Raw genomic sequence first — 57,434 nt, forward strand, 5'->3', positions numbered from 1 at the left:
TCGAGGGCGACATCTACGAACGCGCCTACGAGTACGCCGTGGAGCGGGCCGACGAGTCGGGACGGACGTTCGTCCACCCGTTCGACGACGAGGCGATCATCGCCGGCCAGGGGACGATCGGCTTCGAACTGCTCGAGCAGTACCCCGAAATCGATACCGTCCTCGTCGCGATCGGCGGCGGCGGACTGATTTCGGGGATCGGCACGGTACTGAAGGCGCACGATCCGGACGTCCGCGTTCTCGGCGTGCAACCGGAGGGAGCCGCACACGCGAAGCCGTCGCTCGAGGCCAACGAGATACGCGAACTCTCGGCCGTCGACACCGTCGCGGAGGGGATCGCCGACACGCGCATGCTGGCGACCACCTTCGCGGTCGCCCGCGAGGTCGTCGACGACGTCGTCTCGGTCTCCGATCGCGACCTCGCGACCGCGGTGACGTTGCTGGCCGAACGGGCCAAGACCGTCGCCGAGAGCGCCGGCGCCGCCCCGTTGGCGGCGCTCCTCTCGGCGAACCTCGACGTCGCGGACGAGCACGTGGCCGTCCTCGTCTCGGGAGGGAACGTGAACCTCACCGAACACGCCGAACTGACCAGAACCGGACTCGCCGAACTCGAGCGGTACGCCGACGCCCGCCTGGCGATCGAGGGCTGGCCGTCGCCGCTCGGCGACGTGATCGAGACCGTGGAGGGGAGCGGCGCCGAACTGGATCGACTCGAGCGTACCGACCGGACGGCGACCGACGATCCGAACCGAACGCCCGTGACGATCGGCCTCGAAGGGAGCGGACCGGAGCACTTGCGAGAGGTGTTCGCGGCGCTCTCGGAGCTACCGGGCGTGACGATCGACCGGTGCGAACTGGACTGACCCGACCGGGACCGCGATCGGTACCGACGGGCGGTCGCACGATCACTCAGAAACGGGTTCGATCCCGGCGTTGGGTTCTCCATCTCCGGAAACCACGTACCGGGCGACTTCTCGGTGCGTGTGCGCTCGCACGAGGTGGTCTTCGAGGGTGCGATCGAGCGCCAGCGTCTCGCGGCACACTGGGCACTCGACCGGGGGGTTGAACGCCATTTGCACGGAATTCGTCGGGTTCGAGAAAGACGGTTCAGCTTGCACGTGCCGCGGCGACGCGTCGCGTTCGAAGACCGTCGCGCGGGTACCGCGATCGCCGGCTGAATCGTCCCTTCGCGGCGGGCCTGGCGGAACGCGATCGTCGACGATTACGCCGCCTTCGCCCTCGTCCCGGCCGCCTCGATCGCCTCGCGGAAGATCGAGACGCCGAGTTCGATCTCGCGCTCGGTCGAGTCGAGCGGCGGGAGCAGCCGGATCGTCTTCTTCCCGCAACCGAGTGTGAGCAGACCGCGCCGCAGCGCTTCCTCGACGACGGCGGTGCGCCGCTCGGGGGTGTCGAACTCGACGGCGAGCATCAGCCCCGTGCCGCGCACGTCCTCGACGTGGGCCGGCGGCCCGTCGCGGAGCAGTTCTTTCGCCTGCTGCCCGCGACGAGTCGCGTTGTCGAGCAGGTCGTGTTCCGCGATCGCCTCGAGCGTGAACGCGCCCATCATCGATCCCAGCAGGTCGCCGCCGCCGAAGGTGGAGCCGAGGCGGTTCTTCTCGCTCGGGAACACCTCCGATCGGGAGATGGTCGCGCCGACGCGCAGGGCCTTCGCGCTGGCGATGACGTCGGGTTCGATCGGGTAGTGGTCGGAGGCCCAGATCTCGCCGGTCCGGCCGATGCCCGACTGGATTTCGTCGACGACCAGCGGGATGTCGTACTCGTCGGTCACGTCCGCGACCTCTCGCATGAACGCCTCGCTCGGGAAGCGGTAGCCGCCGACGCCCTGGATCGGTTCGAGGACGAGGAACGCGATCTCGTCGGGGTCGATGTGTCCGCCTTCCGGCGCGAGGGAGTTTCGAAGCTGCGAGCCAGGTTCCGTGAAAAACCCGCAGTCGCAGCTGTCGGCGTTACACCCGCGATCGGCGCAGAACGGAACCGTCTCGATCCCGCTGATTTCGGGGTAGTGGCGCGTGTAGACCGCTTTGGACTTCGTGAGCGAGAGTGTTCCGAGCGTCCGCCCGTGGAAGCTTCCGTCGAACGCGACCCCGTACTTGGCCGGCGATCGGTAGTCGTGGGTGATCTTCATCGCGTTCTCGACGGCCTCCGCGCCGGAGTTCGAGAGGAAGACGGTGTCCATCCCGTACTGGCTCGAGACGTCGACGAGTTTCTCCATGAGGTGACTCGAACCCGGAAAATCTGCGTCCGCCGGATCGGGGCCGGAACCGAAGTACATGTCCTGGCCGGCGATCTTCATCGGCTCGACGAGGTCGAACTCGCGGAGTTTCGCCGTGAGCTTCTCGTTGTTGTAGCCGAGCGGCGCCGCGCCGATGTGACAGGTGAAATCGAGCAGGACGTTGCCGTCGACGTCCGTAACGAACGGTCCGTCGGCTTCGCGGGTGACGTCCCAGACGAATTCGTGGGAGTACTCGCTGGGTGCGGAGTAGGTCTGGTGGAAGTCGACCCACTTCTGGGCGTTCGGGCCGGGAAGCGCGTCCGCGTCGGGTTCCGCGGTGTCCCTATCCATACACAGATTATGTGTACACCATACATTAAAACTTGTTAAAGAGGAGGTGAACGACCGGCGAGGGATCGGCGTTCGCCGGGCGAGAGCCGCCCTCGATCGGCGATCGAGAACGGCCGGAGGGTGTCTCGGCGGCGATCGGACAGCCGATCGCCGAAAACGGGCGAGAGCGGGGCGACGATTCAGTCGTCGTCGGTCGCCTGCGGCGTGGTGCCAATCTGGCTCGAGTCGTCGCTCGAGCCGACGATTTTCGTCTCTTCTTGGAGCAGCACGCGGCCATGTTCCGAACTGAAGTGTTTGATCAGTCCGAGCATGGTGATGAGGCAGACGAATGCGAACGGGCCGCCGGTAATGATGGCCGCCGACTGGAGCGCGTCGACGCCGCCGAGGATCATGAGGATCGCGGCGGTCATCCCGAGGACGACGCCCCAGAAGACCCGGTTGATGTTCGACGGTTTCGCCTTGCCGCCGGTCGTCATCATCGAGACGGCGAGCGTCGAAGAGTCGGCCGACGTGACGAAGAACGTCGTCACCAGGATCATGAACGCGACCATGAACACGGTGCCCAGGGGGAACGTCTCGAACAGGATGAAGCCCGAAACTTCCGCGCCGGCTTCGCCGGCGATCACCGCACCGAAGTCGGCGATTCCGTTGTGCTGTGACCAGACCGCCGTCCCGCCGACGAACGTAAACCACGGGATCGTCGCTGCGGAGGTTGCGATGATACCCGTGAACGCGACCTCGCGAACGGTTCGACCGCGGGAGATGCGTGCGATGAACAGTCCGGCGAACGGCGACCACGACAGCGCCCACGCCCAGTAGAAGACGGTCCAGGCGTTCGCCCACTCGGTTCCGCCCTCGACGCCGGCCCCGGTGAAGAGGCTCATCGAGATGAAGTCGGTGACCATCCCGCCGAGCGCTTGCGTGCCGACCAGCACCAGGAAGATCGTCGGTCCGGCGATGAACGTCGCTAGCATTAACACGACGAACAGCACCATGTTGAAGTTCGAGAGCCGTCGGATCCCCTTATCGACCCCGAGAACCATCGAGATCGTAAACAGCAGGGTCATCATCGTCACGACCAGGAGGATGCCGGTGTTCCCCAGGTCGATTCCCCACTGATAGTTGAGGCCGCTGACGAACTGACTCCCGATGAAGCCGAGCGAGGTCGCCACGCCGCCGATCGTCGCGAAGACGGCGAGGATGTCGACGACCTTCGCGACCGGGCCGTCGAGGTTCTCGGCGCCGACGATCGGCGTCAGCACCGAGGAGACCCGGAGCGGGACGTTCTCGTAGTTGTACGCGAAGTAGCCGATTCCGATTCCCATGATCGTGAAGACGGCCAGTTGGGGCAGCGCCCAGTGGAACAGCGTCTGCTGGACGGCGATCGTCATCGCTTCGGCCGAACCGCCTTCGACGCCGCCGAATAGCGGCGACGGACTGTCGTAGTAGAACAGCGCCTCGGTCGGCCCCCAGAACACGACCCCGGCCGCGAAGCCGGCGGAGTACAACATGGCGAAAAACGAGAGGAAACTGTATTCCGGCGGGTCGTCGCCGAACCTGATCTTGCCCCACGGACCGACGATCAGGAACAGCAGGAAGAGGACGACCAGGAACACGATCGCCAGCAGCGCCCAGTTCAGGTACTCCAGGAAGATCGTGTTGAGTCCGCCGATCGCCCATTCGACGGTAGACTGGCTGACGAAGAACGTCGCGATCACGCCGACCGTCAGCAACGCGCCGAACGCGAAGACGATCGGGTCGAGTTCCTCGAAGAACTGATCGACCATCCCGTTCTCCCCGTCGCTCATGATCGCTCACCCCGTCCGATCGAGCGACGGTTCGCTGGTTGTCTCCCTCGGTTCCACCTCACACTCGCCATGTCTTGCAATGGCATACCGAATCAATTGTCAGTCTCCCGCATAAATATTTCTTTTTCGTACCCGACATACACAGATTGTGTTTATTCGACGGACGCGTTGTCGGCACCGTTCACAGTATACATTAGAAAACAAATATCGGGAATAGATGATTATAACACAACGGTCTTTCAAATCCCACTACCAGTTCCGCCGGATCTACTTGTCGAATTGCTCTCCGTGCGCTGTTGCGGTAGATCTGGTGGTTAGAAAGTCGTATCACATACTGTAGTCGGTGCGCGCTCGGATCCGTTCCGCCGCCCACGACCTACTGCGGGGCTCGATCGGCCCGTCGGTCGCGGGGTTCGCCCGTCCGCGCGAACCGGTATCCGTCGCTACGGTACTCGCGAGCGTCGCGAATCGAAGGTCGAGAAGCGGCGCGGTCGGACGCGACGAACTCGAAACGGGGACGACGCGAACCGATCGATCGACGTGTGCGTAGTTTGCCGAACCCGTCGGTGCGTCGTCTCAATTGGTGAGTTCTTCGAGTCGCTGCTCGCGCGTTTCGGCGCTGTCGGCGACCCGTTCGGAAAACTCGTCGACCCGATCCTTGATTTCCTCCCGGGTCGTTTCGGGCGAAAACTCGTCGGACATGGTCAGGAGGCGGACGAACGCCCGAAGTTCTTCGTCGGTCAGCTGAGCGAACTCCTCGTTTTCGAGTTTCTCGATGACCTCGTCGACGTCGATCTGGCCGACGGGATCGACGTTGAACTCCACGTTGACCATCCGGTAGTTCGACCCGGCGAGTCGCTGCTCGGCCTTGCCGACGCCCTCGGAGAGCATGTCCTTGAACGGCGTGTAGTATCCCATCGTTCCGAGGTGGAGAAACGCGAGCATGTCCGTGATGCCCTGCGTGTAGGCGTCCCGTTCGTCGTCGTCGGGGTCGAAAATCGTCTCTCGGTCCCGGTCTTCCATGTACTCGAAAAGAATACTGAAATCGAGAATCGCGTTCCGGACGCGGCGGCGGATGCGGTTTCGCTTCTGCTTTTTGGAGTGATCGGTGTAATCCGTCTTCCGACCGAGCAGGAAATCGCGATCGGACGGTGTGAGGATCCCGCGGGGTCGGTCGGAGTCCGCTGCCGTTCGAAGCGACTCCGGCACGTCGTCCTTACTCATACAGGGAACACAGGTATCTCTCGAATTAACACTTCTGATCGAACGAATATGATATTTTACTGACCACTACGTGACCAAACCCGACCGCTACGGTTGCTGGCGGGAGAGTTCGACGGCGGTGTCCGCAAGCACGGCCACGCCGATCCCGAGGCTCTCGTCGTCGATATCGAACGTCGGCGTGTGGTGGTTCGTCGGGTGGTCCGTGCCGACGAGCAGGTACGACGCCAGGCCGTCCTGGTTCTGGACGCGATCCATCAGGTACGTGACGTCCTCGCTGACGCCGAAGTCCACGCTCGGGACGACGGTGTCGACGCCGCGGACTCGCTTCGCCACGGTGCCGACGAGATCCCGGAGTTCGGGATCGCTGTCGACCCGCGGCGACTCGCTGATCACGCGCGGCGTCACGTCGCAGTCGTGCATCTCCGCCGCGGCGTACAGGACTCGCTCGAGTTCCGTTCGCATGTACTCCATGAGCGCCGTCGTCTCGCCGCGAACCTCGCCCTCGAGCGTGATCTCCTCGGCGATGACGTTGCTCGCGGTTCCACCTTCGACTCGACCGAAGTTCACGCGTGTCATCCCGTCGGCGTGGCGTGGGATCGCGTACGCGTTCTGTACCGCGGTCGTCATCGCCTGCATCGCGTTCGCCCCTTCGTTGGGCGCTTTGCCCGCGTGTGCGCTCGCGCCTTCGAACGTCACCGTCAGGTGGGCCATCGCGAGCGGTTTTTCGACGCCGGCGACGACGGTGCCCGTCGGATTGTTGAGCCCGATGTGTACCGCGAGGAGGTAGTCGACGTCGTCGAGGTAGCCGCCCTCGGCCATCGCCTTCCCGCCGCCGGAGATCTCCTCGGCCGGCTGGAAGAAGACGGTGAACGTCCCCGAAAACTCGCTCGCTTTGATCGCCTCGATCGCTCCCAGTCCGATCGCGATGTGGGCGTCGTGGCCGCAGGCGTGCATGTACCCGTCGTGTTCGGACCGGAACCCCTCGTCTACCGGTCGGTGGCTGGGTTCGTCGGATTCCCGGAGTGAGATTCCGTCCATGTCGACGCGCAGCCCCACCGACGGGCCCTCCCCTTGTTCGACGACGGCGACGACGCCGGTGTGGCCGCCGGCGGTCCGGTCCAGAACGTCCGATCGGACGCCGGCGTCGCGCGCCCGTTGGATCCACGGCTCGAGTTCCTCCTCGTCGGGGACGGCCATCCGCGCGTCGGTCGCGAGCGCCTCGCGGCCGACCGCGATCTCGTCGACCCCGATCCGTTCGAGTTCGTCGACGATCCGGCCGGTCGTCCGGTACTCCCGCCACCCCGGCTCGGGGAACCGGTGAAACTCCTCCCGGAGCGTGCTCAGCCGCTCGCGCACGTCGTATGCCATCTCTCCGGTGCTATGCGCAGGAACTACTTAATCGTACTCAATAACCGTATATTTCGTGCGCAATTTCGAGTTATCCACCGCGTAGCGGCCGATGCCGCTTCCCGGAGCGAGATCGTCGCGAACGCCGCCGACTACGGGACGGCGATCGCGTCCATCTCCACGCGGACGTCGTCGGGAAGCCGGGAGACCTCCACGCAGACTCTGGCCGGTGGATCGTCGCCGAACCGCGCCCCGTAGGCGTCGTTGACGCGCTCGTAGTCGTCGAGGTCGGTGAGGTAGACGGTGACCTTCACGACGTCCGCGAGACCGTCGCCGCCGGCCTCGTCCACGACGGCGGCGATATTGTCGAGTACGCGATCGGTCTGGGCCTCGACGTCGCCGTCGACGGCCTCGCCGGTCGCGGGATCGACCGGCCCGTAGCCGGAGACGTAGAGGGTATCACCCGCGCTGACGCCCTGCGAGTACGGGTTGTCGTTGCTCGGTGCGCCGTCGGTTTCGATCGGATGGGTGTCGGTCATGATCGCGTCCGTTCGTTCCCGTCAGGCGGTCTGCGTGGTCTTTTCGGGAACCCGTTCGATCGCCTCGACGATGACGTCCAGCGCCGTCTCGGCGAGGTCGCGGGTGAGCACGAGCGGGGGCAGGAGCCGAAGGATGCTGCCGTGTCGGCCGGCGGTCCAGACGAGGACCCCGCGTTCGAAGCAGTACTGCTGGATGGCGTCGACGAGGTCGCCGTCCGGGGAGCCGTCTTCGTCGACGAACTCGGCGCCGATGAACAGCCCCCGTCCGCGTACGTCGACGAGCCGATCGGTCTCCTCGGCCGCTTCGCGCAGGCGACCGCGGATGTACTCGCCGAGGTCTCGGGCGTGGGCCAGCAGGTCGTGGGCCTGGATGTACTCGATCGCTCGCGTCCCGGCGCGCATCGCGACGACGTGGCCGCGGTAGGTGCCGGCGTGATCACCGGAGCCCCACGTGTCGAGATCCTCGTGGTACATCGTCGCGGACAGCGGGAAGCCGGTGCCGCCGAGCGCCTTCGCGGAGGTCATCGCGTCCGGCGTGACGCCTTCCCAATCGCAGGCCCACCACTCGCCGGTGCGCCCGAACCCGCTCTGGATCTCGTCGAAGACGAGCGGGATGTCGTTGTCGTCGGCGATGTCCCGAAGCCCCTGCAGGAACCCTTCCGGCGGCGTCACGACGCCGCCCTCGCCCTGGATGGGTTCGACGAAGATACCGGCCGGATTGGCGAGGCCGCCGTACGGGTCCTCGACGATCGCCTGCACCTCCTCGAGGGCGTGGTCGACCGCTTCCTGGGGCTCCTTGTCCTGGTGGACGGGATACGGGTACGGCGCGTGGACGACGTCCGAGAGCAGCGGCGTGTAGTGGCCCTTGAACTTCTTGTTCGAGGTGACGCTCATCGCGCCGGTCGTCGCGCCGTGGTACGATCCGCGGAACGCGATGAGGCCGTCGCCGCCGGTGTTGTACTTGGCGAGTTTGATCGACGCCTCGATCGCGTCGCTGCCGGTGGGACCGCCGAAGACGACCCGGTTGTTCCCCTGCAGGCCCGCAGGTGCGATCTCGTCGAGTTTCTCGATCAACTCGAGGCGCGCCTCGGTCGGGAAGTCGACCGTGTGAACCAGTTTGTCCGCCTGCTCGTGGACCGCCTCGAGCACGTACGGGTTCGCGTGACCGACGTTGAGTACGCCGATCCCCGCGAACATGTCGATGTACGTGTTCCCGTCGACGTCGCGGACGGTCGCGCCGCGCCCCTCTTCGAAGGCTACAGGAATGTCCTCCGGATAGGCGACCGCGCTGCTATCGATCTCCCGTTGCTTTTCGAGCAGTTCCCGGGACCGCGGACCGGGGACGGTGTCGACGTCCGGTGCCTCCTCGTAGTGTACGTCCTCGATCGGTGGACCTGCCGTCATACCTAAGGCCAGGTGAAACAGTGATAAATAGTTTGTCCACAATAACCATATAATACATACACAAATATCGACACCGTACCTCGGTATGGGCCTGGAAAAGATACCGTCGTAAACAGTAATCGCAATCGACTTGGGGGACGCCCCGCATTCTCACGGTAATGCTACACACGAAGGGGGAGTTACTCACCGTCGACGTCGGCTCCGAGGGGACGCGAACCGAGTCCATCGACGACGTCCTCGCGTCGTACATCGGTGGCCGCGGCGTCGCCACGAGGCTGGCGTACGATCGGCTTCCGTTCGACGTCGAACCGCTGTCGGCTGCGAACCGGCTCGTGTTCACCACCGGGCCGATGCAGGCGTCGACGATGAGTTTTACCGGACGGATGAACTGCACCGGCGTGTCGCCCCTGACGGACGGGTTGCTCTCCTCGAACGCCGGCGGCTTCATGTCGCGGAACTTCGCGGATACCGGTTACGCGGCGGTGGAACTCACCGGCGCCAGCGACGACCTCGTCGCCGTCCACGTCACCGATACCGGCGTGGAGTTCGAGCCGGTACCCGAACTGGCGGGGGCGACGGTGGACGAGACCGTCGAATACATGGACGAGACCCACGGCCTCGGCCCGGACAACCTGGCGGTCATCGGCCCGGCCGGCGAGAACGAGGTCCGGTTCGCCTCGATCATGACGAGTGAGAGCCGCGCCTTCGGGCGCGGCGGCCTCGGCGCGGTCATGGGATCGAAGAACGTCAAGGCGATCAGCTTCGACGGGGATTCGGCGCCCGAGATCGAGATTCCGGCGGTACAGACGGACGTCCACCGCGAGGCCGCGACCAGCGACCACATCATGAAAGAGCAGGGGACGGTCGCGGTGATGGATCTCGCCAACGAGATGGACGGTCTCCCTTCCTACTACTTCTCCGAGCAGTCGTTCGAGGGGGTCGACGGCATCAACGGATCGGCGGTCGCCGAGAAGAAGTACAAGAAGGGGACGTGTTCGGCGTGCGCGTTCGCGTGCAAACTCCCCACCCGCGACGAGGAGGCCGGCGTCGAGACGGAAGGGCCGGAGTTCGAGCCCGCGATGGCGTTCGGGTCGAACGCGGGTATCGACGACATCGTCGACGTGATGAAATCGAACGAACTCTGCGATCAGTACGGACTTGACGCCATCTCCGCGGGGAACACGGTCTCGGCGTACCTCGCCAGCGAGGACGCGTTCGGCGACGCGGAACTCGTCCACGACCTCGTGGAGAAGATCGCCCACCGCGAGGGTGTCGGGGACCGCCTGGCGGAGGGGATCGGTCGAATCCACGACGACCTCGGGGTCGAGAACTGGACCGTCAAGAACATGGACTTCGCGGCCCACGAGGGGCGCGTTCTCCACGGTCAGGGTCTCTCGTACGCCGTCGCCAACCGCGGTGCCGACCACATGTACGCGACGTTCTACTCGGTCGAGTACCCGCTGGTCGACGAAGACGAGGCCATGAAACCCACCGGACTTGACGGAAAGCCCGAACGGTTGATCGAGCGCGAGAACCTGATGGCGCTCACCGACAGCGGCGTGGTCTGTAAGTTCTCCCGGGACTTCATGACGCCCGATCGGTACGAGGCGCTGTTCGGCACCGACTACGAGACGCTCCTCGACGTCGGCGATCGAATCGTCACCCTGGAGCGTCACTTCAACAACCAGCGCGGCTTCGATCGGAGCGTCGACACGCTACCGTTCGAACTCGACGGGTTCGAGAGCGCGCTCGACGAGTACTACGAGAACAGAGGCTGGACGGAAGACGGGATCGTTCCCGAGGATCGGGTCTCCGCATGAGTTCCGCCGCGAACGTCTCGTAGAGCAAGTGTAGCGTCGACAAATCGTGGTCGGGAGGACGGACGGGGAGCGGTCCAACATCGGACCACTCCCGTCGTCGGCGGTGGGTCGCTCAGCGGATGATCTGCCCCGACCCTTGACCATGCGTGCGGCGATCTCGCGGTCGGGGACAGACCGTGTCAACCGTACACGCGGGGCGCAGTAGTGGTTCGCCCGACATTCGCAGGGGTTCGCCGACGGACCCGGAGTCCGCCGGCGAGCGGCGGGTTCCGGGGCTCACCAGGGCTCGTTCTTCAGTCCCAGCCGGTACGCGATCACGTTCGTCGTCACGTGCAGGACCGGCGTGAGAACGACGACGACGAGGATCACGTCCCAGGAGAACACTTCGCGGAACCAGTCGGTCGCGAGCAGGGCGGTCAGCGGGAGCGAAACGACGACGAAGTCCAGTTGGTCGAGGCCGGGGAACATCGCCCCGCGCTGGCGGCCCGATCGGCGTTTGAGAAACGACGCGAGGATGTCCCCCAGCATCGCCCCGACCGCGAGTCCGATCGCGGCGAGCGGGTCGAACGCTGGGACCTCGATCCCGATCGCGGCGGTGACGTCGTCTGCGAGAACCGAGAGCACTGCCGCGAGCGCCACGCCGGCGACGATACCGGCGGCCGTCCCGCGCCACGTCTTTCCGTCCCCGAGAACCCGCCTGTCGCCCCACGTGCGTCCGCCGTCGATCGGCCGGCCGCCGCCGGCCAGCACCGCGGCGTTGTTGGGAACGTAGGCGGGCAACATCGCCCAGAAGGCGACGACGATCGTCTCGATAACTGCCATATCGGCCGGGACGAACCCCGGTGTCTTAATCGCCGGTGGTTCGCGCTCGGCGGGCACACCCGTTCCGTTGGTGAGAATTACCACCAACTGCTTGGTTCTGGGATAACATAGGTGACGTATGATCCCGCCGATCGCGAACCGCTTCGTCGCCGGGAAGACACCGGCCGAAGCCCTCGATCACGCCCGCCACCTGAACGACCGCGATCTCAGGGCGATCGTCAACCTGCTCGGCGAACACTACGACGACCGGGAGTCGGCCCAGGCGGACGCCGCGGAGTACCGATCGCTCGCGGCCGACATCGCGGCGGCCGACCTCGACGCCTGTATCTCGGTCAAACCCTCGCAACTGGGGCTCGACCTCGGGGAAGACGTTTTCCGCGAAACGGTCACGACGATCGTCGACAGCGCCGCCGACGAGGGGGTCTTCGTCTGGATCGACATGGAGGATCACACGACGACGGATACGACGCTCGACGCCTTCGAGGACCTCGCGCGGAAACACGACGGCGGCGTCGGCGTCTGCGTCCAGGCCAACCTCAAACGCACTCGCGACGACGTCAAACGGCTCGCCGACGTCCCCGGCAAGGTCCGCTTCGTCAAGGGTGCCTACGACGAACCGGCCGACGTCGCATACAAAGACAAGGCGACCGTCAACCGCGAGTACGAGGCGCTACTGGAGTACGCGTTCGAGCACTTCGACGACGGGATCGCGGTCGGCAGTCACGATCCGGCGATGATCGATCGCGCGATCGACCTCCACGAGGAACACGGGACGGACTTCGAGATCCAGATGCTCATGGGGGTTCGCGACGACGCCCAGGAAGCGCTCGCCGACGACTACGAGGTCTGGCAGTACGTCCCCTACGGCGATCGCTGGAAGTCGTACTTCTATCGGCGGGCGATGGAGCGGAAGGAGAACCTCTGGTTCGCCGTCCGGGCGATCGTCGGCCGCTAAAGGGAAGGGCTCATAAACCGGTAGTGTGAGGTGTCGTACATGGCTTCGTGGAAGCGGGATTTCGCGAGTGGGCTGATCGTCCTCGGCCCGATTCTCATCACCCTCTACGTCATCTACTGGCTCTACGGACTCGTCGCCGGGGTAACGCCGGGGCTCATTCTGGACGCCGACGCGCTCGTGCCGTTGCTCCCCGGGAATAACATGCAACAGACTCGCGAGCAACTCGCACAACTGCTCCGCGTGATCGTCGCGCTCACCGTCTTCATCATTCTCACGTTCTCGGTCGGCTACCTGATGCGGACGACGGTCGGCGGCCTCGTCGAACGGGTCGTCGACGACGTCGCCAACCGCGTGCCCGTCGTGCGGGTCGTCTACAACGCCTCGAAGATGGCCGCCGAGACCGCCTTCGGCGAACAGGAGTCGCTCCAGAAACCGGTCAAGATCGAGGTCTGGGACGGGCTCAGGATGACGGCGTTCAAGACCGGCAAGACGTCCGAAGAGGGCAGGGAAGTGCTCTTCTTGCCGACGTCGCCGAACATCACGACCGGGTTCGTCATCGAAGCCGAACCCGAGGACATCACCGACCTCGACGAGGACGTCGAGGACGCGCTCACCCGGGTTCTCAGCGCCGGGTTCGGCGACGCGAACCGCGGCATGGACGCCGGCGTCTCGATCGACGTCGTCGACGAAGCGAGCTCGACGGGGAACCCGGACAAGGCCAACGACGATTGAGCTACCCTCCGCTAACAACCGGTTACTCCGATCGCTCAGTAGCACGACTGACACCGACCTCTCGAGCCGATCGGGACGATTCCAGATCGGTGGGAGCGAAGCACGAACGTTTTGAGATACCGATCCCTTCCTCCGGTATGAAGCGACGAGCGGTCCTCGCTTCCGTCCCGAGCGTTCCCACCCTTGCGGGCTGTCTGGTCGAGGAGACGACCGCGATACTCGGCCGCGGGAGCATCGACGTCGTCGTCGACGGGGACCCGATCGATCTCTCCGCGGACCGATTCCAGTCCGAACACGCCGAGAACGACTCGATCGCGTTCCACCTCCACGAGGGTCACGACGAGTGGTTCATGGAAGGCGAGGACCCGGTCACGTTTGCGGAGGGAATCGACCTGCTCCCGCATTTCGAGTACGCGAACGCCGACGGCGATCACGTCGTGACGATCGACGGCGAGACGTACGACGCCGGCGACCCGGAGACGGAGCTGACGTTCACCGTCGACGGCGAGGCGGTCGATCCGACCGAGTACGAACTGCAGGACGGGGACGACCTCAGACTCGAGATTTCGACCGGGGGCTGACCAGTTGGAGATCGTTCGATCGAAGAGTGACCGATCGGAGAGTGACCGATCGGAATTCAGAAATTCGTGGCCGGGAGCGCGCTCGCCGGTATCTGGCGAGCGCGCGACTCGGGGGAGGGCAGGCGAGTCACCGATCGTGCGCCGCGAGCGACGCCTTCGGCGTAGCGAGCGAGGCGACGACTGACGTGGAGGTGAGCGAAGCTCACCAGAACGGAAGGAGGAGGCTTTTCATCGAAGCTGAGCGGGATCGAAGGTCCCGCGAGGTCCGAAAGAGCGCTTCGCGCTCTTTTGAAGATTTTGCCGAGGGCGCGGCGTAGCCGCGCCCGCAGAGCAAAAGTTCGGTCCTAGACGTACTCGAACCACTCGTCGTACTCGTCGGTGCGGCGCTCGACGACCTCGAAGAACTTCGACTGGATCTCCTCGGTGATCGGGCCGCGAGAGCCGTTGCCGATGACGACGTTGTCGACCTTCCGAATGGGAGTCACCTCGGCGGCGGAGCCGGTGAAGAACAGTTCGTCGGCCGTGTTGAGTTCGCCGCGGGAGATCGAGACGTTGTCGTGGACGGTGTAGCCGAGGTCCTCGGCGAGCGTGATCACGGTGTCACGGGTGATCCCGTCGAGGATGGACTCCGAGAGCCCGGGGGTGTAGAGTTCGCCGTCACGCACGAGAAAGATGTTCTCGCCGGGGCCTTCCGCGACGTCGCCTTCCTTGTTGAGCACGATCGCCTCCGCGTAGCCGTTGCGGCGGGCTTCCTCGCCGGCGAGCATGCTGTTGACGTAGAGGCCGGTGGTCTTGGCGTTCGTCGGGATCTGGCTCGAGGCGTGTTTCCGCCACGAGGAGACCATCACCTCGATCCCGTTCTCCAGGGCGTCCTCGCCGAGGTAGGCGCCCCACGGCCAGACGGCGATCGCCGTCCTGGTGGGACAGTCCTTCGGACTCACGCCCAGCGAGTTGTAGCCGTAGAACGCCAGCGGGCGGATGTAACAGGAGGGCAGTTCCTGGCGCTGGATGAGTTCGATCGTCGCCTCGGTAAGCTCTGCTTTCGAGAAGTCGATGTCCATCTCGTACGGTTTGGCGGACTGGAAGAGCCGATCGAGGTGTTCCTCCCAGCGGAAGATCGCGGGGCCCTGCTCGGTGTCGTAACACCGCGCGCCCTCGAAGACGCCCGTTCCGTAGTGGAGTCCGTGGGTGAGCACGTGAATCTGTGCCTCGTCCCAGTCGACGAACTCCCCGTCCATCCAGATCGTGTCGACGTCCATCTCGTCGAATCCCATGCTCGGAAGTGTTGCAAGCCACCGTACTAAGTGTTCGCGATTCGGGGGCCGGACGGCCGACCGACCGATCAGAGCGATCGCGCTGCGCGTCCGATCGACACGGCAGGGTCGGTCGCTCCGGTGGGGTCAGTCGGCCTCGGTGGCTCGGTCGGCCTCCGGCGCGTTCTCGAGGAGGCCGTCGACGAGCCGGCTGAACCGATCGACCAGCCGATCGGGAACGGTCGGCGCGACCTCCGAGAGCAACGGGGCGGTCCGACCGGGATTCGCGAGGCGGAGACTGACGCGGTTGCGATCGTCGTAGCGTTTCTCGACGACGTCGTGTTCGACGAGTCGGTCGAGGTGGTACTCGAGCGTGCTCCGGGCGATGTCGAGGTCGTCGGCGACGGTCGCGGGATCGACCGGTTCGTGTTCGACGAGGTAGACGACGATCTCGCGGGCGGTTTCGCGCCGGAACAGCGCGAGTGCGGCGCGTTCCCACGGGTCGTAACTCGGCGGGTAGTAGTGGGTCTGCCCGTAGAACTCGTTGCGGACGAGTTCGTCCGCGTCGAGCAGTCGACGGATGTGGTACTGGACCTGTCCGGGTGCGAACTCCGACCTGCGGACGAGTTCGTTGAAGTGGACGCCGGCGTTCGCGTGGATGCGATCGCGTATCTGTCGTCGCGTCTCGCTCATGTGGATCCGTCCCGGTAGCTCGACTAGGGACTACTCCTATCTAGAAGTGAGGCCCGCATAAGGGGGGTCGATCGTTCCCGACGGCTGAGAATCGTCGGGCGTCGGCCGGGCGGGGTCGATCCGGATTCTCGCGATGGGAGTCGGGGCCGACCGAAGCACATACGGTTCTGTTCGACCCAGCTAGCGTAGCGGACATGGACTACACGAGCCCGTTCGACGTCCCGTGGCTGGATCCACAGCTGGCGCCCGTCCTCATCGTCGTCATCGTCCTCGCCGTCGTCGGGACGACGGTGCTCTTTTTCTCCGGCGTCGTCGCGTACCGGCGGCGACGATCGACCCGGTACCTGCTGATCACGATCGTCCTCGGGCTGCTCGTCGGTCGCTCCGTGGTCGGCCTCGGGACGGTGTTCGGGCTGGTTCCGATGACCGTCCACCACCTCGTCGAGCACGGCTGTGACTTCACGATCGCCGTGCTGGTCCTCTACGCGGTCTACCGAAGCGGGCCAGGGACCGATCGCGTTCCGGTGAGCGGTGACGAGTAGGCCCGAGAGAGGCGGGCGAGGCGGACGGGTCCGCCGGCGCCTGCTCAGCCGAGTCGAGTCGTGATCTCGCTTCCCTCGAGGTAGGCGAAGCCGTGACGATCCGCGTAGGCACGGGCGTCGGCGGGCGAGAGGGCCTCGCCGGTCTCGTCGTCGAGCATCTCGCAGACGACGACGGCGCTGGGGAGGTCGGCGGCGTCGGCGAGCGCGATCCCGAGTTCGGTGTGGCCTTCCCGCTGGGCGAGCAGGTCGGGGGCGGCTTTCAGCAGGTGGACGTGGCCGGGAACGCGGAACTGGTCGGCGAAGTCGACGCGCTCGGGAGTTGCGGCGGCCGCGCCGAGCGCCTGGATCGTCGTCGATCGATCGGTGTCGGTGATCCCGGTGTAGGTGTCGCGGTGGTTGACGGTCAGCGAGAACGAGGAGCGTTCGTCGTAGCCGAGGTCGTGGTCGCCGGCGGCGGGATGGTCGACCTCCTCGGTGTAGAAGGGAAGGTCGAACGCCTCCGCGACGTCGTGACCGAGCGCGACGCAGACCAGCCCGCCGGCGTCGTTGCGCAGGCGGGCGACGGCGTCGGCCGTGACCGCGTCGGCGTGGTAGATGAGATCCGTCTCGCCCTCGCGATCGGCCGCGTCGTGGACCAGTATGGGGTCACCGGACCGGAGCGCGTCGAGTGCACGATCGAACGCGTCGCGATCGGCGCTCGTCGCGGCGTCGCCCGGGCCAGCGTCCGAGCGGGGGCCGGCGTGATGGCTCGTCATTGGCGATCACCCACCGAGACGGTGACGTGGTCGCCGTCCTCGAGGCCGAGTTCCTCGCGGAGTTTGTCGGGCGCGATGACCTCGAGCTGGTCGTCGTCGTGGTGGGTCCGTTCGGGGGCGATGACGTGCGCCCGGTCGTAGCTATCGCCGTCGGCCGTTTCGATCGTCGCGGGGTGACAGACCGCCGGGCCGTAGGTTCGCTCGTCGTCCTCCCAGCCGTCGATCGGGACCGGCTCGAGCGAGGTGACGGCGCTTCGGCGTCGGACGCTGTCGTCCCGGAGATCGACGTTCAGGGTGCCAGGGAACGGTTCGTAGCCCAGTCGCTCCTCGAACTGGCGGCTGTACCCCGGCAGCGAGATGTAGTGGCGGCCCTCGCCCATCCCGCTGGTGACGGTGCCGTCGAGTTCGACTTCGGCGTCGGACTCGAAGATCCGGCGGTAGTCCTCGTACTCCGCGTGGAGGGTCCGCTCGCCGACATCGGTGATCGCGACCCACTGGCCGTCGCTGACCGTGTCGCGCTCGAGCAGGTCAGCGCTCTCGAGTCGCTGGAGTCGACGCGAGGCGGTCTGGTTCGACGCGTCGAGCCGATCGGCGAGGTGAGAACAGGAAATCTTGACGTCGCCCTCGAGACCGCCCTCGAGTGCGAGCAGTTTCAGCACCGCGAGTTCGTCGTGACCGACGGCGGACTCGGTCGTCAGTGACATGGTCGAGAGTTGGGGGCCCCACACTAAAAGCATGCCGAATGTGGTATGCATGCCAAAACCGGGATGCGGTTCACGACGGTTTACCGCGTGTTTCGGGGTCCCGGCGTGGACGCAAAAAGCCACCGATCCATGTGGGTCTCCCCGATCGTTCTCGCCCGTACGGGTCCCTGTCCGCCCGATCGACCGAACGGCCGCGTCGACGCTGATCGGCTGGTCCGCGAATAGATCTGCGAGCATCTCCGTGAGCGGACCGGTGTCGAAACGCGATCGGTGCGCAGTCGATGGGCGATCAGTCGTCCGTCACCGGATCGCGCGCCCAGAACTCGCTGTCTTTTTTCAGTTTGGGGACCCAGGTATCGCCCGTCTTCGAGAGAAGCGCGACGCGCGAGGCGGGGACCTCCTTGAGTTCGGTGAACTCCGGCATGTGCTCTCGGACGCCTTCGGCGAACTCGACGACCGTCTCGTGGTCGGGCATCGACGATCGATCGAGTCGCCCTCGGGAGTGGCCGACGTGCATGTAGGCCTTGAGTTCGATGAAGTCGGGGTCGGCCTGCTGGTAGAACCCGGCGTACCAGTCGGGGTGGTGCATGTTCTCGCCCTCGACGAGCGTGGTCCGGAGGACGGTCCGGGTCTCGTCCTTGTCGGCGAGGACGGCCATCGTCTCGAGGAGGTTCTCCCAGGCGTCGTCCTCCATCGCGCCGACGACCTCGTCGAACGTGTGGCGCTCGGGGGCGTCGACGCTGACGTACAGCTGGGTTGGATCGCACTCCCGGAGCACCTCGGGCCGGGTGCCGTTCGACACGAGGAACGTGGTGATATCCCGATCGTGGAACGCCTCGATGAGTTCGGGCAGGTAGGGGTACAGCGACGGTTCGCCGTCGAGGCTGATGGCGACGTGGCGGGGTTCCATCGCCTGCTCGAAGACCTCGCGGGGGACCTCGTCGTTCCCGCCGAAGCCCGACAGGAGCTTCTTCTGGAGGTCGATCGAGGCGTCGACGACGGCCTCGGGGTCGTCCCACTCGATGTCGTCCATCTCGTACGCGTGGCCCTGGTGGTCGCGCCAGCAGAAGACGCAGCGCTCGTTGCACTTGACCACGGGCGTCATCTGGATACAGCGGTGGGACTCGATCCCGTACCAGATGTTCTTGTAGCACTTCCCCTCGCCGCGCAAGGCGTTCGCCGTCCAGCCGCAGGTCTGGGCAGCTGTGTGATTCTCGCTGTGGTAGTTCGGGCTAGAGACCTGTGCCGGTCCGCCGGTATCGCCGCCGGTTCCGGCGTCGGCACTCGCTCCGTCGCCCCCGGGATTCGCGGAGTCGCTCATGTTGGCGGTCGTTGGACGGGCGTGATGAAAAGGCGTGTGGTGTGTGCGGTTCGAGCGAACGAATCACTTCTGGTGAGGAAGCTGCCCCGGTTCCGGCGGGTCGTCATCCTCCGTCGCGACCTCCCGCTCGAAGGTGTACAGCACCGGACCCGTATTGGCGGTGAGGATGACGCCGGTCATTGGCGCGTCCGGGACGAACAGGTACAGCCCGAACCCGATCGCGACAGAGCCCGCCGCGATAGCTGCCCACAGCCGGGGCCGTCCCATCTCGACCCGCGTCGCGTCCCGGTAGACGTACGCGAAGACGCCGATCGTCGCCGCGAGGCCGAGAAGTACGATCGCGGGTGACGTTACCGGTCCCATACGTCCCGCTTCGGGTGCCAGCGCAAAAGCGTTCCGCGTGCGGACTCTCGATGACGCGACTACGTCCGTCTGAGAACGACGTGAATCGAGTGGGACTCGTCCATCGCACGCAGCTCGTCGAACGAGTCCCACGGGAGCTGGACCTCGTACCACATCGGGCCCTCGAGATCCGTCACGGCAACGATTTCGAGGTCTGATTCCGCCAGCGTGTCCAGCAACTGTTCGAACGTCTCGTCGTCCAATCGTGATCGATGGAGTTCGAAGAAAATCACCAGCGGCTGGTCCGACTCGAGTACGGCAGGCATTCCCCGGAAGACCTGTGCTTCGTACCCCTCGACGTCCATCCGGACGACGTTGATCGACTCCGGTTGGACGTCCTGTTCGTCGAGAAGTGCCGAGATCGTCTTCTGCGGGACGTCTATCTGGCGTTCGATCGGGTGGGTCCGGTCGAAGGCGTCCTCGTCGACGTGTGATTTGTTACTCAACGGCAAAATATTGAACGTGACTGTACTGTTGCTGTCCCCCACAGCCACGCGTTCGACGTCGATTCGGTCGCCGTAGCCGTTGTACTCGATCGACTTCGACAGGAGGTCGACGTTTCTCGGATCGGGTTCGAACGCGAGTATCCGACCGCGGTCACCGAGAACGTGTGCCTCCAGCAGCGCGTAGTACCCGATGTTGGCCCCGATTTCCAGCACGGTCACGGTCGAGTCGACTCGCTCTTTGAGCCGTTCGAGTTCCGACTCGAAGATACTGGCCGACAGTTCTTCGCGGCCACCGTACATGAGCAACTCCTGTGAGATACCGGCCATCGACGGATCGAGAACCATGTCGCTGCCGTTGATTTCGCGCACCACGAGTTCGGTGTCGCCCCTCCAGGAGAGATACTCCGTGTACGCGTTCCAGTCGAGGAGTCCACCCGTGAGGCCGCCGAGCAGTGGCCCCACTTCCCCGCGACGGAGCCAGCGCTCGACCTTGCGCCGATTGGTTTCGATCCAGGGCTTGACGTCCGATGGATCACTGACGGCCCGGTTCACCTTCGCGATGATATCCGCCATGAATACGGTATCGACGCCGGATCGTTTGAAGATATTTCACCTTACGTGGTTAGTCATCGATTCGTGTCAGTACTAGACTTCTAGACGATGTCGACAGCGCGCCCCGGTGGCGCGATTTCGCGACCCGATAACGCAGATCGCGCCTCGCTGGAGCGGTCTCGTCATCGAACACTCCTCATAGAAGCTACTATTTCGATCCGCGAACCCGATCGAGCACCGCCAGCGTGCCGTCGGCGTGGGGCTCGGCGAGCACCTCGTCGGCCGCCGATTTCGCGGCCTCGTCGGCGTTCGCGACCGCGAAACTCCGCCCGACGCGTTCGAACGTCGAGACGTCGTTCACCGAGTCGCCGATCGCCACGCACTCGGAGAGATCGATCCCGACGCGATCGGCGATCGTCTCGACGCCGTCGCCCTTGTTCGGGCTGGCGTCTTTCACGTGGTAGGCGTAGCCGGTGTCGACCACCTCGAGACCGTGGGCGGCGGCGATCTCGCGCAGGGGGCCGATCGGCTGCTCCAGATTGACGGCGACCTCGGTTTCGCGCCACCGGTTGACGGTGTCTTCCGGCCCCCAGCCGGGTGAGTAGCCCTGCGCGCGGTACTCCTCGACGACGGCCTGGGCCGCCTCGCGATCGGCGGTGAAGAAGACGTCGTCGCCGGTGTAGACGACGCCGCCGTTCTCGGCGACGACGAGTTCGGGCACGCCGACGAAGTGACAGAGCGCGACGGGATAGGGGAACGCCTTCCCCGTGGCGATCACGACGGGCGCGTCCCACTCGCGGATCGGATCGAAGACGCGGGGATCGATCCCCCACCGATCGGGGCGCGTGAGCGTCCCGTCGATGTCGAGCACGAGCGGCGGATCAGTTGCCATACCCGGAGGTGGGAAGTGTGGAACCTAAAAAAGTCGGATGCGAACGCGTCGGTCGCGTTACAGCGTCGGGACCCAGACCGCATCGGGGAAGACGCCCGCGAAGTACAGGATCGCGATCAGGAAGGTCCCGAAGACGATCGCGGCTGCCGGCGGGTCCCAGTGGGTGTCGCCGTGGGCGTAGAAGACCCGCTGGAACACTTCGCCGAACAGCGCACAGATCACGCCGAAGACGCCGCCGACGATGAGGGCGGTCGGCTCACCAACACCGGCGAGTACGGCACCGCCCTCCGCGCTGACGGCGAGTGCGGCCGTCGAAGCCGGCAGCGTCATGTGGTGCGTTACCGGAATCTGTTCGACGCCGCAGTTGAGGAACAGCAGCGTCGCGGCGCTGATCCCGAAGGCGAGGAACGGACTGCCGGTTACGAGAGCGGTGTAGGCGCCGAGTAGCCCGGCCGCGAGGCCGATCGTCGCGACGTGGCCCCACCTGTACTGGTGCGGGAGCCACGGTTCGACCGCGAAGCGACCGGTCTGGGCGGCAGCTGCGGCGGGCTGTGTTTCGCCCCCGTCGGTCATCGCTTCGCCACCGTCAGCCGCGGCGCGGCGCTCCTCGCGCTCGAACGGCCCCATGTCGAGGATGCCCGAGCCGCGGACCTTGCCGATGATGCTGTAGCCGAGGATCAGCCGGTGGAACAGCGCCGAGAGGACGACGCCCATCGCGATCGGATCGTACGGCATCGCCAGTTCCGCCGACGCGGTCTGGAGCCAGTAGCCGAGGATCCCGAACGCGCCGCCGACGGCGAGCACGTCGGGCTTGGTCCCGAGCGCGAAGGCGATGTTCTTCGCCTCGTGGTAGTCGAAGTCGGTATCCATGTAGCCCTGCCGTGCGGCGTAGGCGGTCGCGGCGACACCGCCGGCGAAGGAGATGGCCGGCGAGAACGGCGGGCCGAAGGCGACGCTACCCGTGATCGCGTCGGCCCCTTCGACGCCGGTGATCGCCGCGGCTTCGCCGGCGATCACCGCGAAGCCGGTGAAGATGAACGCCGGGAGCGGTCCGAGGGCCGCGCCGAACGCGCCGCCGCCGAAGGCGGCGATGATCTCCGCGAGGTCGAGTAACGCGTCGATCATTCCCCTCCACCGTCCCGTGCCCAGTCACGCGATCGGTCGATCGCGTCGCTCCAGCGGCTGTACTTCTTGTCGGCCTCGCTCCGGTCCATCTCGGGGTCGAACTCGGCGTCGACCTGCCAGTTGTCGCGCAGGCTGTCCACGTCGCCCCAGTAGCCGACGGCCAGCCCGGCCGCGTACGCGGAGCCGAGCGCCGTCGTCTCGTCGACGACGGGGCGGACGATGTCCGACCCGATGATGTCGGACTGGAGCTGACAGAGGTAGTTGTTCTTGACGGCACCGCCGTCGACCTTCAGGCTCGTCATCTCGATGCCGGAGTCGGCCTCCATGGCCTCGGCGACGTCGCGAGTCTGGTAAGCGATCGACTCCAGGGTCGCGCGGACGATGTGCTCCTTGCGGGTGCCGCGGGTCATCCCGACGATGGTGCCGCGTGCGCGCTGATCCCAGTGGGGCGCACCGAGCCCCGTGAAGGCGGGGACGACGTAGACGCCGTCCGTCGAGTCGACGCTGCGGGCGAGTTCCGCCGTCTCCGCGGGATCGTCGATCAGCGTCATGTCTTCGAGCCACTCGATCGCCGCGCCGGTGATGAAGATCGAGCCCTCAAGGGCGTACTGGACGTCCTCGCCGGACTTCTGGAAGCCGATCGTCGTCAGGAGGCCGTGGTCGCTCTCGACGGCCTCGTTGCCGGTGTTCATCAGGAAGAACGACCCGGTACCGTAGGTGTTCTTCGCGTCGCCGGCGTCGAAACAGGTCTGGCCGAACAGGGCCGCCTGCTGGTCTCCGAGCGCGCCCGCGACGGGCACCTCGGCCTCGAGGAATCCCTCGGGATCGGTGGTCCCGTAGGTGTCGTCGTCGCTGGACGGCCGGACCTCGGGTAGCATCTCCGCGGGCACCGAGAACTCCTCGAGGAGGTCGTCGTCCCACTCGAGGTCGTGGATGTTGTACAGCATCGTGCGCGAGGCGTTCGTGACCTCGGTGATGTGGTTGCCCGTGAGGTTGTAGATGAGCCAGGTGTCGATCGTGCCGAACAGGACCTCGCCCTTCTCCGCGCGGTCGCGGATGTCTTCCGGCCGCGATCGCTCGAGTTTGATCGGGTCGGCGTTGTCAAGGAGCCACTCGGCCTTGGTCGCCGAGAAGTACGCGTCGGCCTCCAGGCCGGTCTTCTCCCGGATCGACCCGACCATGCCGTCCGCCTCGAGTTGCTCGACCCGGTCCGTGGTTCGACGGTCCTGCCAGACGATGGCGTTGTGGACCGGTTTGCCGGAGTCAGCGTCCCACAGGAGCGTGGTTTCGCGCTGGTTCGTCACGCCCAGCGCCTCGAGCTGGTCGGGGCTGATGCCGGCCTGCCCGAGCGCCTGCGTGATGACGTCTTTCGTGTTCTCCCAGATCTCCATCGGGTCGTGTTCGACCCAGCCGGGTTCCGGGTAGATCTGTTCGTGTTTCTCGTACGCGTTGGCGACGACCTGGCCCGCGTGGTCGAAAACGATAAACCGTGTACCGGTCGTCCCCTGGTCTACTGCGCCGACGTATGTATTGTCAGTCACTTCTGGTCACCCTCGTGAATTCCCACGCGACGTCTTTACTATCGGTCGCGTGCTACTGATAAACAGTAGCGACGATCATTATAAATGTTACCGAACCTCTAGCACAGGATTTATAATATTAGTTATAGTTTGTAAGTGTATTCGGGCGCTACGAGCGCATTCAGTATCGATCAGCAAAACTGCACCGGGTCGTGTGACCGATCCTGAATTACCGACGTTACGGACTGACTGCAATGGTTGCAGTTCGTTATGGGCGTTGGGCAAGCGCCGATAAAATAAAGATGGAGGGCTCCTAGGTGGGAGTGAAGGGATGGCACACGACACCGAGGTCCTCGTTCTCGGCGGCGGTTCCACGGGCTGTGGCATCGCCAGGGATCTGGCGATGCGCGGCCTCGAGGTAACGCTCGTCGAGCGGGGCAATCTGACAGGCGGCACGACTGGCCGGATGCACGGCCTTCTCCACAGCGGGGGACGGTACGCCGTCTCGGATCAGGCAAGCGCGAAAGAGTGTATCGAAGAAAACGAGGTCCTGCGGGAGATCGCCGGCCACTGCGTCGAGATGACCGGCGGCCTGTTCGTCCAGCGACCGGAGGACCCCGACGACTACTTCCGGGAGAAACTCGAGGGGTGTCGCGAGTGTAACATTCCCGCCCGGGTCCTCTCGGGACGGGAGGCCCGCGAGGTCGAACCCTACCTCGCGAAGGACGTCCAGCGCGCGATCGAGGTCCCCGACGGCGCGGTCGACCCGTTTCGCCTGTGCGTGGCGAACGCGATCGACGCCGAGGCCCACGGCGCGCGGATCGAGACCCACGCCGAAGTGATCGACCTGCTTCGCGACGGCGACGACATCTACGGCGTGACAGTGCGCCACGATTCCGGGCCGGGAAAGCGAAACCACGCGGCACCCGGCACGACCGAGGAGATAACCGCCGATTACGTCGTCAACGCGACGGGTGCGTGGGCGGGCCAGATCGGCGCGATGGCGAACATCGACGTCGAGGTCCGGCCCTCCAAGGGCGTCATGACGATCATGAACGTCCGGCAGGTCGACACCGTGATCAACCGCTGTCGGCCGAAAGGCGACGCCGACATCGTCGTCCCTCACGAGACCACGGCCATCCTCGGGACGACCGACGAGGAGGTGGACGATCCCGACGACTACCCCGAGGAGCGGTGGGAGGTCGACCAGATGATCGACACCCTCTCGGAACTCGTCCCGATCCTGCAGGAGGCGCGGACGATCCGCTCGTTCTGGGGCGTCCGGCCGCTGTACGAACCGCCGGGAACCGGCACGGAGGACCCGACGGACATCACGCGGGACTTCTTCCTGCTCGATCACGACGAGCGCGACGGCGTCGCGGGCATGTCCAGCATCGTCGGCGGGAAGTTCACTACATATCGAATGATGGCCGAACAGATCTCCGACCACGTCTGCGAGAGACTCGGCGTTACCGCGACGTGTGCCACCGCCGAGGAACCCCTCCCCGGGAGCGAGGACCTCTCGATCCTCGAGGAGGGGATGGACGACTTCGGCCTCCGATCGCCGATCGCCCGCCGGAGCAAGCAGCGCCTGGGAAGCCGCGCGGCGGACGTGCTCGACACCGACGCGGCGAACCCGGTGATCTGCCAGTGTGAGGGCGTTACGCGCGCGGAGATCCAGGACGCGATCGACCAGTCCGGCTCCGACCTGAACGCGGTCCGGATCCGGACGCGCGCCTCGATGGGGAACTGCCAGGGCGGCTTCTGCTGTCAGAACATGGCCAACGAACTCCACCCCGAGTACGACGAACCGACGGTCCGGGACGCGCTGGACGAACTCTTCCAGGAACGCTGGAAGGGCGAGCGCCACGCCCTCTGGGGCGAACAGCTCTCCCAGGCGATGCTCAACTACGCCCTCCACGCGACGACCATGAACCGCGACAACGACCCCGCCAGCGCGGACGGGTCGATCGAGTACGACGCGTTCGACGGCGGCCGTCGGCGGGCCGAACCCCGCGCCGACGGAGGGCAGTGAGATGGCGATCGAAGACGACGTCCTCGTGATCGGCGGCGGCGTTGCGGGCGCGACGGCGGCGCTGGCCGCGGCGGAACGCGACGCCCGCGTGCGGCTGGTCACCTACAAGCAGAGCACCCTCCGCCACGCCAGCGGCCTGGTCGATATCCTCGGCTACACGCCGGACGGCGACGGGCCGCTGGTCGATCCGTTCGACGCGCTCTCCGAGCTCCCCGAGGGCCATCCCTACGAACGCGTCGGCGCGGAGACGGTTCGCGACGCGCTGTCGTTCTTCGACGACGTCGCGGGTGAGGCGTACGCCGGCGGGCACACGGACGCGAACGCGCTCGTCCCGACCCATGGCGGCACCGTCAAACCGACCGCTCGCTACCCGGTCTCGACCGCCGCCGGGCTGGCGAGCGATCCGCGAGACGCGCTACTGGTCGGGTTCGAGACGCTGCCCGACTTCGAGGCGCCGCTAGCCGCGGCCCACCTCGCGGCCGCGGGCGCGCCGTTCGAGACCCGCGGCGTGACGCTCTCGTTCCCCGGCATTCGACGGGACGACGCGAAGGTGACGCGGTACGCCCACCTGCTCGACCAGGACGAGACGGTCGAGACGGCTGCCGGGACGACCGCCCGCGAGGCGCTCGCGGACGCGGTTCGTGCACACCTCGACGGTGAGCCGCGGGTCGGTTTCCCCGCCGTCCTCGGCGACGAACACGCCGACGCGGTCCGGGCCGACCTCGCGGACGCGATCGGTGCCGACGTGTTCGAGGTGCCGATGGGGCCGCCGAGCCTCCCGGGGATGCGCCTCGAGGAACTGCTGTACGACGCGCTCGAGGACGCGGGCGTGGCGGTCACGTCGGGCGTGCCCGTGATCGACTACGAGACGAACGGGCACGGTCGGATCGACCACGTCGTCGTCGACCGCCACGGGGCGGAGATTCCCCACCGCGCCGACCAGTACGTGCTCGCGACGGGCGGACTCGTCGGCAAAGGCGTCCGATCGGAGCGCGAACGGGTGTTCGAACCGATCTTCGACTGCCACGTGGCCCACGCCGCGGACCGGTACGACTGGTTCGTCGACGACGTCTTCGGCGACCAGCCCTACGCGCAGTTCGGACTCGCCACCGATCGGGACCTCCGACCGCTCGACGCGGACGACGAACCCGAGTTCGCGAACCTCCGCGCGGCCGGCGCGGTGCTCGGCGGCTACGACTACGCCGCGGAGAAGTCCGGCGCCGGCGTGTCGCTCGCGACGGGCTACGCGGCCGGCCGGCGTGCCGGTACGGAGGGCGGTGACTGACGATGATCGAGCCGACCGTGACGACTGACGAGACGACCGACCCAATCGATCGACGACCAGCGCGACTGATTCAGGTGATTCGATGAGTGACGCAGAACAGCCGACGGACGACCACGTACCGGGCGACGACGAGTTCGAACCGATCCAGGTGTTCCCCGAGGCCGAGGAGATGGACCTGCGACCGGGGGCGGACAACTGCTACAAGTGCTCGACCTGCGACACGAACTGTCCGGTCGCCGAAGTCGACGACGAGTTCCCGGGGCCGAAGTTCCAGGGACCGGAGCAGTGGCGGCTCAAGCGCCAGGACGACCACGACATCGACGACTCGGTGATGAAGTGTTCGAACTGCATGCGCTGTGACAGCGCCTGCCCCTCGGAGGTCCCCCTGTCGCAGATGCACAACACGGCCCGGGGCGAGTACGTCGACGAACACATGAGCACGTTCTCCCGGGAGTACCTCCGGAACCGGATGCTCGCGAACTACCGGAAACTCGCGCCGCTGGCCGCGACGTTCCCGCGCACGGCCAACTTCGTGATGGGGCTGTCGGTCACCAAGTGGCTGGGCGAGAAACTGCTCGGCGTCACGAGCGAGCGGGACTTCCCCGCCTTCGCGACCGAGACCTTCCGCAGCTGGTGGACGAAGCGCGGTGGTGCCCAGGTCGAAAACCCCGACAAGCGCATCGCCTACTTCCACGGCTGTTACTCGAACTACAACACCCCCGAGGTCGCGAAGGCGCTCGTGCGCGTCTACGAGCACTTCGGCTACGAGATCATGGTCCCCGAACAGTCCTGTTCCGGGACGCCGATGTTCGCGAACGGGATGCTAGACGACGCTCGCCGCGCGGCCGAGACGAACGTCCGCGAACTCGGGGCCGCGATCGCGGACGGCGCCGACGTCGTCGCCTCCTGTAGCTCCTGTTCGATGTCGCTCCGCCAGGAGTATCCCGAACTGTTCGACTTCGAGGGGACCGAGACCCTCGCCGAGAACACGTGGGACGCCGTCGAGTACCTCCGCGTCCACGAGGACTTAGAGCGCGCGCTCGAGGGGACGTCCGTCGAGGACGAGAACTTCGCCTACCACGCGCCGTGTCACTCGCGCAACCAGGGACTGGACGGCCAGACGATCGAGATCATGGACCGCATCGACGGCGTCGACGCGACGGACGTCGGCGACTCCTGTTCGGGTATCTCCGGCACGTACGGCTGGAAGGCGGAGAATTACGAAACATCCATGAAAATCGGGGCGGAAATGTTCGAGCACATGGAAGACGCCGACGCAGCGACCGGCCTCACGGAGTGTCCGACCTGCTCGATGCAGATGGAACACGGAACGGGCTACGAGATCACGCACACCCTCGAAGTGCTCGAGGACGCCCTCGTCGGAGCTGGGTCGCAGGAATGAACTTGCAGGAACGGATCGCTCGCCGACGGTCTGCACACCAGGGTCGGGACGTCGTCGTCGACCGGGACCACCTCAGTCCGGTCGTCCACCGATCGCAACCGATCGGGCGCGGCCCCGTTCTCGAGCAACTGCTGGACGAACTCGAACCCGTGTTCGACGGCGACCTCCCGGAACCGGTCGCGGTCGTCGGCCCGGCGGGTGCCGGCACGTCCGCGATCGTGACCGCGCTGTTCGACGCGATGAACGACCGCCTCGGCGAATCGTCGCGCACGATCGGCACGACGACGCGGGCCGGCAGCCCCGGTCCGGTGACGTGGTTCGTCTACGCCGACGCGCGCCGCGTCGACAGTCCGTTCGCCTTCTACCGGGCCGTCCTCTCGGTCGTCTCGAGCGAGCCCGTTCCCGAGAGCGGCGTCGGCACCGACGAACTCCGCGAACGGCTCTGTGACCGACTCTCCCGACCCGATCGGCGCGCAGTCGTCGCGATCGACCACCACGACGAACCGGAGACGCTCGGCTACGATCGGGTCCGCGAACTGCTCGAACCGGCGGGCGACAGCGTCTCGACGATGGCCGTCGGCCAGACCGAACCCGACGACTGGCAGGGACCGACCGTCACGGTGCCGGCCTACCGGCACCACGAACTGGTCGACGTCGTCACCGACCGGGCCTCCACCGGACTGGCCGCGGGCGCGCTCGACCACGAATCAGTTCGTGACCTGGCCGTCTGGGCCGACGGGAACGCCCACGACGCGCTCGCGGCGCTGTTCGGGGCCGCCGTGCTCGCGAGCGAGGAGGGACGCGACCGAATCGAGTCTCACCACCTCGAGACGGCGAAAGCCGACGTCCCCGAAAACGGCGTCCACGTCGATCGGGCGCTCGCGCTCTCTGAGACCCGCCAGCGGGTCCTGCTCGATCTCGTCACCGTCGACTCGGCCGACCGGTCGATCCGCGAGGTCGCGGCCGAAATCGCCGAGCGGTCCTCGCTGACGGCGGGCACCGTCAAACGCTTCCTCTACGAACTCGCCGATCGCGGCGTGATCGAGCGTGTCCCGCTCCCCTCGAGCGGGAGCGGTCGCCGCCCCAGCACGGTCGAACCGCGATTTCCGACGATCGCGTTCCGATCGCTCGGGCCGGCCGCAGACGATTCGGCGTAGTTTTCCCGCTGGTTCCGCTGGTGAGACGACCGAGACGCGAGATTTTCCACGGCAACTCTCGCAGTCGGTGTCGTCTCGACGTTCCGACGGCCGATGCGCGGAACGCCGTTCGTTCGCTGCTCCGGTATCCGATGGAACCCGTCGACGTGACACCGCAGACCATCCTCGACGGCTACGAGATTAGCGCCGCAAAGAATCACGACGTCTACGACTGCTTTTACGTCGCCGTCGCGCGGGAGGCGGATGCCGACGTGCTTCTCGCCACCGATCGGGATTTCGAGGCGCTGTGCGCGGACGAACCGTTCGAGTACCGGAACCCCGTCCCCGACGAGATCCTCTCCGAATTCCACTCGGTCTCCGAATGACGACGGGCGGTTCTAGTACTCCAGATCGTCCGTGTACCGATCGACGACCAGCACTGCGACGGTCCCGACGAGCGCGGCAAGCACCGCGGCTCCCGGCGAATTCGCCGTCGTGTCGCCGAGGTTCGTGTAGACTTCCGTCACGGGGAGTCGGAGCGCGCCGACCATCAGGCTCACGAGGAAAGCGAGCGTCGCGGCCCGGTACCGATCGAGCGCGCGACTGACCGCGTGGGCCATCGTGAACAGGCCGATGGCGGCTCCGATACCGAAGACCACGACGATCGTCCCCGCCTCGATCACTGGCGTCAGCGATCCGCCGTTCGCCAGGCCGACGATCCCGTCGACGAACCGGCTGAGCGTCCCGATCATGTACTCGTACTGGCCGAGCACCAGTAGGAAGAACGAACCCGAGACGCCCGGCAACACCATCGCACAGATCGCGATCGCGCCGGCGAGAAGGAGTATCGGTAACCCGTGGGGTATATTGCCCGCCGTGACACCCGTCACGGCCGCCGCGATCGCGATCCCGGCGATCGAGACCGCCACTCGCGGGCCGGTCCAGGTTTCGACCTCGCCGTAGAGGACGATCGCCGACGCCGCGATCAGCCCGAAGAAGAAACCGTACGTCGGCACCGGGTACGCCGTCACCGCCTCGTGCATGAGCCGCGAGAGCACCACGATCGCCGTCGCGATGCCGAGCCCCAGCGCGAGCAAGAACGGCGCGTCGATACGTTCGATCTCCTCCCGGAGAGCCGCCCTGCCTTCCGGTTCGTGGAGACGAAGGATCGAATCGAAGCGGCGCGGATCGATCGCCGTGATCGCGGCGATCAGTCGATCGTAGATGCCGACGATGAGCGCGATGGTCGCCCCGGAGACGCCCGGGACGACGTCCGCTGAACCCATCGAGAATCCCTTGAGGTAGACGGCGAGAAGTTCCCGCATCGCTCGTTGCTATTCCGAATGCCGGTAAAAGCCTTCTCACTTTCGGACCGCGCGGCCATCGGTCGATTCGCGAGCGCTCCGGCGGCCGGAAACCGGCGGTCAGTGCGCGGGTTCGGCAGCGATCGGGGCGATCGATCCGGCCGTCTCGTTCGTCTGCGTCTCGTCGTCTCCCGTCTCGTTGCCTGCGGTCCCGTCGTCGCCGGTTTCGTTGCCGGCGTCGGTCTCGTTGCCGTCGGACTCGTTGCCCGGATCGACTTCCTCGAACTCGACGTTCTCGAGGTCGACGTCGATCGTCTCACCGTCGACGACCGCCGTCTCGGGGACCTCGGTCTGGCCCTCGTACTGCACGCCGGTCAGGTCCTGCTCGGGGTGCGGGCCGACGACGGAGAGAGAGTACGAGCCGTTCGCCTCGACGTCGCTGTTCGTGGCGCCGTCCTCGACGCCGAGTTCGTCGTCGGTCGCGTACGGGACGGTCATCTCGAAGCTGCCGTCCTCCTGGACCGTCGCGGTCTGCTCGTACGTGAGCGAGTCCAGTTTCGAGTTCCGATCGAGTTCGACCGTCGCCCGGACCGTCGCGTTCCCGTCCCGGAGGTGTTCGTCCTCGACGGTGCCGGTCAGCGTCGCGCCCTCGACGCGCTCGTAGGTCTTGATCGCGGCGGCCTGGCGCACGTCGAAGATCTGGAGTTCGAGCTGCGGGATCTGCTGGAGGAAGCTGTACCGTTGCTGGATCTGCTGCGGGCCACCCCGCTGGTTCATGTATATCTGGGGCTCCCACGCGGTGTCTTCCGGGGCTTCGACCTCGTCCTCACCCTGCTGCTGGACCATGCGATCGATCGCGGTTCCGAGGTCCTCAGTCAGGACGTTGCCGGTCTGGTTATTGACGATCGCGTAACTCGTGAACGCCATCACGTAATCGTCGTTCTCGTGGACGAGCCGGTAGTGTTCCATCCCGCTGGCGTCGTCGAAGTACAGCCGGGACTGCATCGTGTCGTGGTACGGCGCGTCGGTGGACGCGTTCTCGAGCGCCGACACCGGGATCTGATCGCCCTCCCCGTAGCCGTCGGGCGTCACGTAGTGGCCGCGATCGGGGCCGGTCCACTGGGTGATCGCGCTGAACTTCCCCCCGACCATCTGGTCGTCGACCATCACGTACCGGATCTCCTCGCCGCTCCCGTCGGACTCGGCGACGCTCGACTCGAGGGCTTCCTGGTCGTAGTTCTGCCAGTCGACGTCCGCGTCAGAGGCGATCGCGTCGAGGACCAGCTCCCCTTCCGCTTCGGACTCGGCGGTGAGGTACGCCGAGGAGGAGCGCGCGTTCTGCTGGAACGGGTTCGAGTGGGGGATCCGCTCGCTCTGAGTCGTTATCAGGTGGCCGTAGTCCCACCACGACATTACGCCGTAGGCCCCCTCGGGGTAGTCGTAGTCCCCGTTTTCGGGATCGTAGGTGCCGTAGTAGTCGAGTTCGTCGGCGTTCTCAGCGTCGCCGTAGTTCCCCGGCTGAGGAGTGTTCTCCTCGAGCCAGTGGTTCGACTGCTCCCAGGTCATGGCATCGCCGTGGGGTCCGGTACTGTCGCCGCGCTCGACGACCCCCGCGCTGGCGAGCGGCGGGAGCAGCGGCGCGAATAGCAAGAGGACGACCATGAACAGGATGATCACCTGGTAGGTTTCGATCTGCCGAAGGGAGTCGACGCCGCCCTGGACGTCGAGGTTGAAGATCCGCACGACGTCGGCGACGAAGACGGCGTTGACGACCGCAACCGCGAGCACGAGATAGTACGCGAAGCGGATCTGCGTCGCGGCCATGCTGAGCAGGAACAGCGACCAGACGACGATCAGGGTGTACTCCGCGCGGAACTCGCGGCCGAGGAACGGCCGCGCGACGAGGAGGGCGAGGCCGGCGAGCATCGTGTAGAAGGCCGCGCCGAACTCCTCGAACGCGTACTCCGAGAGGAAGTTCTCCGGCGGCTGAGCTTCCTGGATCGTCAGCGTTCCCCTACCCGGGTTAAGCGGGAGCAGTCGGCTCGTGAGGTTCCCGACGAGCGTACTGTAGAGGTCGGGGAGAGCGAGCCACATGACGGCGAACACCGCGACGATGATGCCAGCGATCGCGGCCGGGTAGTACCGGCGTTCAAGATTACGGGTGTTCCACTCGCGGGCGAGCCATGCCATGAAGACACAGCCGGCGGCGACGAGGAACGCGGTGAGCGGCTGGAGATAACTGAAACTCGTCGTGTTGAAGCCCGATTGTTCGATCAAGAGCGTCGTCACGATCGCCGTAACGCCGAGACTGACTGCGCCGACGAACGCGACGTGGTCCGGCGAGACGCCGCGAACGTAGTCCAGAGAGAGCTGGACGGCGAAGAAGACGCCAAAGATGCCGACGAGGACGATCGCCGCCGGCCAGACCCAGATGTACAGTGCGAGTGCGAGTCCCGCGAGGGCACTGTAGATGGCCGGCCTGCGGAGGGCGTCCCAGTCCCTGTCGGCGACCAGTTCGTAGATTGGCTTTTCTGCTTCGGCGACGCGAAGCGCGACCATCATCGCGACGACCGCGATCGCCATGAACAGGACCTCGCCGACGTGGTGGTCGAGCTGGCCGACAGTCGATCGCACGAAGAACTGGCCGGGCGCGAGCGCGAGGACGATGACGGAGACGATGCCGCCGATCGTGCCGCCGAGTCGCCGACCCGCGTAGAAGACGGGGACGGCGACGAGGGCGGCCATGGCCGGAATGGCAAGCAGGGAGACCATGTACAGGGTCTCGGGCGACGGATCGCCGAGACCGACGATCATCGCGACGGTGACGATCAGTTGATCGAAGAGCGTCCCGAACTGGCCCACATAGTTTCCAGTCGGGAAGCCGGTCCAGACCTCGTACGGCATCGTGTGCGGGTAGTTCTCCGCGGTCCACTGGATCGATCGCCAGTGATACCACGAGTCGACGCCTGCGAGGGCGGGCGTTCCGTCTTCGGTCACGAACTCGCTGTAAGATTGGGTCCGCGCCCAGAACATAAACAGCATCACAGCCCCAACGACGGGGATGTGATACCACTCTCGCCACGTCTCGAGGATGGTCGTTTTCGTCCCCTCCTCGACGCGTTCGGTGTCCGTACTCATTGCATTGCACGAGACCCAAGTCAAGAATAAGTCTTGTTATATACGCGTAGTGATTTTGACATCCGGTATCTGGGTATATCCAACTGACAGATAGTTTCAGGACTGGCTACTTGTTTGGTGGCTCACCTACCATCATTGATCGAGAATCGATCGGCGGGGTCGCGGAGACGAACAGCAACTAGATCTCAAGGGGGGATGGGATTCCAATGTCTGCAAGGACGTTCTGGAGCGTAAGTCGGAAGTGCGAACTGATGGTGAGTAACACGGCGAAGTACACGATGGCACCCGAACCGACGATGGTGACGAGCGATACTGGATCACTGATCGAAAACGCTCGAGAGAGTGCGAGGACTACTAGGAACATGACAACTCCTGCCCCGAACTGTTCAAACACCGGTCGCGGAAGTAACATTTCGTCGAACAACTGGTATGCGACGAATAAGTACGTGAGCACTCTAACCGCTTCGGCGACGATAGTTGCCGCAACAACACCTGCGAGACCGTACTCCAATCCAAGGGCGAATGCCAGCGGAAGGTTGATTATAAGCGTGAAGAGACTGATTCGGAATCGGATGTCGGGTCGGTTCATGCCGTCGACGACGCTGTCGAACGGCAGGCGGTAGGTATTGAACAGTTGGAAGACGGCAAGTCCGACGAGCGCGATCCAGCCGGGACGGTACTCGGGACCAAACACGACCACCATCAATGGTTCTGGGATCGCAAGCGCACCGAAGAAGATCGGAATGGCAAAGAGACACGTATACGAAAGGGCGTTACGCAGGTCGGCCGCGACGTTCCGATCGAGCGAATTCAGTCCGCTGGCTTTTACTGTCAGGGAGTCGCCAATGCTCGCAGCTACAAACGTTGCGGGGATGGTCAGCCGCATCGCCGGTTCGTAGTACCCGACAGCCGCGTTACTGACGATAACCCCCAGGATGAGAACATCAAGTCGCATGTAGGTGTTCTGTGTCAGAGAATTGGGAATGCTCCACCGGGCAAACCGCCAAGTGCTATCCATCGTCTCTCGAGTTGGGAAACGCGGGCGGACCTTCGCGACCGCGACTACTCCGATGGACGTCAACAGGGTTGCGGCGACGAGACCGAACATCAGACCGAGAACGTGCAGTCCTGCGACCAGTAACGCGACCTGTAACACGAGCGTGGCAATGCTCCTGATCGTGTCGGTCCAGAATGACGCTCCTGGATGCCCAATGCCGGCGTACAGGCGATTTGTGAGCGAGAACAGACCGAGCGAGCCGATGATGCTGACGAGACCAATCGCGAACACGAATGGACCGATCTGATCCTGTAGGAACGGATACCCCACACTGGTTACGACGAGCGTGAGTACCGTGAACATGACGACGGTGATGAGGCCGAGGCCGAAGAACTCTGACGGATCGGTGTTGACCTCGCTAACACGCTTTTTAACCGCTTCGCTGATCCCGCCCGGGATCTGGACGGTGAGCTTCGCGATGGCGAGCAAGAAGTAGTACTTGCCGATGCCCTCGGCGCCAAGAACCCGTGCAAACACCACGACGCCGATAAACCCAGTTGCCGCCAAGAGAAACTTGGCTCCCATCGCCACTGCGGTCTCGCGGCCGAGGCTGAGCTCAGTCGTCCGTTTTTGTCCTTTCATTCGAGATAGCCAAGATCCGCGAGGCGTTCTTCAACCACCTCGTCGCGGTCTAACTGATTGGTTTCGCTCGTGCTCCGCGTTCGGGGCGTTGGTACCTCGTCCGCGTCCAGGTAATTGATGGTCATATCGTCGGCGAACGCGGTCCGGATCACGTTGCCGTCGAACTCCGGCGAGAGCGGAACTCCAAGAGCCGCCATCACTGATGGAAGGACATCGACGATCGATACGTCATCGATTCGCTGATTCGCTGCGAATAGGGGACCGATCGCGGCGAAGATGCCCTGGTAGCGATGGTTGTAGTTGTTGGTTTCACTGGCGTAACCTCCTGTCGGCGATTCGAGCATTGTCGGGTAACAGCCGGATGCCGGTCGCGCGATCACATCCGGTGCCCACGTTCCGGGATCAGCGTACGCTTCCTCGGGGAGAAGGACATCGCGGAACAGCGGTGTCCCGTCATCGTCGGAGAGTGCAGCGAGGTCATCACGCAGTCGCCGTCGGAGTGCGTTCGGATCTTCAACCGTGGGGTGGTCAAACCGATCGTCGTTGACGTACACGCAGCCGTACCGGAGCTGCCATGCCTCGGAGTTCGAGTAATCGATGTTCGGTTGGGCCGCTTCCTGCAAGTTCTGTCCGATATCGGTCGCGATGATGTAATTGTATGCCTGTCGGATCTTTTCGTAGAGAAATGACGAACGTTTGCCAAGCGATTTGGCCACAGTGACTGCCAGCGAAGACGGTGTGATTGATGAGGCAGTCTCCCGGAGATAGCCTTCGGCTTGGAGGAAATCGTTAATGTGGACGTTAGTGTGTTTCCGCTCGAAGCCGTGATCGCTCATTAAAATCACATTGTCCGCCCGCCCCGCGAGGTCGGCAGTACACTCGTTGACGACGTTCAACAACTGCTCGTAGTACCGTCCTCGGGTTTCGTCGTCAGAGAAGTTCGAGAGGAGGTGCCCTGCCCAGTCTGGCGTCGAGAACAGAACGAACCCGAGTTGCGGGTGGTAGGTATCGAACGCTTCTGCCGCAAAGTCACGGCGCGCTTGGGTAATCTCGCAGACGTGATCAAAGTACATGTCCGGATCCTTTTTAAGGGATTTATCATGATCGAGAACGTAGTCGTCGAACGCGTCGAGATCCTGTAACTCGGTTGGAACCGCGTCATACTCGTCTTCGGCGAGCATCGCCGAAACGAGATGCGTGTTCTCGGCGGCGGGGACACGGCTGACGGATGCGGGGAGATTGATGAACATTGCGTCGTCGATGAAGTCGTATGCAGCGGCGTCAGTCGTGTTTGCTTGGAGTGGACTCGTCTCATAATCGGGCGACTGCTGGATCATGTTGGTGAGTCCATGCGATCCAGGATCTTTCCCAGTCGCGAACGATGTCCACGCCGGCAGGGTCGTCGGCGTGTCGACGCTCATCAGGTTCCCCGAGGCCCCTTCTTCAATAACGCTAGAGATGTATTCTGGTTCGATATCAAACCTCTCCAACATGTTCGTCGAGAGGCCGTCAAGACCGATAACGAGCAGATCCATTGTTAGTAGTGGAGTGAAAATCGGGGCATCAATCTGTCGGTCCAGTCACTCGAGATATCCGAGCTCTCGAAGGCGGTCCTTGACGACGTCTTCTTGCTCCTCGTCACTGGAAACTCCGCCAGTGGTAACGGCATCGGATCCGATGAACTCGTAGTTCTCGGGTTCGCGTTCGGAAGGATCGACATCAGGTGCGAAAACGTTCAGGACATCTCCGGACATTGATGCCGGTACTTGGTAGCCAAGCGCGTGAAGAACCGTCGGGGCGATGTCAGTGAGTTCGGCACCTTCGACGGAACCATCGCGGAATGAAGGTCCACGTGCGAGAAGAATCCCTTCTCGAGCGTGGCCACTGGTGTCGACCTCAAACAGCGCCTCGTCGACGTCGAACCGAGAGGAGGCGTGAACCTCCGGTGTTTCGATGACCATACAGAGATCCGGCGTGTGCGGCCCTCCCCGATCGAGTCGAATGAAACGAACCTCGAGATTCTCGCTGACAGCCGCTTCGTAAAGCGCGTCCTCGGCGTCGTCGCAAATCCGATCGATCTCGGCGGGATCGTCCGACAGGGCGTATATCATCGTCGTCTTCTGGCCAACGTCGGCTAACGCGTGCGTTTCCGACCAGTCGATTCGGCCGGTACTCAGCGCGTTATCGAGGCCGAGTGCGTCACCAGTTGGAACGCCGGTGAGTGCACTCTCTGGGACGTACTTTCGGGCTACCGTCAGCAGTCCGGTACGACCGAGTGCGTTGCTGGCCAGGTCGCGGGCAGCACCGAGTGCGGCCTTCGTCGTGTCGCCCGATTCGGTCACTGAGACGAGGCCGGCGCGTTCGAGCACGAGGTTGGCCGCGAACTTCTCGCGGACTTTCTCGAACCCGTGATCGCTGATCACGATCACGTCTTCGTCCTCGTGGTTGTCGAGAAAATCCCCGAGACGATCGTCGACGTGACGGTACACCTCGAACACCGGGTTGTCCGTCGACGCCGGCGGCACGCTGTCGGCACCCCAGTAGTGGTGGGCCACGCGATCGGTTGCCCGGATCAGCCCGACTGCCAGCTCGGGATCCTCGGATCGAATGAAGTGCTCGAACGCCTCGAAACGCTTGTCGACCAGGTCGAGACTCAGATCGACGTACGCGCGCGATCCCGGCTGTTTGTCGTTCCGGAGTTTGTAGCCGTCGACGAAATCCGTCAGTTCGTCCCACCGGTCCGGGGGATAGGCGTACTCGTCTTTGTATTCGGGAGCCGCCGCAATAATGGTGCCGTCGATGGCCTGCCACGGATACGATCCCGGGATGTTGAACACGACCGACGAGCCCCCCTGGTCGTCTACGACGTCCCACATCTTTCCGGGGACGAACTCGTCGTGGCTGAGGTCGTTCTCGCGGGTCTCGCGGTTGAAGTGGGTGAACCCGTACATGTCGAGGTCGGGGGGATCCCGTCCCGTCGCAAAGGCCGGCCAGGCCGGAACGGTGATCTCGGGGACCGTACTCTCCAGGTCGCCGTGGACGCTCTCCTCGAGCAACCGCTCGAAGGTCGGGAGGCGTCCGGACTCCACCCACGGCTCGATGAGCGAGAACGTCGCGCCGTCAAGTCCGAGAACGATCATGTGCGTCGTGATGTGGGCAACCGGCAAAAGCCGTGTGGTCCGGTCTGGTTACTCCAAATAGCCGAGATCCGAAAGTCGCTCCGCGACGGCGTCGTCTTCGGTCGCGGTCTGTTCGCGGACTCTATACTCGGGATACGATTCCGCCGTCGGTGCGTCCACCGCCGGGAGGGCGTCGCCGTCCATCCTCTCGTTGGGAGCGATACCGAGCGTCGTCAGCACGGTCGGCGCGACGTCGAACAGGTGCGCGCCTTTCAGGTCGGTATCGGTGTCGATCCCCGCACCGGTGAGCGCGACGATGCCGTTTCGTTTGTGATTGTACGGTTCGGGATCGTCGAACTGTTTGCCGACCACGGCCGACAGGGCGTGCTGGAAGTCCTTCGGTATCGTGAGTACGTCGACCGCTTCGTCTGCGTAGGGTCCGTGGATGTACTCTTCACTCCGGACGACCTCCTCGAAGACCGGCGTTCCATCCGGGGTCGTAACCTCGGACAGGAGCGCGATGAGTTCCTCGCGGGTAGACTCGTACTCGTCTTCGGGAACGACGCCGTCGGGATCCCGTTCCTCGACGTTCATCCGGACGCCGAGTTCCGACGGCGATCGCAGGTACGCTCGCGACGCCGTGAAATCAACGGCGTCGCTGGCGGCGAACACGGCGCCGATAGGTACGTGTTTGCCGACGAATTCGGCGAGTCCGACCCGCTCGAGAATGGCTTTGCCCCGCTGGTAGGTCAGACCGGCGCTGGCGGCGGCGGCGGCAAGTCGCTCGAGCACTGGCGCTCCGGAGCCACTTCCGCCGCCGCTCTCGGTCAGCTGTTCGTCCTTGATCTGGAACCACGAGGGGACGCCTTGCCCGTCCGTCGTCGTTTCGACGATGCCGGCCTCCCGGAGATACTGGTTGACCCTGAACTCGTAACCCTCGTACTCGCCCATCCCGTGATCGCTGGCGACGACGACGGTGTTGGGGTCGCAATCGTCGAGGATCGAACCGAGCTGGTCGTCGACCGCGCGGTAGATGCGCCTGACCTTCTCCCGATCGCCGGGGAAGTCGTGGAACACCGCGTCGGTCTTCTGGAACTGGACGAAGCCGAACTCGGGCGCGAACCGATCGGCGAGGTAGCGAAACGCTTCGCCGCGCATCCGCGTCAGTTCGAGGTAGTCCTCGAACTTCTCCGGGCCAGCGCGTTCGTCTGTCTCACGGTGTGCGTAGACGCGGTAGTCACCGATCGCGTCGCGAATGTCGTCGAGAATACCGTCCGGGTGACACTGTGGGTCCTCCGAGGCCAGATACCCTGGCACGATCGCGCCGTCGATCTCGGGCGGCGGACTCGTCACCGGGGCGTTGACTACGACGCTCGTCAATCCGTCGTCGTCGGCGTACTCCCAGAGAGTCCGCTGGCGGACGTCGGTCGCGTTCACGATGTCCCAGTCGTACCCGTCGAACCGCAGGAAGTCGAAGACGCCGTGTTTGCCGGGGTTCGTACCCGTGTACAGCGAGGGCCACGCGCTCGCGGTCCACGGTGGGATCTGGGACTCGAGTCGGCCTGCCGTCCCGTCCTCGACCAGCGCCTCGAGGTGGGGTAACTCGTCGTCGGCGAACAGCGGCCGGAGCACCGGGAAACAGGCGGCGTCGAGCCCGACCAAGAGGGTCTGCATATTTCGAATACGAAGTGGCGGTGGTAAAGTCTCTTCCTCATGGCGTCGAGGGAGAGCGTTTAAGGTCGGCTACCGTCCCCTCTCGAACATGGACCTAGACGCCGCCCGCGTGGCGATGCTCTACCAGGATCCGCACCCTGCACATCTCGGGTTCGCGGAGGCGATCGGCGCGGATCTCGTCGACTACCACCGCCTGTCGCTCGGTCCGCTCGAAGGGTCTATCCTCGAGGACGGACTCAACGGGCTCGCTTACCCCGACTACGACGTCTATCTCGTGGAGGGATCGCGGCCGCTGTACGCGGCGCTGGCCCACCGGTTCACCCGCGGTGGGAGACTCGTCTACCTCTGTGCCGATCACGGTCTCTACCAGCTCGGGAACGCCGACTTCGAGGGCGACTCGGCGATGAAGTCGCTGATCGGGAAATTCGGAACGCCCGCAGTACGAGCCGTCGGGCGACGCGGAATCGACGGCGTCGTCGCAGTTTCGGAGTTCGCCGCGGAATTCACCCGCCCCGTCGTCGGCGCGGACACGCCGATCGAGGTCGCACACCCGTTCATCCAGCCCGATACGTACGACGCACTCGGTGACGTGACGCCGGACATCGAGTCGAACGTCGCGGTGACCGTGGCTCGTCCGTGGAAGTACAAGGGCGTAGACATGCTCGTTGACGCGTGGCCGCGAGTTCGCGAAACGGTTCCGGACGCCGAACTCCACGTCGTCGGAGGCGGCCATCCCGAGGCGTACGCCGAGACGTCGGGCGTCCGCGTCCGGGGATACGTCGAGGACCTCGCCGACGCGTTCTCACCCGCATCGTTGTTCGTCCAGCCGTCACGGATGGATACGTTCCCCGTCAGCACGCTCGAGGCGATGCGCGCCGGAGTCGTCCCGCTCGTCACGCGGACTGCGGGGACGCGCTCCGAAGCCACGGCGATCGATCGATCACTCGTCGTCGACCCGAACATGAACGCACTCGCTCGCGGGATCCGGGAATACTTCGAGCGCGACGTCGACGATCGGCGGAAACTCGCGGCTCGTGCGCGAGAGTGCGGCGCCCGATTTGATCCCGAGTCGAGGACGGATGCGTTTCGGGAGTCGTTCCGTGCGGTTCTCAAAGCACTTTAACCCGGAGAAAGCGATTACCTACTCATGACCGTCTACGTTGTCGGCCTCGACGGAGCCGACTGGTCGCTTCTCCGGCCGTGGATCGAGGAGGGATACCTCCCCGCCTTCGACCGAATACTGGACGAAGGCGTCTCGGGCGACCTCGAGAGCACGCTCCCTCCGGTGACGTTTCCCGCGTGGAAGTGTTACTCGACCGGGAAGACGCCCGGCAAACTCGGCGTCTACGAGTGGTTCGCCTACGATCGTCGGACCAACGAAATCTCGGCCAACGACGCCAGCGACTTTCGATCGGCCGAGTACTGGGACGTCCTCGCCGCCGAGGACCGCCGGGCGGGAGTGGTCAACATGCCGACGACGCACCCACCGAACACCGATGACGGTGTCCTGACGATCGCCGGCAGCCCGGCGACCGAACGAAAGGCGTTCACGAGTCCGGAATCGCTGAAGACGGAACTGCTCGACGAGATTCCCGAGTATCGCGTCAAGCCCGATCTGGTGCTCGACGAGGCGACGCCCGACGAACTCGTCGCGGAAGCGACGTCGTTGTTCGAGCAACGCTTCGAGGCCGCGACGTGGCTCGCCGATCAGAAGGATTGCGAGGTGGTCCACACGACGCTGTTTGCCACCGACACGCTCCAGCATCGACTCTGGGACCGCCCGGAAAAGCTCCGTGACGCCTACGAACGCATCGACGAGTTGCTCGGGGAATTACTGGAACGAGCCGACACCGAAGCGGTGGTACTGATGAGCGATCACGGGTTCACCGAGATCGACGAGGTGTTCCTCGTGAATCAGTGGTTACTGGAGCGAGGGGACCTCGCGATCGAGGAGTCCGAAACGCGAGACGTACTGGCGACGGTCGGTCTCACCGAAGAACGCCTCAAGCGCCTCGTCGACACACTAGGCCTGGTCAACCTCGCACAGTCGCTAGTTCCCGAGTCGCTCCAGCGGCTCTTTCCGAGCGAGAGCGGCCGTGTGGCGATACAGGACGTCACTATCGACTGGGAATCCACGAGAGCGGTCTCTCTCGGTCGTGGACCGATCTACGTCAATCGAGATGCGTTCCCCGACCGCGCCGCAGTCGACAGGTACGTCGAGGAGTTGACTGCCGATCTCGAAGCCCTCGAAACGCCCGCAGGTGACCCCGTGGTTGCTTCGGTCCACGATCCGGCGTCCGTGTACTCCGGTGAGCGACCCAAGGGACCGGATCTACTCGTGGAATACACGACCGGCGTGGATGCGCCGGAATCGATCGGCGGCGACGTCTTCGGGGAGACCACAGAGTGGCTCGCGACACACCGTCGAACCGGCGTGTTCGCCGCGTGGGGGGACGACATCGCCGCGGGGACTGCAGACCTCGACCTGTACGACCTCGCGCCGACGCTCCTCCACTACCTCGAATCGTCCGTTCCGGAGGACGTGGACGGTGACGTTCAATCCGATATTCTGACAGGCGAAACGGCCGAAAGAGACGTTCTCGAAGGCCCGACGACTGCGATCGAGACGAGTGAACGCGAGGTCGGACCGGAAGTCGAAGAGACGCTTCGAGAACTGGGGTATATAGAATGATTTGGAGGGGGAACGATCGATGAACCCGCTGAGACGGTTTCCGAAACTAAACAACGTCTGGATGGAGTTCAAACACCGGGCCAACCACCAGTTGCGGCGCCGGAAGCGGGAGGTTACGTTCGAGGCGTCTGTGACGAATCCCCGGAACGTCCTCGTAATCGTCGTGGACTGTCTCCGTGCCGATCACGTGAGCGGGTTCGGATACGATCGGGAAACGACGCCCACGATCGACGGGTTCGACAGTGCGGCCTTCCCGAACGCGAAAGCACCGAGCACGTGGACGTTCCCATCGGTGCCATCACTGCTGTCGGGACGGTATCCTCACCAGCACGGAGCGCGATTTGAGACGGATCCACGGAACCTTTCGGCAGAGCAATTTCCGCAACGCCCTCGTGCTGATGTCGCTATGCTTCCCGATCTTCTCGAGTCCGCAGGTTACGAGACCAGAATGGTGACGTCGATTCCGATGGCGGAGAAGGCGGTCGGCGATCGCTTCCAGGACGTTTCTGTCCGGTACACGGACGCGACCGAGCGAGTAGCGGCGGCTAGCGAGTGGACGGCGGACCGGGACCAGTGGTTCTGTTATCTCCACCTCGGCGATCCACATGCACCGGTAGACATCCCCGACGAACACCGCGAGGCGTTCGGCGTCCCGCAGATAGACGCTATTGACGACTGGCTATACCGGGAGACGACCGATTCCGGCGGGTTCGAAGACTACCGCGATGCTCGAGTCCGTGCGTACGACGCAGCGATCCGCGGAGCGGACGACGCCCTGTCGAAGCTACTCGCCGACCTCGACGACGATACTATCGTCGTCATCTGCGGTGACCACGGTGAGGCGTTCTGGGAGCATCCGGAACTCGAGCGCGAACTGAACGACGACCCGAGAGGATACTACGCGACTGACCACGGCCACAGCGTCCTCGAAGAGGTCACACGCGTCCCACTCTGGGTGCGCGCCCCCGGTATCAAACGAACCCGATTCGGGTACCCTGTTTCGCTGGTCGATGTTGCTCCGACTATCCTCTCGGTGCTGGGTGTCGGCTTTCCCGACGGTATCGCCGGCCAACCTGTAGACGAAATTTCGGACGATCGGACGCTCCTGTGCGAGGAAACGGCATACGGATACAACCAGCGAGCCGTCTGGCGGGATAAACAGAAGGCGATCGCAGTACCGGAAACCGAGACTGTGCTCGCGTTTGAGCTCGATGAGTATCTTGAGGGCGAACCGCTTGAGGCGGTGCCCGACGCGCTCAAGGATGTGCTCGCCTCGTTCGGATCGGGCGTCGAAGGGGCCGATCGGATGACTGTCGATGGTGCCACCCGCGACCGACTCGAGGAGCTCGGCTATCTTGAGTAAGAACTGACCGCAGTTAGTGCACTGGCCGTACAAAAAACATTTCTCGACGGAACGCACCATCGAACGTCCCCTCTGGATCGCAGAGAGTGTCTGATACCACCAACCGGATCATTCCATGTACCCGAGGTCCCGAAGGTGATCTTCGACCATTTCGTCGTCCTCCGCGACGCCGACGGATCCGCCCTCTCGCAACCGCCGCATCCGTTCCTGGTGGTCATCCAGTGCCTGCGTGAGTTCGTCGTACTGCGGCAGTCCGTCCTCAGATCGATCGTCAACGGGCAGTTCCGCCGGCGTCTCGCGGATGTCGAAACAGAACTCCCCGTCGTCGTCGTGGCGCAGTAACTTCCATCCATCTGCCCGACGGACACAGCATCGACCGTACTCGATCTGCCGACCGACGTCTCCGTACGCGTACTCTCGAGCGTCGACGTCGCCGTTAGCGACCGCAAACGCTGTCTCACCGTCCCACTCATCGAAGGCGGCGCATCCAACCGCGTCCGAGATCGTCGGTGGAATGTCGATGAGTCGGACCTGTCCGTGAGCGGTATCAGGGTCTCTGTCGGGATGTGAGACGAGGAGCGGAACGCGAATCACGCCTTCCCAGAACTCGGGCGGGTGGCCGGCATGTCCGTGCTCGCCGACGAGTTCACCGTGATCTGCCGTAAACACGATCACCGTCTCCTCGAGCAGGTTTCGCTCGTCGAGTGCCTCGAGCAGGCTGTCGAACTGGTCGTCGACGTAGGCACACTCGGCGTCGTAGAGCGATCGAATTAGCGCCCACTCTTCGTCGGTCACGTCCTCGGGATGGTGAGTGCCCTTTCGGGAGAGGCCGCGACAGCGCGACAGCGACAGCGGTTCCTCGAGGAACCGTCGCTGGTACTCATCCGGGGCCTCGTAGGGGTGGTGTGCGTCCATGTAGTGGAGCCACGTGAACCAGTCGCCGGACTGTTCGTCGATCCACTCGAGCGCGCGATCGTTCAGCGACGCTGCGCGCTCGTACTCGCTGTCGTTACCGGTCGCACTGGCGACGACGGCGTCGGCGCGGTTGTAGACGGTTTCGATCGTTCTGAACAGGACGCCGTCCTTGTCCAGGTTCGATTGCACGAACTGTTTGAAGCGGCCCGCTTCGGTCGTCCCGCTGGCGTCGTACATCTGATCGAAGCCGCGGTCGTAGTGGTAGGACCCGCTGGCGAAGTGATTATCAGTGTAGCCTGCTGTCGCGTATCCCGCTTCGGAGAGCGTTTCGGCTACCGTCCGGATCCCGTCGTCGGCGTTCCGGGGCGGGAGTCCCAGTCCCTCGATGCTCGCGAAGTGTCGGCTCGCGTGGATGGCGGGAAACGAGGCTGGAGTCGATGGGCCGTTCGCGATACACTCGGTGAACTCGAGGGCGTCGTCGGCGAACGACCGAGTTGCCGGCATCACAGTCGAATTTACCCGGTCGGCGCGCAACGAGTCGACGGTCACCAGGAGGATGTTCATGTGAACTCGAAGTTGGGCACCCCTCAAAACAGTACTTACGTTCCCCGGCGGGTACCCGCCGATCTGTATCGGGTGATGAGGCGGTCGACGACGTCATCCCAGTCCGGGACGTCCGCCCCGTCTATATCCCGTTCGACTGCTTCCCGAACGGCCGTCGCGACCGTACCCGGAGACACGTTCGTGACCCCAACACACCCGTCTCGATCGGTCCAGTCAGTTAGTGCACCGGCCGACCTGACGACACACGGCGTTCCCGCTGTCAGTGCCTCCCCGACCGTCATCCCGTACGCCTCGAACTCCGAAAGCGTCACGTACGCGACCGCACCGGCGTACAGTCCGGGTAACCGATCGTCGTCCACGTATCCGAGAACCGTCACTCGATCGGCGACGCCCTCTTCGCGGGCGAGACGCTCCAGGGAGTCCCTGTACGGCCCGCGTCCCGCCACCAACAGTTCGTACTCCGGGAGTTCGGAAAGTGCACGGATCGCGTGTTGGACGCCCTTGTACTCCTCCAGCCGACCGACGCACAACAGGTAGGGGTCGTCACCCGGCTCGGGGTCAGCATTCGCGAACCGGTCCCGGGTCAGGCCGTTCGGAATCACCGTCGCGTCGACGCCGAAGTCCGTCCGCAGTCGCTCGCGTTCCCAGTCGCTCACGGCGATCACGTCGTCGGCTCGTCGAACGGCCCACCGGCCGAGCGGTCGATACAGTGACAGTAACGCGTTTCGGATGCCGTCGGCGCTTGCGCCGTGATAGTGTGTCGTCACAACGAACGGCTGTCCTGCAGCGCCCAGCGCGGCGAAGAACAGGGGGAACGCGTGATAGTTGTGTGCGTGAACGACGTCGGCGTCGGACTGGCGAACCGCGGCGGTCAGTTGTGGTGACAGGTAGTACGCGTCACCCGGACTCGCAGACGCGAATCGCCGAATTCGGACCCCCTCGTCGACACTCCGACGATCGATATCGGCTGCAGCATCCGCACTGAAGACCGTAACGTCGTGGCCCGCGGCGGCGAGACGTGTCGCAATCTCGCGAACGTGGGTCTCGACCCCGCCAGTATGCGGTGGATACCGGTGTGTGACGAACAGTATGTTCACTCGAAGTCCTCCCGTAACTCGGCGTCGACGTCCCACGTGCCGTCGGAGTCGCGGGTCAGCAGTTCGATACTGGCTCGTAGCAATGACACCTGGGTATCGAAGACGGAATAGAGCGCCTGTACCGGCCCGAGACGGTCCTTCTGTCCGAGATACGTGAACGCACTGACGGCGAAAGGCACTGCCAGCCCGCCGATTCCGAACAGTGAGAGCGCTGCGGCAGTTCCAACGACGATTGTCGTGGCGAGCAACCACGGCGAGACGATCATGAACCACCAGTTGAAGGGCAACACCACGCGTCCGTACTTGCCGTATTTGCCGATCGCGTCCCGGTGTTGCACTAGCAACCGGATCAGTCCCATTCCGCGCCTGTCTTTCTGTTTGCGGCGTTTGACGAACTCGGAATGACTCGCTTCCATGTACTGTACGGCAGGATCGAAAATCACCCGGTCGCCCTGTCGTCGAATCTTCAACGCGAGTTCGGTGTCGTCGGCCAGGGAGTTCGGATCGATCGGCAGCAATGCCTCGTTCTCGAAGGCAGAGAATGGCCCGTGGAAGATGAGCGTCGAGTCGAGGTGGGATTCGAGCTGCTGGATGTGGCTCTGGACGCCGCGGTAGCCGGATTCGACGTCGCTACCCCCGAGGACTTCGACGTTTCGACCCGTCACCGCCGCAACGTCGTCATCTGCGAGATTCGCGGCGGCTTCCCGGAGTACGTCCGGTGAGAGTTTGGAATCGCAGTCGGTCTTCACGACCATCTCGTTCGATGCAGCCTCGTAGGCGTCATTGAGCGCCGGCGCGAGCCCGCGGCGCTCGTCCTCTTCCAGCAGTATCAGTTCCGGGGCATCCAGGTCCGCAACGTAGTTGCGGATGAGTTCCCGGGTGTCGTCGGTCGAGGAGTCGACGACGACGAGTTCGACCTTTTCCATCGGATAGTCGAGTTCGAGGAGGTCGTCGAGTTTCGTCTCGACGATCCGTTCTTCGTTGTACGTCGGGAGGACGATGCTCACCGTCGGTTCTGCAGGCGCTTTATCGGCGGGTGACCCTTGCGGTCGAAGCCACGCATACAGCGCGAGATAGCAGATGTAAGGTATCGCTGTCACGAGAAGAAGTGAGACAGCAGCCACCGCAAGCAGGTTCATGAACCGGCATTGACAGCGTTCGATAAAAACCTCTTCGGCATCCAGCCAGCTTTGAGTGTGGATCGATCTAGATAGTCGAAGATTCGACTCACAGACTGGCGCCACGTGACCGATCGGACTACTCGAGAAACCGCTCCCGGACGTCCCCGGTCGGCATCAGACACTGCTCTTTCTTGCCGAACACGCGGTAGCGGTTGGCGGCGACGAGATCGTATAGCCCGTCGCGAATCGACCGCGGAACGACCCGAAACGGCGCCAGGAGCGCGTAGATGCCGCCGAGGATCGTGGCGATTCGGATGACCGCATCGGACTTGACGTAGCAGTCGTCGCCCTCGATCAGCACGATCGATTCGAGTTCGTCGGTCGGGAGGCCGTGATCGGCCAGCATCGCCTGTCCGACGTCGGATTGGAGCGACGCGAAGTGGAATCGCCCTTCCGGATCTCGTGGCACGAGGAACTGTACGAATCCACTACAGAGGTTGCAGACGCCGTCGAAGAGCACGATCGGGTCCTCGTCCGGAATGTCGACGCTCATCGGCTTGCCGTCCATTTCGTCGGCTCGACTGTTCAGTATTCCGATCACGAAACCCGGGCTCGAGTGCCACAGTCGCCGAGCGATCCGGACGTGCGTTACGAGTGCTCGTTGGTCGTGACTTGTTGCCGCTTGTGGCCGTCGGACCGATCGGTCGCGGCCGAGTCCGTACGGGAGGTGAAATGAACCTTTTACCTATCAGCAAGCATATACCTCTCCTCTCGAGAGTCGTGTCAGGTAGATAACTACGACAATGACCTCGGATTGGAAGCGTCACGCTGTCGCGGAGAATCGCCTCACACACGCCGTGGATCGCCTTGCATCGGCTGTCCAGTGCCGGTTCGCGATCGATCGCAGAGCCCTGGCCGCGTTTCGCGTCGCGCTCGGCACGCTGCTGATCGTCGATCTCCTCCGACGGGCGCGAAAGCTCGAGGACTTCTACACGGATTCCGGCGTGCTCCCCCGGGAAGCGCTGTTCGCGGACTACACGGCGCCCTACACGTACTCCCTGCACGCGCTCTCGGGCGAGGCGTGGGCCCAGGCCCTCCTGTTCTGCGTTGCGGGGGTCGTCGCTCTCGCGTTGCTCGTCGGCTATCGAACGCGGACCGCGACGATCGTCTCGTGGCTCCTGTTGGGTTCGCTCCACCTTCGAAATCCGATGGTCATCAACGGCGGCGACGTTCTACTCCGAATGCTCCTCTTCTGGGGGATCTTCCTGCCCCTCGGCACGCGGTGGGCGGTCGACGCGCGACGGATCGATCGAGAGCACGCGAATCCGACCGTGGCGTCCGTGGGAACGATGGCGGTCCTCCTTCAGGTCCTCCTCATGTACGTTACTAACGCCATCCACAAGACCCAGAGCGATCTGTGGATGAGCGGCGAGGCGGTCGTCCACATCTTTCAGGCGGATCACCTCACGTATCTGCTCGGCAACGTCCTCGCGGGACAGAACCTCCTGTTACAGGCGTTCACGTACGCGTGGATGATCCTCATCGTTCTGTCCCCGCTACTCGTTCTCTCGACCGGGCTCAAGCGCGCGGCGATCGCGTCGCTGTTCGCCGGGATGCACCTCGGAATGCTCGTCACGCTCAAGATCGACCTGTTCCCGCTGATCGTCGTTGCGGGGCTGGTGCTGTTTTACCCGCCCCGCGTCTGGGACGGGGCCACCGCGGTGGCCGCGCGAATCGGAGTCGACGTCCACCTGCGTCGGAGTCTGGACCGCCTCCAGGCCGCGGTCCCCGTTCTCCCGGTACCCGGTCCCGGCAGTCTGGACGTGACTCGTCCGGACGTGCCGTCGCTCTCGGCCGTCGCCACTCGCGGCCGCGTCCTGTTCGCGACGGTGATCCCGTGGGTCCTGCTCGTCCTCGTCGTACTCTCGAACGCGGAGGCGGTCGGCTACACCGAGGTCCCCGAGGCGGGCGAGGACGTCCTCGACACGGTAGGGGCCGATCAGAGCTGGCGGATGTTCGCGCCCAATCCGACCTCGACGGCACGGTGGCTCGTCGTCCCGGGTGAACTGGAAGACGGGTCGAAAGCCGACGTCCTGCACGACTCGGACGTCGACTGGGACCGGCCCCCATCGGTCGATGCGACCTACGACACCGCGCGCGAGCGAAAGTACGTGTCGAACATGCGGTACGCCGGCAACGAAAACCACCGATCGTACTTCGCGAACTACCTCTGTGAGCGCTGGAACGCTTCACACGAGACGAACGTCGAGTCGCTCACCGTCTACGGACTGACGGATCGATCCGGCCCGTACGAGGAATCCCCGGACGTCGCCAGATACGAACTGCTCGAGTACGACTGTTCGGGTCCGTTCGTCCAGGACGGTGGCACCTGACTGGGTCGGTCACTCGGCAACTGTGACCGCACCATCCGGTACGTACGCTTTCAGATCGTCGATCGCCTCGCGAGCAGCCGTGCGCGTCGCGTAGGTCTGTGTGCTCTCTAGCAGCACCGTATCGTACTCGGCGACCAGTCGCCAGACCCACCCCTCGTTGTCCGCGTACAGTTCGAACGAGGGGCTATCGATCGCGAACACGCTCGCTCGCTCGACCAACCGTCGAACGTCCGACACCGCGTCGCGAGCGGCCGCCTTCGACGCGTATCGCTCCGAGCCGGTCGCCACGATCTGGCCGTCCCCGTCGCGAAGCTTCCACGTCCAGCGATCGTCCGCGGTCGCGACGAGGTCGAACGACGCGTCCCCGAACTCGATCGGCTCGGCAAGCGGCGCAAGCCGGCGAACGTCGTCGATGGCCGCCACGAGCGCCGACCTGCTGTCGACGCCGTCGGCCGCGGTGGCGAGCACCTCGCGATCGCGGTCGACGAGGTCCCAGCGCCAGCCGTCGCCGTCCCCGTCGTCCACGCGGATCGCCGCGTCTTCGATCGTGAAGATCGGGCCCTCCTCGGCGTGGGTCGTGAGTCTCTCGACCGCCTCCAGTGCCGTCTCGCGATCGGGGTACGTCCCCCGTCCGTCGGCGAGTTCCTCCCGGTCGCGGTCGAGCAGGCGCCAGTGCCAGTCGCCGCCGTCGTAGAGCTGGATCGCGACCCCGTCGATCGTCGCGTCGTCGGCGGCCCCCGCGGTCTCGCGGACGGTCGACAGGTGCTCGACGAGGGCGTCCCGGGTCGGGTGGGACGCGGCGGCGACCGCGATGGAGTCGCCCGCCGGGAGGACGAACCGCCAGTGCCAGTCGTCGGCGCCGGAAACCTGGAAGATCGGCCGGTCCATCGTGCGGACGTCGGCCTCGAGGTGATCGAGCAGTCGGGTCATCGCGCGGCGGGCGGCCTCCCGGGTGGGATGGGTGTCGGGATCCTCGGCGACGAGTCTGCCGGCGCCGTCGATCAGCCGCCAGCCCCACTCGTCGTCCGGGGTGACGAACAGTTCGAACGCGGGCGTCTCGATCTCCAGCACGTCGGCGTCGGGGGCCTGCTCTTTCAGCGTCAGCATCGCCTCCGCGGCCTCGCCCCGGGACGCGTGTTCCGCGCCGCTGTCGGCGAGGACCGTCCCGTCCTCGTCGAGCAACCGCCAGCGCCACTCGCCGGTGTCGCTCTCGTAGACGCGAAACGCCGCGTTCTCGAACTCGATGAACTCGGCGTCGCGGGCCTGCTCGCGCACCCGATCGATCGCCTCCTCGGCCGCCGCGGCGTCGGCGCAGGGATCGGAACTCGCCGCGATCACGTCGCGATCGTCGGTCACGAGCCGCCAGTGCCAGCCGGACTCGTCGTCGGTCGTCTCGACGGCGTCGTCGGACGTCACAGTGGCCGTTTCTGGGGTCGCCGTACCCGCCCCGTCCGCGACGGCCGTGGATCGGCTGTCGGTCCCGGTTACCGGAGCGGCTCGTCCCTCGTCACCGTCGTCGGCGGGGGTGGGGTACACCTCGTACTCCGCGGCCTCTATCTCGACGATATCGGCGTCGCGGGCGGTCGATTCGAATCGTTCGATGGCTCGATCCGTCCCGGCCCGGGCGGGCACACCGGCCGCCGATCGGGCGACCACCCGATCGGTGCCGTCGACGAGTCGCCAGTGCCACTCCCCGCCGGACCGGTACCGCTCGAAGGCGGGTTCGCCCGCGTCGATCACCGCGGCAGTTTCGAGCGCCGGGAGCACCGCGTCCGCGGCGCGTTCGGCGTCGCGGCGGGTGTCGAACGTCCCGGTCGAGTCGGCGACGACGGCGTCCGCGTCGTCGATCAGCCGCCACGCCCAGCCGTCCTCGCGATCGTACAGTTCGACGCCGAGGTGGTCGATATCGAGTCGTTCGGCCCCGGTGACCCGGTCCGCGAACGTCTTCGCGGCGGTCTCGGCACCGTCCTGGCTCGTGTGACCGCGTCCGCCCTCGGCCAGCGCCGTTCGATCGTCGTCGACCAGCTGCCAGTACCAGCCGTCGTGGCGCTCCTCGAACGCGAACGCGCCGCCCTCGACGTCGATCAGGTCGGCGTCGGGGCCGTGCTCTTTCAGGAAACTCGCCGCGGCCTCGGCGGCGTCGCGCTCGTCGAACGCACCGGCGGCAGTCCCGACGCGATCGCCGTCTTCACGAACCAGTGTCCACCGCCAGGCGCCGTCGCGGTCCGCGGACAGCCGGATCGCCGACTCGGGAACCTCCAGCAGGCCGGCAGCGTCGATCGCCGCTTGCAGTTGCTCGACCTGCTCCGTCGCCGCCGGCCGCGACGCGGCCCGGTCCGTGCTTTCCGCGCGTCTCTCGAGGTGCAGGACGGACCACGTCCAGCCGCCGGTGTCGTCCTGTACCACCGCGATCTGTGCGCTCTCTGTGGTGTCTCCGGTCGGGATCGCCGGCGCTACGGACGTCTCGTCCGCTGGTCCGACGAACGTCCGTTTCGCGGCCAGCAGGAGGGCGAACGTGAGGATGCCCAGGACGATCGCGATGCCGATCACGATGGCGGTCACTTCGGCGTTCAGCTCCGTTATCTGGGCCAGCCAGCCGGTAGAGAGCACTCCGATCGACGCGAGCCCGAACCCGCAGAGCAGGCGGCCCAGCCTGCCGTTCCCGGTCTGGTGGTGGGGCGTGTGCTCTCGACGGGTACGTTCGGCGAGTCGCCAGGAATGTACGAAACGCGCAAAAACCATTCGTACCAGCCCGGACCATCGACTGACCCATAATAATGAGCGGCGTACAGAACGCCGCTCCCGGATCGCCGAACCGTATCCGGTCGAGAGCGTGTTCCGCTGGACCTGGGCGGCACTCCGATCGCAATTCGGTCGGGGAACGCCGGTCCGCACTCGAGTATCCGGTTCACTACCGGTCGTATCCGGATCGTACGATCGCGGAAAACGGGCCACTGTACCGGCTAGTCGCTGCCTGTCGCTCGGTCCGTGATGTACTGTGCACAGACGCGCCGAATCCCCTCCTCGAAGTCGATTCGGGGTTCCCAGCCGGTCTCGTCGCGAATCTTCGAGGCGTCGGCACAGGTATCGTGAACGTACACCGACTCGGGGATCGGGTTCTCGACGTACTCGGGTTCGACGTCGGTTCCGAGTTCCTCGTTGAGCAGTTCGACGACCGTATTGAAGTCGTAGGCCTCGCCCGTCCCCAGGTTGTAGATGCCGGCGAGTTCGTGATCGGCGGCCAGTTCGAGGCCGCGGACGATGTCGGACACGTGGGTGAAATCCCGCGTCTGCGTGCCGTCGCCGTACAGTGTCGGCGATCGGCCGTTAGCGACGTCGTCGGCGAACTGGGCGATCACGTTGGCGTACTCGCCCTTGTGTTCCTCGGCCCCGTCGTAGCCCTGGTAGACCGAGAAAAAGCGCATTCCGGCCATCGCCATGTCGTAGTGGTTCGCGAAGTACTCGCCGTAGCGTTCGCGGGCGAGTTTGGAGGCCTCGTAGCCGGTGTTGACTTCGACGGCCATCGACTCGGGAGAGGGTTCGGTTCGGCTCCCGTAGATCGACGACGTCGACGCGTAGACGACGGTGTCACAGCCGTCCTGTCGGGCCTGCTCGACGACGTTGACGAACCCCTCGACGTTCACGCGGGCGCCCGTCTGGGGATCGTCCTCGTGCATCGCGTACGAGGACAGCGCCGCGAGGTGGAACACGACGTCCACGTCGGTCGGGAGGTCGTCCTCCAGGACGCTTCGCTCGACGAAGTCGACCCCGTCGTCGAGGTTTGCCGGGGTCCCGAGGTAGCAGTCGTCGATCGCGATCACGTCGTTGTCCGTCACGAGGTGGTTCGCGAGATTCGAGCCGATGAATCCCGCGCCGCCCGTGACGAGGACGCGCTGATCTTGCATACGGAGGCCCTTTCGTCACCCGAGTAAAAAGTGTTCGAGATCGGTCCGATCGATGCGCCCGGCACGCGGTCCGCGTCGACCGAGTGGCCGACACTTATACGGATTGCTGTAACGATTTCCCGGCGCAACCGCCGCCCGGATCGCGGTTGCGCCGGAACTGACTTACAGTAAACCGTATTACTCGCCGTCGATCTCGCCGGCCAGTTCCTCGGCCGCCCGTCGCACCGCGGCGTCGCTCTCGAGCGCCGGTTCCCAGCCGATCGCCGCGAGTTTCTCGATCGAGAGCCGCATCCGCGGGACGTCGCCGGTCCAGCCGCGATCGCCGCCCGTGTACTCGTAGTCGGGGTCCAGATCGAGGACGTCGCTGACGATGTCGGCGATCCGATCGACCGAGGTGGTGGTCCGGGTGCCGAGGTTGTACGTGTGCATCGCGCCCGCCGCCGCAGTGTCGGCCCCCTCGGCCGCGTCGGCGCCGGCGTTCTCGATCACGTGGCACATCGCGTCGACGCAGTCCTCGACGTGGAGGTAGGACTTCTCCTGACGGCCGTCGCCGAGGATCGTGAGCGCGTCCGGGTTCGCCCGCAGTTTCTCGACGAAGTCGGGGATAACGGCCCCGCGGAGCCGCGGGCCGACGACGTTCGCGAAGCGGAACGTCCACGCGGTGAGGCCGTGGGAGTGCGCGTAGGTCGAGACCAGCCCTTCCTCGCCGAGTTTGCTCGCCCCGTAGACGCTGATCGGTTCGAGCGGGGCGAAGTCTTCGGGGGTCGGTCGCGGCGCCTCGCCGTAGACGGTCGAGGACGACGCGAACGCGAACCCCTCGACGCCCGCGTCGCGACACGCCTCGAGCAGGAGGTGCGTCATCGTCGTGTTCTCGGCGAACTGCCCGCGCGGATCGTCGTCGTTCGGGTCCTTACGGGCGGCGAAGTGGAAGACGAGATCGAGGTCGGCGTCGACGACCTCGTTCACGGCGGCGGGATCGGTCAGATCGGTCTCGACGAAGTCCGCGTCGGCGGGAATCCACCCCGCGCGGCCGTTCGAGAGGTCGTCGGCGACGACGACGTCGTTGCCGTCGGCGAGGAGGCGATCGACGAGTTGCGATCCGACGAATCCCGCACCGCCGGTGACGAGAATCCGAGACTCGGTGAGCTCCATACGGAACGGTCGACAGTCGTGGAAAAAGGTCTTTCCGATCGGGACAGTCAGCGGACTGGGTCGAACTCACTCCGGGTCCCAGAGTTGCATCGCAGGCGTCCCACACCGATCGCAGACGACGGCGTCGTTGTCCCGGTACCGCTCTCTGACGAGCGTTCCATCGGCACAGAACGCACAGGTGTCCTGTTCGAGTTGTGCGAGGGCGTCGGATCCCGAGGCCGTCCGCGATCGACCGGAAGCGGAACTCATCGTCAGCGTCTTCGAACATCGGTGGCATGAATTTTCTGGCTGAGGAATGCGTCGGAACCGACCGGCGGCTGAACGTCTCACGGGGACCGAAACCGAAACGACGATCACCGCTCCATCATCAGCAACCTTTTGCGGTCCGACACGGGAGTACCTGACAATGGAGCATGACGGGGCACGCGTGGACCCGGTCGACCGAACGCAGGAGGCCCTCGGAATGACCGAGGAAACGCGCAAGATCGCGCCCGAGGAGGTCTGCGTACTCATTCCGACGCTCGACGAGGCCGCGACGATCGGCGACGTGATCGACGGCTTCTACGAACAGGGCTACACGAACGTGGTGGTCGTCGACGGCGGTTCGGCCGACGAGACGCAGGCGATCGCGCGCGACCGCGGTGCCGAGGTCATCGTCCAGTCCGGCGACGGGAAGGGCCAGGCCGTCCGGGAGGCCCTGGAGTACGTGACCGTCCCGTACGTGTTGATGCTCGACGGGGACGGGACCTACGACCCTGCCGACGCCGACCGGATGGTCGAACCGCTCTCGCGGGGCTACGACCACGTGATCGGTAACCGGTTCGCCGACATGGACGACGACGCGATGCGCGCGCTGAACGGGTTCGGGAACCGGCTGATCAACCGATCGTTCCGGTTCATCCACGGGGCCAGCTACGAGGACATCCTCTCGGGCTACCGGGCGTTTACCGTCGAATCGTTCGACCGCCTCTCGCTCGACTCGGACGGGTTCACGATCGAGACCGAACTCGCCGTCGAGTGCGTGAAACACGGCATCGAGACGACCGTCGTGCCGGTCAGCTACAGCGCCCGGCCCGACGAATCCGAGACGAACCTCCACCCGATCAAAGACGGCGGGACGATCCTGCTGGCGCTGTACACGCTCGCCAAGACGAACAACCCGCTGTTTTACTTCGGGAGTCTCGGCGTCGCCGGCGTCCTCTCCGGCGGCGTCATCGCGGGATACGTCCTCTGGCAGTGGATCCAGTACCAGCAGGGCCACGAGATCATGGCGGTGGTCTCCGCGGCCGCGATCCTGCTGGGCGTCCAGTTGATCATGTTCGGCGTCCTCTCGGACATGCTGGTCACGTTACACCGCGAACAGCGCCGCCGACTCGAACAGATCGCGCGGGATTCGAGGCAGAGAGACGACGACTGACCCGTTCCCCGAACCGGCCCGAACCGTCTCCGGGCGCTCCTCGAACCGGGACGAGAACCGAT

The 57,434-nt window shown here is 64.9% G+C and carries 49 protein-coding genes (2 of these 49 running past the window's edge); 16 read left to right on the forward strand and 33 right to left on the reverse strand.

What is annotated here, in order from left to right; genetic code table 11:
- Positions 1 to 863, forward strand: the 3' portion of a protein-coding gene (gene ilvA / locus AC6I6X_RS00585; protein ID WP_497928575.1) for a threonine ammonia-lyase. The gene continues 376 nt to the left of window position 1, outside the view; 863 of the gene's 1,239 nt are visible here — the last part of the coding sequence; its start codon lies off the left edge, out of view; the stop codon is at positions 861 to 863.
- Positions 864 to 905: 42 nt separating this feature from the next.
- Here the strand turns inward: ilvA and AC6I6X_RS00590 are convergent, their stop codons facing one another.
- The 7 genes from AC6I6X_RS00590 to AC6I6X_RS00620 form a co-directional block, all read right to left on the reverse strand.
- Positions 906 to 1,073 carry a hypothetical protein gene (locus AC6I6X_RS00590; RefSeq protein ID WP_497928576.1) on the reverse strand — a complete coding sequence of 56 codons (168 nt, stop codon included), beginning with the start codon at positions 1,071 to 1,073 and terminating at the stop codon, positions 906 to 908.
- A 149-nt stretch (positions 1,074 to 1,222) separates the two neighbouring features.
- Positions 1,223 to 2,584 (reverse strand): aminotransferase class III-fold pyridoxal phosphate-dependent enzyme, encoded by a 1,362-nt coding sequence (locus AC6I6X_RS00595; RefSeq protein WP_497928577.1) that lies wholly within the window; start codon positions 2,582 to 2,584, stop codon positions 1,223 to 1,225.
- Between the two features lie 179 nt (positions 2,585 to 2,763).
- A complete protein-coding gene (locus tag AC6I6X_RS00600; RefSeq protein ID WP_497928578.1) occupies positions 2,764 to 4,392 on the reverse strand; it encodes a BCCT family transporter in 1,629 nt (542 codons plus the stop codon).
- A 576-nt stretch (positions 4,393 to 4,968) separates the two neighbouring features.
- On the reverse strand, positions 4,969 to 5,616 hold the full coding sequence (locus tag AC6I6X_RS00605; RefSeq protein WP_497928579.1) for a DUF8102 family protein: 648 nt from the start codon (positions 5,614 to 5,616) through the stop codon (positions 4,969 to 4,971).
- A gap of 87 nt (positions 5,617 to 5,703) precedes the next feature.
- The gene (locus AC6I6X_RS00610) at positions 5,704 to 6,984 is read right to left on the reverse strand and encodes an amidohydrolase (protein WP_497928580.1); all 1,281 of its coding nucleotides are present in this window, start codon (positions 6,982 to 6,984) and stop codon (positions 5,704 to 5,706) included.
- 131 nt (positions 6,985 to 7,115) lie between these two features.
- Positions 7,116 to 7,502 (reverse strand): Rid family detoxifying hydrolase, encoded by a 387-nt coding sequence (locus AC6I6X_RS00615; protein WP_497928581.1) that lies wholly within the window; start codon positions 7,500 to 7,502, stop codon positions 7,116 to 7,118.
- A gap of 21 nt (positions 7,503 to 7,523) precedes the next feature.
- The gene (locus tag AC6I6X_RS00620; RefSeq protein ID WP_497928582.1) at positions 7,524 to 8,906 is read right to left on the reverse strand and encodes an aspartate aminotransferase family protein; all 1,383 of its coding nucleotides are present in this window, start codon (positions 8,904 to 8,906) and stop codon (positions 7,524 to 7,526) included.
- 158 nt (positions 8,907 to 9,064) lie between these two features.
- On the opposite strand from AC6I6X_RS00620, the gene AC6I6X_RS00625 reads away from it, so the two are divergent.
- The gene (locus tag AC6I6X_RS00625) at positions 9,065 to 10,726 is read left to right on the forward strand and encodes an aldehyde ferredoxin oxidoreductase family protein (protein ID WP_497928583.1); all 1,662 of its coding nucleotides are present in this window, start codon (positions 9,065 to 9,067) and stop codon (positions 10,724 to 10,726) included.
- A gap of 276 nt (positions 10,727 to 11,002) precedes the next feature.
- Here the strand turns inward: AC6I6X_RS00625 and AC6I6X_RS00630 are convergent, their stop codons facing one another.
- Complete coding sequence (locus AC6I6X_RS00630; protein ID WP_497928584.1) at positions 11,003 to 11,548, reverse strand: CDP-2,3-bis-(O-geranylgeranyl)-sn-glycerol synthase; 546 nt, start codon at positions 11,546 to 11,548, stop codon at positions 11,003 to 11,005.
- A gap of 118 nt (positions 11,549 to 11,666) precedes the next feature.
- Between AC6I6X_RS00630 and AC6I6X_RS00635 the strand changes: the two genes are divergently transcribed.
- From AC6I6X_RS00635 to AC6I6X_RS00645, 3 genes are all read left to right on the forward strand, one after another.
- The gene (locus tag AC6I6X_RS00635) at positions 11,667 to 12,503 is read left to right on the forward strand and encodes a proline dehydrogenase family protein (protein WP_497928585.1); all 837 of its coding nucleotides are present in this window, start codon (positions 11,667 to 11,669) and stop codon (positions 12,501 to 12,503) included.
- Positions 12,504 to 12,542: 39 nt separating this feature from the next.
- Complete coding sequence (locus AC6I6X_RS00640; protein ID WP_497928586.1) at positions 12,543 to 13,235, forward strand: DUF502 domain-containing protein; 693 nt, start codon at positions 12,543 to 12,545, stop codon at positions 13,233 to 13,235.
- Positions 13,236 to 13,372: 137 nt separating this feature from the next.
- A complete protein-coding gene (locus tag AC6I6X_RS00645) occupies positions 13,373 to 13,816 on the forward strand; it encodes a hypothetical protein (RefSeq protein ID WP_497928587.1) in 444 nt (147 codons plus the stop codon).
- A gap of 344 nt (positions 13,817 to 14,160) precedes the next feature.
- On the opposite strand, the gene AC6I6X_RS00650 is transcribed toward AC6I6X_RS00645, so the two are convergent.
- Positions 14,161 to 15,090: a branched-chain amino acid transaminase gene (locus AC6I6X_RS00650; protein WP_497928588.1), complete on the reverse strand. Its 930-nt coding sequence runs from the start codon at positions 15,088 to 15,090 to the stop codon at positions 14,161 to 14,163.
- 126 nt (positions 15,091 to 15,216) lie between these two features.
- The gene (locus AC6I6X_RS00655; RefSeq protein ID WP_497928589.1) at positions 15,217 to 15,762 is read right to left on the reverse strand and encodes a winged helix-turn-helix transcriptional regulator; all 546 of its coding nucleotides are present in this window, start codon (positions 15,760 to 15,762) and stop codon (positions 15,217 to 15,219) included.
- 194 nt (positions 15,763 to 15,956) lie between these two features.
- On the opposite strand from AC6I6X_RS00655, the gene AC6I6X_RS00660 reads away from it, so the two are divergent.
- Complete coding sequence (locus AC6I6X_RS00660) at positions 15,957 to 16,304, forward strand: DUF7471 family protein (RefSeq protein ID WP_497928590.1); 348 nt, start codon at positions 15,957 to 15,959, stop codon at positions 16,302 to 16,304.
- Positions 16,305 to 16,348: 44 nt separating this feature from the next.
- Here AC6I6X_RS00660 and ribB read toward each other — a convergent pair whose 3' ends face one another.
- From ribB to glpK, 8 genes are all read right to left on the reverse strand, one after another.
- Entirely contained in the window at positions 16,349 to 17,059 is a 711-nt protein-coding gene (ribB, locus tag AC6I6X_RS00665; RefSeq protein WP_497928591.1) for a 3,4-dihydroxy-2-butanone-4-phosphate synthase, read from the reverse strand.
- Positions 17,056 to 17,763, reverse strand: a complete 708-nt coding sequence (locus AC6I6X_RS00670; protein ID WP_497928592.1) for a DUF120 domain-containing protein — start codon at positions 17,761 to 17,763, stop codon at positions 17,056 to 17,058. The genes ribB and AC6I6X_RS00670 overlap by 4 nt, the downstream gene beginning before the upstream one ends.
- 289 nt (positions 17,764 to 18,052) lie before the next feature.
- Positions 18,053 to 19,084: a 4-demethylwyosine synthase TYW1 gene (twy1, locus tag AC6I6X_RS00675; RefSeq protein ID WP_497928593.1), complete on the reverse strand. Its 1,032-nt coding sequence runs from the start codon at positions 19,082 to 19,084 to the stop codon at positions 18,053 to 18,055.
- Positions 19,085 to 19,147: 63 nt separating this feature from the next.
- Positions 19,148 to 19,447 (reverse strand): hypothetical protein, encoded by a 300-nt coding sequence (locus AC6I6X_RS00680; RefSeq protein ID WP_497928594.1) that lies wholly within the window; start codon positions 19,445 to 19,447, stop codon positions 19,148 to 19,150.
- A gap of 59 nt (positions 19,448 to 19,506) precedes the next feature.
- A complete protein-coding gene (locus AC6I6X_RS00685; protein WP_497928595.1) occupies positions 19,507 to 20,505 on the reverse strand; it encodes an FkbM family methyltransferase in 999 nt (332 codons plus the stop codon).
- Between the two features lie 187 nt (positions 20,506 to 20,692).
- Positions 20,693 to 21,376, reverse strand: coding sequence for a phosphoglycolate phosphatase (locus AC6I6X_RS00690; RefSeq protein WP_497928596.1), 684 nt, complete (start codon positions 21,374 to 21,376; stop codon positions 20,693 to 20,695).
- Between the two features lie 57 nt (positions 21,377 to 21,433).
- A complete protein-coding gene (locus tag AC6I6X_RS00695; protein ID WP_497928597.1) occupies positions 21,434 to 22,501 on the reverse strand; it encodes a DUF7973 family transport facilitator in 1,068 nt (355 codons plus the stop codon).
- Positions 22,498 to 24,042 (reverse strand): glycerol kinase GlpK, encoded by a 1,545-nt coding sequence (gene glpK / locus AC6I6X_RS00700; RefSeq protein WP_497928598.1) that lies wholly within the window; start codon positions 24,040 to 24,042, stop codon positions 22,498 to 22,500. The genes AC6I6X_RS00695 and glpK overlap by 4 nt, the downstream gene beginning before the upstream one ends.
- A gap of 310 nt (positions 24,043 to 24,352) precedes the next feature.
- Between glpK and glpA the strand changes: the two genes are divergently transcribed.
- The 5 genes from glpA (at position 24,353) to AC6I6X_RS00725 (ending at position 30,265) form a co-directional block, all read left to right on the forward strand.
- Positions 24,353 to 26,056 carry an anaerobic glycerol-3-phosphate dehydrogenase subunit GlpA gene (gene glpA, locus AC6I6X_RS00705; RefSeq protein WP_497928599.1) on the forward strand — a complete coding sequence of 568 codons (1,704 nt, stop codon included), beginning with the start codon at positions 24,353 to 24,355 and terminating at the stop codon, positions 26,054 to 26,056.
- A gap of 1 nt (position 26,057) precedes the next feature.
- The gene (glpB, locus tag AC6I6X_RS00710; protein WP_497928600.1) at positions 26,058 to 27,341 is read left to right on the forward strand and encodes a glycerol-3-phosphate dehydrogenase subunit GlpB; all 1,284 of its coding nucleotides are present in this window, start codon (positions 26,058 to 26,060) and stop codon (positions 27,339 to 27,341) included.
- An 82-nt stretch (positions 27,342 to 27,423) separates the two neighbouring features.
- On the forward strand, positions 27,424 to 28,743 hold the full coding sequence (locus AC6I6X_RS00715; RefSeq protein WP_497928601.1) for an anaerobic glycerol-3-phosphate dehydrogenase subunit C: 1,320 nt from the start codon (positions 27,424 to 27,426) through the stop codon (positions 28,741 to 28,743).
- Positions 28,740 to 29,900: a Cdc6/Cdc18 family protein gene (locus tag AC6I6X_RS00720; protein WP_497928602.1), complete on the forward strand. Its 1,161-nt coding sequence runs from the start codon at positions 28,740 to 28,742 to the stop codon at positions 29,898 to 29,900. The genes AC6I6X_RS00715 and AC6I6X_RS00720 overlap by 4 nt, the downstream gene beginning before the upstream one ends.
- A gap of 20 nt (positions 29,901 to 29,920) precedes the next feature.
- Positions 29,921 to 30,265 carry a type II toxin-antitoxin system VapC family toxin gene (locus tag AC6I6X_RS00725; protein ID WP_497928603.1) on the forward strand — a complete coding sequence of 115 codons (345 nt, stop codon included), beginning with the start codon at positions 29,921 to 29,923 and terminating at the stop codon, positions 30,263 to 30,265.
- Between the two features lie 12 nt (positions 30,266 to 30,277).
- Here AC6I6X_RS00725 and AC6I6X_RS00730 read toward each other — a convergent pair whose 3' ends face one another.
- From AC6I6X_RS00730 to AC6I6X_RS00755, 6 genes are all read right to left on the reverse strand, one after another.
- Positions 30,278 to 31,204 carry a DUF368 domain-containing protein gene (locus AC6I6X_RS00730; RefSeq protein ID WP_497928604.1) on the reverse strand — a complete coding sequence of 309 codons (927 nt, stop codon included), beginning with the start codon at positions 31,202 to 31,204 and terminating at the stop codon, positions 30,278 to 30,280.
- Between the two features lie 99 nt (positions 31,205 to 31,303).
- Positions 31,304 to 34,321, reverse strand: coding sequence for an oligosaccharyl transferase, archaeosortase A system-associated (locus AC6I6X_RS00735; protein ID WP_497928605.1), 3,018 nt, complete (start codon positions 34,319 to 34,321; stop codon positions 31,304 to 31,306).
- Positions 34,322 to 34,499: 178 nt separating this feature from the next.
- Positions 34,500 to 35,960 carry an oligosaccharide flippase family protein gene (locus AC6I6X_RS00740; RefSeq protein ID WP_497928606.1) on the reverse strand — a complete coding sequence of 487 codons (1,461 nt, stop codon included), beginning with the start codon at positions 35,958 to 35,960 and terminating at the stop codon, positions 34,500 to 34,502.
- Entirely contained in the window at positions 35,957 to 37,495 is a 1,539-nt protein-coding gene (locus tag AC6I6X_RS00745) for an alkaline phosphatase family protein (RefSeq protein WP_497928607.1), read from the reverse strand. The genes AC6I6X_RS00740 and AC6I6X_RS00745 overlap by 4 nt, the downstream gene beginning before the upstream one ends.
- Before the next feature lie 45 nt (positions 37,496 to 37,540).
- Complete coding sequence (locus AC6I6X_RS00750; protein WP_497928608.1) at positions 37,541 to 39,100, reverse strand: alkaline phosphatase family protein; 1,560 nt, start codon at positions 39,098 to 39,100, stop codon at positions 37,541 to 37,543.
- Positions 39,101 to 39,148: 48 nt separating this feature from the next.
- Positions 39,149 to 40,753 (reverse strand): alkaline phosphatase family protein, encoded by a 1,605-nt coding sequence (locus AC6I6X_RS00755; RefSeq protein WP_497928609.1) that lies wholly within the window; start codon positions 40,751 to 40,753, stop codon positions 39,149 to 39,151.
- Positions 40,754 to 40,841: 88 nt separating this feature from the next.
- Here AC6I6X_RS00755 and AC6I6X_RS00760 point away from each other — a divergent pair, with 88 nt between their 5' ends.
- From AC6I6X_RS00760 to AC6I6X_RS00770, 3 genes are all read left to right on the forward strand, one after another.
- Entirely contained in the window at positions 40,842 to 41,876 is a 1,035-nt protein-coding gene (locus AC6I6X_RS00760; RefSeq protein ID WP_497928610.1) for a glycosyltransferase family 4 protein, read from the forward strand.
- Between the two features lie 24 nt (positions 41,877 to 41,900).
- Positions 41,901 to 43,445: an alkaline phosphatase family protein gene (locus AC6I6X_RS00765; protein ID WP_497928611.1), complete on the forward strand. Its 1,545-nt coding sequence runs from the start codon at positions 41,901 to 41,903 to the stop codon at positions 43,443 to 43,445.
- 61 nt (positions 43,446 to 43,506) lie between these two features.
- Complete coding sequence (locus tag AC6I6X_RS00770) at positions 43,507 to 44,808, forward strand: sulfatase (protein ID WP_497929627.1); 1,302 nt, start codon at positions 43,507 to 43,509, stop codon at positions 44,806 to 44,808.
- 108 nt (positions 44,809 to 44,916) lie between these two features.
- Here the strand turns inward: AC6I6X_RS00770 and AC6I6X_RS00775 are convergent, their stop codons facing one another.
- From AC6I6X_RS00775 to AC6I6X_RS00790, 4 genes are all read right to left on the reverse strand, one after another.
- Positions 44,917 to 46,287, reverse strand: a complete 1,371-nt coding sequence (locus AC6I6X_RS00775) for a sulfatase family protein (RefSeq protein ID WP_497928612.1) — start codon at positions 46,285 to 46,287, stop codon at positions 44,917 to 44,919.
- Positions 46,288 to 46,322: 35 nt separating this feature from the next.
- Positions 46,323 to 47,384 carry a glycosyltransferase family 4 protein gene (locus AC6I6X_RS00780; RefSeq protein WP_497928613.1) on the reverse strand — a complete coding sequence of 354 codons (1,062 nt, stop codon included), beginning with the start codon at positions 47,382 to 47,384 and terminating at the stop codon, positions 46,323 to 46,325.
- Positions 47,381 to 48,523, reverse strand: a complete 1,143-nt coding sequence (locus AC6I6X_RS00785; RefSeq protein ID WP_497928614.1) for a glycosyltransferase — start codon at positions 48,521 to 48,523, stop codon at positions 47,381 to 47,383. Before AC6I6X_RS00785 ends, AC6I6X_RS00780 begins: the two co-directional genes overlap by 4 nt.
- A 118-nt stretch (positions 48,524 to 48,641) precedes the next feature.
- Positions 48,642 to 49,058, reverse strand: coding sequence for a thiol-disulfide oxidoreductase DCC family protein (locus tag AC6I6X_RS00790; RefSeq protein WP_497928615.1), 417 nt, complete (start codon positions 49,056 to 49,058; stop codon positions 48,642 to 48,644).
- Between the two features lie 250 nt (positions 49,059 to 49,308).
- Between AC6I6X_RS00790 and AC6I6X_RS00795 the strand changes: the two genes are divergently transcribed.
- On the forward strand, positions 49,309 to 50,898 hold the full coding sequence (locus tag AC6I6X_RS00795) for an HTTM domain-containing protein (protein ID WP_497928616.1): 1,590 nt from the start codon (positions 49,309 to 49,311) through the stop codon (positions 50,896 to 50,898).
- A 9-nt stretch (positions 50,899 to 50,907) separates the two neighbouring features.
- Here the strand turns inward: AC6I6X_RS00795 and AC6I6X_RS00800 are convergent, their stop codons facing one another.
- The 4 genes from AC6I6X_RS00800 to AC6I6X_RS00815 form a co-directional block, all read right to left on the reverse strand.
- Positions 50,908 to 53,640, reverse strand: coding sequence for a DUF1508 domain-containing protein (locus AC6I6X_RS00800; protein WP_497928617.1), 2,733 nt, complete (start codon positions 53,638 to 53,640; stop codon positions 50,908 to 50,910).
- A gap of 221 nt (positions 53,641 to 53,861) precedes the next feature.
- The gene (locus AC6I6X_RS00805) at positions 53,862 to 54,803 is read right to left on the reverse strand and encodes an NAD-dependent epimerase/dehydratase family protein (protein WP_497928618.1); all 942 of its coding nucleotides are present in this window, start codon (positions 54,801 to 54,803) and stop codon (positions 53,862 to 53,864) included.
- Between the two features lie 177 nt (positions 54,804 to 54,980).
- A complete protein-coding gene (locus tag AC6I6X_RS00810) occupies positions 54,981 to 55,955 on the reverse strand; it encodes an NAD-dependent epimerase/dehydratase family protein (protein ID WP_497928619.1) in 975 nt (324 codons plus the stop codon).
- Between the two features lie 66 nt (positions 55,956 to 56,021).
- Complete coding sequence (locus tag AC6I6X_RS00815; RefSeq protein ID WP_497928620.1) at positions 56,022 to 56,204, reverse strand: HVO_A0556 family zinc finger protein; 183 nt, start codon at positions 56,202 to 56,204, stop codon at positions 56,022 to 56,024.
- 157 nt (positions 56,205 to 56,361) lie between these two features.
- Here AC6I6X_RS00815 and aglJ point away from each other — a divergent pair, with 157 nt between their 5' ends.
- Entirely contained in the window at positions 56,362 to 57,372 is a 1,011-nt protein-coding gene (gene aglJ, locus AC6I6X_RS00820; RefSeq protein WP_497928621.1) for an S-layer glycoprotein N-glycosyltransferase AglJ, read from the forward strand.
- 61 nt (positions 57,373 to 57,433) lie between these two features.
- Here aglJ and AC6I6X_RS00825 read toward each other — a convergent pair whose 3' ends face one another.
- On the reverse strand, position 57,434 holds a 1-nt sliver of the coding sequence (locus AC6I6X_RS00825) for a DUF5789 family protein (RefSeq protein ID WP_497928622.1). Its footprint extends 329 nt past the window's final position; just 1 of its 330 coding nucleotides falls inside the window; its start codon lies off the right edge, out of view — the gene reads right to left on this strand; its stop codon straddles the right edge of the window (only 1 of its three bases is visible, at position 57,434).

The organism is Halosolutus sp. YCN4 (genome assembly GCF_059736495.1).

Excerpts from the sequence above, each read along its gene's own strand:
- AC6I6X_RS00590 (WP_497928576.1), bottom strand. The coding sequence starts at position 1,073 with ATGGCGTTCAACCCCCCGGTCGAGTGCCCAGTGTGCCGCGAGACGCTG.
- AC6I6X_RS00595 (WP_497928577.1), bottom strand. The coding sequence starts at position 2,584 with ATGGATAGGGACACCGCGGAACCCGACGCGGACGCGCTTCCCGGCCCG.
- AC6I6X_RS00600 (WP_497928578.1), bottom strand. The coding sequence starts at position 4,392 with ATGAGCGACGGGGAGAACGGGATGGTCGATCAGTTCTTCGAGGAACTC.
- AC6I6X_RS00605 (WP_497928579.1), bottom strand. The coding sequence starts at position 5,616 with ATGAGTAAGGACGACGTGCCGGAGTCGCTTCGAACGGCAGCGGACTCC.
- AC6I6X_RS00610 (WP_497928580.1), bottom strand. The coding sequence starts at position 6,984 with ATGGCATACGACGTGCGCGAGCGGCTGAGCACGCTCCGGGAGGAGTTT.
- AC6I6X_RS00615 (WP_497928581.1), bottom strand. The coding sequence starts at position 7,502 with ATGACCGACACCCATCCGATCGAAACCGACGGCGCACCGAGCAACGAC.
- AC6I6X_RS00620 (WP_497928582.1), bottom strand. The coding sequence starts at position 8,906 with ATGACGGCAGGTCCACCGATCGAGGACGTACACTACGAGGAGGCACCG.
- AC6I6X_RS00625 (WP_497928583.1), top strand. The coding sequence starts at position 9,065 with ATGCTACACACGAAGGGGGAGTTACTCACCGTCGACGTCGGCTCCGAG.
- AC6I6X_RS00630 (WP_497928584.1), bottom strand. The coding sequence starts at position 11,548 with ATGGCAGTTATCGAGACGATCGTCGTCGCCTTCTGGGCGATGTTGCCC.
- AC6I6X_RS00635 (WP_497928585.1), top strand. The coding sequence starts at position 11,667 with ATGATCCCGCCGATCGCGAACCGCTTCGTCGCCGGGAAGACACCGGCC.
- AC6I6X_RS00640 (WP_497928586.1), top strand. The coding sequence starts at position 12,543 with ATGGCTTCGTGGAAGCGGGATTTCGCGAGTGGGCTGATCGTCCTCGGC.
- AC6I6X_RS00645 (WP_497928587.1), top strand. The coding sequence starts at position 13,373 with ATGAAGCGACGAGCGGTCCTCGCTTCCGTCCCGAGCGTTCCCACCCTT.
- AC6I6X_RS00650 (WP_497928588.1), bottom strand. The coding sequence starts at position 15,090 with ATGGGATTCGACGAGATGGACGTCGACACGATCTGGATGGACGGGGAG.
- AC6I6X_RS00655 (WP_497928589.1), bottom strand. The coding sequence starts at position 15,762 with ATGAGCGAGACGCGACGACAGATACGCGATCGCATCCACGCGAACGCC.
- AC6I6X_RS00660 (WP_497928590.1), top strand. The coding sequence starts at position 15,957 with ATGGACTACACGAGCCCGTTCGACGTCCCGTGGCTGGATCCACAGCTG.
- ribB (WP_497928591.1), bottom strand. The coding sequence starts at position 17,059 with ATGACGAGCCATCACGCCGGCCCCCGCTCGGACGCTGGCCCGGGCGAC.
- AC6I6X_RS00670 (WP_497928592.1), bottom strand. The coding sequence starts at position 17,763 with ATGTCACTGACGACCGAGTCCGCCGTCGGTCACGACGAACTCGCGGTG.
- twy1 (WP_497928593.1), bottom strand. The coding sequence starts at position 19,084 with ATGAGCGACTCCGCGAATCCCGGGGGCGACGGAGCGAGTGCCGACGCC.
- AC6I6X_RS00680 (WP_497928594.1), bottom strand. The coding sequence starts at position 19,447 with ATGGGACCGGTAACGTCACCCGCGATCGTACTTCTCGGCCTCGCGGCG.
- AC6I6X_RS00685 (WP_497928595.1), bottom strand. The coding sequence starts at position 20,505 with ATGGCGGATATCATCGCGAAGGTGAACCGGGCCGTCAGTGATCCATCG.
- AC6I6X_RS00690 (WP_497928596.1), bottom strand. The coding sequence starts at position 21,376 with ATGGCAACTGATCCGCCGCTCGTGCTCGACATCGACGGGACGCTCACG.
- AC6I6X_RS00695 (WP_497928597.1), bottom strand. The coding sequence starts at position 22,501 with ATGATCGACGCGTTACTCGACCTCGCGGAGATCATCGCCGCCTTCGGC.
- glpA (WP_497928599.1), top strand. The coding sequence starts at position 24,353 with ATGGCACACGACACCGAGGTCCTCGTTCTCGGCGGCGGTTCCACGGGC.
- glpB (WP_497928600.1), top strand. The coding sequence starts at position 26,058 with ATGGCGATCGAAGACGACGTCCTCGTGATCGGCGGCGGCGTTGCGGGC.
- AC6I6X_RS00715 (WP_497928601.1), top strand. The coding sequence starts at position 27,424 with ATGAGTGACGCAGAACAGCCGACGGACGACCACGTACCGGGCGACGAC.
- AC6I6X_RS00720 (WP_497928602.1), top strand. The coding sequence starts at position 28,740 with ATGAACTTGCAGGAACGGATCGCTCGCCGACGGTCTGCACACCAGGGT.
- AC6I6X_RS00730 (WP_497928604.1), bottom strand. The coding sequence starts at position 31,204 with ATGCGGGAACTTCTCGCCGTCTACCTCAAGGGATTCTCGATGGGTTCA.
- AC6I6X_RS00735 (WP_497928605.1), bottom strand. The coding sequence starts at position 34,321 with ATGAGTACGGACACCGAACGCGTCGAGGAGGGGACGAAAACGACCATC.
- AC6I6X_RS00740 (WP_497928606.1), bottom strand. The coding sequence starts at position 35,960 with ATGAAAGGACAAAAACGGACGACTGAGCTCAGCCTCGGCCGCGAGACC.
- AC6I6X_RS00745 (WP_497928607.1), bottom strand. The coding sequence starts at position 37,495 with ATGGATCTGCTCGTTATCGGTCTTGACGGCCTCTCGACGAACATGTTG.
- AC6I6X_RS00750 (WP_497928608.1), bottom strand. The coding sequence starts at position 39,100 with ATGATCGTTCTCGGACTTGACGGCGCGACGTTCTCGCTCATCGAGCCG.
- AC6I6X_RS00755 (WP_497928609.1), bottom strand. The coding sequence starts at position 40,753 with ATGCAGACCCTCTTGGTCGGGCTCGACGCCGCCTGTTTCCCGGTGCTC.
- AC6I6X_RS00760 (WP_497928610.1), top strand. The coding sequence starts at position 40,842 with ATGGACCTAGACGCCGCCCGCGTGGCGATGCTCTACCAGGATCCGCAC.
- AC6I6X_RS00765 (WP_497928611.1), top strand. The coding sequence starts at position 41,901 with ATGACCGTCTACGTTGTCGGCCTCGACGGAGCCGACTGGTCGCTTCTC.
- AC6I6X_RS00770 (WP_497929627.1), top strand. The coding sequence starts at position 43,507 with ATGGAGTTCAAACACCGGGCCAACCACCAGTTGCGGCGCCGGAAGCGG.
- AC6I6X_RS00775 (WP_497928612.1), bottom strand. The coding sequence starts at position 46,287 with ATGAACATCCTCCTGGTGACCGTCGACTCGTTGCGCGCCGACCGGGTA.
- AC6I6X_RS00785 (WP_497928614.1), bottom strand. The coding sequence starts at position 48,523 with ATGAACCTGCTTGCGGTGGCTGCTGTCTCACTTCTTCTCGTGACAGCG.
- AC6I6X_RS00790 (WP_497928615.1), bottom strand. The coding sequence starts at position 49,058 with ATGAGCGTCGACATTCCGGACGAGGACCCGATCGTGCTCTTCGACGGC.
- AC6I6X_RS00795 (WP_497928616.1), top strand. The coding sequence starts at position 49,309 with ATGACCTCGGATTGGAAGCGTCACGCTGTCGCGGAGAATCGCCTCACA.
- AC6I6X_RS00800 (WP_497928617.1), bottom strand. The coding sequence starts at position 53,640 with ATGGTTTTTGCGCGTTTCGTACATTCCTGGCGACTCGCCGAACGTACC.
- AC6I6X_RS00805 (WP_497928618.1), bottom strand. The coding sequence starts at position 54,803 with ATGCAAGATCAGCGCGTCCTCGTCACGGGCGGCGCGGGATTCATCGGC.
- AC6I6X_RS00810 (WP_497928619.1), bottom strand. The coding sequence starts at position 55,955 with ATGGAGCTCACCGAGTCTCGGATTCTCGTCACCGGCGGTGCGGGATTC.
- AC6I6X_RS00815 (WP_497928620.1), bottom strand. The coding sequence starts at position 56,204 with ATGAGTTCCGCTTCCGGTCGATCGCGGACGGCCTCGGGATCCGACGCC.
- aglJ (WP_497928621.1), top strand. The coding sequence starts at position 56,362 with ATGGAGCATGACGGGGCACGCGTGGACCCGGTCGACCGAACGCAGGAG.